51 protein-coding genes and 2 pseudogenes (2 of these 53 running past the window's edge) are annotated in these 55594 nt (G+C 62.3%); 27 read left to right on the plus strand and 26 right to left on the minus strand.

The features are described 5' to 3' along the window. Both ACI2JX_RS03775 and ACI2JX_RS03780 read left to right on the plus strand, forming a co-directional pair. Nucleotides 1-125 carry the end of a hypothetical protein gene (locus tag ACI2JX_RS03775; RefSeq protein ID WP_404689407.1) on the plus strand. Its footprint begins 226 nt before the window's first position, so only the last 125 of its 351 coding nucleotides appear in the window; the start codon falls outside the window, past its left edge; the stop codon is at nt 123-125. A gap of 164 nt (nt 126-289) precedes the next feature. Next, a pseudogene (locus ACI2JX_RS03780) lies at nt 290-452 on the plus strand (SAM-dependent methyltransferase); the annotation flags it as partial. Here ACI2JX_RS03780 and ACI2JX_RS03785 read toward each other — a convergent pair. The 4 genes from ACI2JX_RS03785 to ACI2JX_RS03800 all read right to left on the minus strand — a co-directional run bounded on the left by ACI2JX_RS03785 (nt 453) and on the right by ACI2JX_RS03800 (nt 3696). Further along, nucleotides 453-1220 (minus strand): SDR family oxidoreductase, encoded by a 768-nt coding sequence (locus tag ACI2JX_RS03785; RefSeq protein ID WP_404689408.1) that lies wholly within the window; start codon nt 1218-1220, stop codon nt 453-455. It abuts the pseudogene before it with no gap. 23 nt (nt 1221-1243) lie between these two features. Beyond that, entirely contained in the window at nt 1244-2311 is a 1068-nt protein-coding gene (locus tag ACI2JX_RS03790; protein WP_404689409.1) for a phosphotransferase family protein, read from the minus strand. A gap of 302 nt (nt 2312-2613) precedes the next feature. Next, entirely contained in the window at nt 2614-2931 is a 318-nt protein-coding gene (locus tag ACI2JX_RS03795; RefSeq protein WP_186555108.1) for an SCP2 sterol-binding domain-containing protein, read from the minus strand. 54 nt (nt 2932-2985) lie between these two features. Then, the gene (locus tag ACI2JX_RS03800; RefSeq protein WP_404689410.1) at nt 2986-3696 is read right to left on the minus strand and encodes a histidine phosphatase family protein; all 711 of its coding nucleotides are present in this window, start codon (nt 3694-3696) and stop codon (nt 2986-2988) included. A gap of 250 nt (nt 3697-3946) precedes the next feature. Here ACI2JX_RS03800 and ACI2JX_RS03805 point away from each other — a divergent pair. The 3 genes and pseudogenes from ACI2JX_RS03805 to ACI2JX_RS03815 form a co-directional block, all read left to right on the plus strand. Then, nucleotides 3947-4264: pseudogene (locus tag ACI2JX_RS03805) on the plus strand (hypothetical protein); the annotation flags it as partial. Between the two features lie 138 nt (nt 4265-4402). After that, nucleotides 4403-5248 carry a DUF692 domain-containing protein gene (locus ACI2JX_RS03810; protein WP_368973298.1) on the plus strand — a complete coding sequence of 282 codons (846 nt, stop codon included), beginning with the start codon at nt 4403-4405 and terminating at the stop codon, nt 5246-5248. Further along, nucleotides 5229-5933, plus strand: a complete 705-nt coding sequence (locus ACI2JX_RS03815; protein WP_404689524.1) for a DUF2063 domain-containing protein — start codon at nt 5229-5231, stop codon at nt 5931-5933. The genes ACI2JX_RS03810 and ACI2JX_RS03815 overlap by 20 nt, the downstream gene beginning before the upstream one ends. Nucleotides 5934-5947: 14 nt before the next feature. Here ACI2JX_RS03815 and ACI2JX_RS03820 read toward each other — a convergent pair whose 3' ends face one another. Then, nucleotides 5948-6904 (minus strand): DMT family transporter, encoded by a 957-nt coding sequence (locus tag ACI2JX_RS03820; RefSeq protein ID WP_404689411.1) that lies wholly within the window; start codon nt 6902-6904, stop codon nt 5948-5950. Nucleotides 6905-7006: 102 nt separating this feature from the next. Between ACI2JX_RS03820 and ACI2JX_RS03825 the strand changes: the two genes are divergently transcribed. Both ACI2JX_RS03825 and ACI2JX_RS03830 read left to right on the plus strand, forming a co-directional pair. Then, nucleotides 7007-7891, plus strand: coding sequence for a LysR substrate-binding domain-containing protein (locus ACI2JX_RS03825; protein ID WP_264233385.1), 885 nt, complete (start codon nt 7007-7009; stop codon nt 7889-7891). Between the two features lie 172 nt (nt 7892-8063). Beyond that, nucleotides 8064-9239, plus strand: a complete 1176-nt coding sequence (locus tag ACI2JX_RS03830; RefSeq protein WP_404689412.1) for a GGDEF domain-containing protein — start codon at nt 8064-8066, stop codon at nt 9237-9239. Nucleotides 9240-9295: 56 nt separating this feature from the next. Here the strand turns inward: ACI2JX_RS03830 and ACI2JX_RS03835 are convergent, their stop codons facing one another. Further along, nucleotides 9296-10072: an IclR family transcriptional regulator gene (locus tag ACI2JX_RS03835; protein WP_264233389.1), complete on the minus strand. Its 777-nt coding sequence runs from the start codon at nt 10070-10072 to the stop codon at nt 9296-9298. A gap of 167 nt (nt 10073-10239) precedes the next feature. On the opposite strand from ACI2JX_RS03835, the gene ACI2JX_RS03840 reads away from it, so the two are divergent. From ACI2JX_RS03840 to ACI2JX_RS03860, 5 genes are all read left to right on the plus strand, one after another. Further along, the gene (locus ACI2JX_RS03840) at nt 10240-10998 is read left to right on the plus strand and encodes an ABC transporter substrate-binding protein (protein WP_186555115.1); all 759 of its coding nucleotides are present in this window, start codon (nt 10240-10242) and stop codon (nt 10996-10998) included. A 63-nt stretch (nt 10999-11061) separates the two neighbouring features. After that, the gene (locus ACI2JX_RS03845; protein ID WP_186555116.1) at nt 11062-11718 is read left to right on the plus strand and encodes an amino acid ABC transporter permease; all 657 of its coding nucleotides are present in this window, start codon (nt 11062-11064) and stop codon (nt 11716-11718) included. After that, on the plus strand, nt 11715-12458 hold the full coding sequence (locus ACI2JX_RS03850; RefSeq protein WP_186555117.1) for an amino acid ABC transporter ATP-binding protein: 744 nt from the start codon (nt 11715-11717) through the stop codon (nt 12456-12458). The genes ACI2JX_RS03845 and ACI2JX_RS03850 overlap by 4 nt, the downstream gene beginning before the upstream one ends. Further along, nucleotides 12455-13741, plus strand: coding sequence for an NAD(P)/FAD-dependent oxidoreductase (locus ACI2JX_RS03855; protein ID WP_404689413.1), 1287 nt, complete (start codon nt 12455-12457; stop codon nt 13739-13741). Before ACI2JX_RS03850 ends, ACI2JX_RS03855 begins: the two co-directional genes overlap by 4 nt. 18 nt (nt 13742-13759) lie before the next feature. Next, nucleotides 13760-14107 (plus strand): cupin domain-containing protein, encoded by a 348-nt coding sequence (locus tag ACI2JX_RS03860; RefSeq protein ID WP_404689414.1) that lies wholly within the window; start codon nt 13760-13762, stop codon nt 14105-14107. 121 nt (nt 14108-14228) lie between these two features. On the opposite strand, the gene ACI2JX_RS03865 is transcribed toward ACI2JX_RS03860, so the two are convergent. Together ACI2JX_RS03865 and ACI2JX_RS03870 are read right to left on the minus strand one after the other, a co-directional pair. Further along, entirely contained in the window at nt 14229-14684 is a 456-nt protein-coding gene (locus tag ACI2JX_RS03865; protein WP_368973231.1) for an REP-associated tyrosine transposase, read from the minus strand. A 125-nt stretch (nt 14685-14809) separates the two neighbouring features. Next, entirely contained in the window at nt 14810-15625 is an 816-nt protein-coding gene (locus ACI2JX_RS03870) for a protein phosphatase 2C domain-containing protein (protein ID WP_404689415.1), read from the minus strand. Between the two features lie 184 nt (nt 15626-15809). Between ACI2JX_RS03870 and ACI2JX_RS03875 the strand changes: the two genes are divergently transcribed. Further along, nucleotides 15810-16307, plus strand: a complete 498-nt coding sequence (locus tag ACI2JX_RS03875; RefSeq protein ID WP_368973233.1) for a VOC family protein — start codon at nt 15810-15812, stop codon at nt 16305-16307. Here the strand turns inward: ACI2JX_RS03875 and ACI2JX_RS03880 are convergent. After that, complete coding sequence (locus tag ACI2JX_RS03880) at nt 16285-16758, minus strand: sn-glycerol-3-phosphate transporter (RefSeq protein ID WP_404689416.1); 474 nt, start codon at nt 16756-16758, stop codon at nt 16285-16287. The genes ACI2JX_RS03875 and ACI2JX_RS03880 overlap by 23 nt on opposite strands. A 224-nt stretch (nt 16759-16982) precedes the next feature. Continuing rightward, nucleotides 16983-21188: an autotransporter outer membrane beta-barrel domain-containing protein gene (locus tag ACI2JX_RS03885; protein ID WP_404689417.1), complete on the minus strand. Its 4206-nt coding sequence runs from the start codon at nt 21186-21188 to the stop codon at nt 16983-16985. 156 nt (nt 21189-21344) lie between these two features. Here ACI2JX_RS03885 and ACI2JX_RS03890 point away from each other — a divergent pair, with 156 nt between their 5' ends. Further along, entirely contained in the window at nt 21345-23075 is a 1731-nt protein-coding gene (locus ACI2JX_RS03890; protein WP_404689418.1) for a response regulator, read from the plus strand. Nucleotides 23076-23193: 118 nt separating this feature from the next. Beyond that, nucleotides 23194-25128: an ATP-binding protein gene (locus ACI2JX_RS03895; RefSeq protein ID WP_404689419.1), complete on the plus strand. Its 1935-nt coding sequence runs from the start codon at nt 23194-23196 to the stop codon at nt 25126-25128. On the opposite strand, the gene ACI2JX_RS03900 is transcribed toward ACI2JX_RS03895, so the two are convergent. Both ACI2JX_RS03900 and ACI2JX_RS03905 read right to left on the minus strand, forming a co-directional pair. Further along, on the minus strand, nt 25098-25259 hold the full coding sequence (locus tag ACI2JX_RS03900; protein ID WP_404689420.1) for a DUF2986 domain-containing protein: 162 nt from the start codon (nt 25257-25259) through the stop codon (nt 25098-25100). The genes ACI2JX_RS03895 and ACI2JX_RS03900 overlap by 31 nt on opposite strands. Nucleotides 25260-25442: 183 nt before the next feature. Beyond that, nucleotides 25443-26360, minus strand: a complete 918-nt coding sequence (locus tag ACI2JX_RS03905) for a LysR family transcriptional regulator (RefSeq protein ID WP_186555125.1) — start codon at nt 26358-26360, stop codon at nt 25443-25445. 129 nt (nt 26361-26489) lie between these two features. On the opposite strand from ACI2JX_RS03905, the gene ACI2JX_RS03910 reads away from it, so the two are divergent. From ACI2JX_RS03910 to ACI2JX_RS03925, 4 genes are all read left to right on the plus strand, one after another. Further along, nucleotides 26490-27248: a 5-oxoprolinase subunit PxpA gene (locus ACI2JX_RS03910; RefSeq protein WP_404689421.1), complete on the plus strand. Its 759-nt coding sequence runs from the start codon at nt 26490-26492 to the stop codon at nt 27246-27248. Nucleotides 27249-27384: 136 nt separating this feature from the next. Next, complete coding sequence (locus ACI2JX_RS03915; protein ID WP_264233414.1) at nt 27385-28257, plus strand: allophanate hydrolase subunit 1; 873 nt, start codon at nt 27385-27387, stop codon at nt 28255-28257. After that, the gene (locus ACI2JX_RS03920) at nt 28254-29225 is read left to right on the plus strand and encodes a biotin-dependent carboxyltransferase family protein (protein WP_404689422.1); all 972 of its coding nucleotides are present in this window, start codon (nt 28254-28256) and stop codon (nt 29223-29225) included. Before ACI2JX_RS03915 ends, ACI2JX_RS03920 begins: the two co-directional genes overlap by 4 nt. 269 nt (nt 29226-29494) lie before the next feature. Continuing rightward, nucleotides 29495-29698, plus strand: a complete 204-nt coding sequence (locus tag ACI2JX_RS03925) for a helix-turn-helix domain-containing protein (RefSeq protein ID WP_404689423.1) — start codon at nt 29495-29497, stop codon at nt 29696-29698. A 227-nt stretch (nt 29699-29925) separates the two neighbouring features. Here ACI2JX_RS03925 and ACI2JX_RS03930 read toward each other — a convergent pair whose 3' ends face one another. From ACI2JX_RS03930 to ACI2JX_RS03940, 3 genes are all read right to left on the minus strand, one after another. Then, the gene (locus ACI2JX_RS03930; RefSeq protein ID WP_404689424.1) at nt 29926-32109 is read right to left on the minus strand and encodes a TonB-dependent siderophore receptor; all 2184 of its coding nucleotides are present in this window, start codon (nt 32107-32109) and stop codon (nt 29926-29928) included. Between the two features lie 175 nt (nt 32110-32284). Beyond that, on the minus strand, nt 32285-33127 hold the full coding sequence (locus tag ACI2JX_RS03935; protein WP_404689425.1) for a TIGR03915 family putative DNA repair protein: 843 nt from the start codon (nt 33125-33127) through the stop codon (nt 32285-32287). Next, nucleotides 33118-34338, minus strand: a complete 1221-nt coding sequence (locus tag ACI2JX_RS03940; RefSeq protein WP_404689426.1) for a putative DNA modification/repair radical SAM protein — start codon at nt 34336-34338, stop codon at nt 33118-33120. The genes ACI2JX_RS03935 and ACI2JX_RS03940 overlap by 10 nt, the downstream gene beginning before the upstream one ends. Before the next feature lie 286 nt (nt 34339-34624). Here ACI2JX_RS03940 and mqo point away from each other — a divergent pair, with 286 nt between their 5' ends. Next, nucleotides 34625-36214: a malate dehydrogenase (quinone) gene (gene mqo, locus ACI2JX_RS03945; protein WP_404689427.1), complete on the plus strand. Its 1590-nt coding sequence runs from the start codon at nt 34625-34627 to the stop codon at nt 36212-36214. Nucleotides 36215-36267: 53 nt separating this feature from the next. Here mqo and ACI2JX_RS03950 read toward each other — a convergent pair whose 3' ends face one another. Beyond that, the gene (locus tag ACI2JX_RS03950; protein ID WP_404689428.1) at nt 36268-37179 is read right to left on the minus strand and encodes a LysR family transcriptional regulator; all 912 of its coding nucleotides are present in this window, start codon (nt 37177-37179) and stop codon (nt 36268-36270) included. Nucleotides 37180-37275: 96 nt separating this feature from the next. Here ACI2JX_RS03950 and ACI2JX_RS03955 point away from each other — a divergent pair, with 96 nt between their 5' ends. Then, nucleotides 37276-37581 (plus strand): putative quinol monooxygenase, encoded by a 306-nt coding sequence (locus ACI2JX_RS03955; RefSeq protein WP_312151688.1) that lies wholly within the window; start codon nt 37276-37278, stop codon nt 37579-37581. 14 nt (nt 37582-37595) lie between these two features. Next, on the plus strand, nt 37596-38447 hold the full coding sequence (locus ACI2JX_RS03960; protein WP_404689429.1) for a type 1 glutamine amidotransferase domain-containing protein: 852 nt from the start codon (nt 37596-37598) through the stop codon (nt 38445-38447). A gap of 233 nt (nt 38448-38680) precedes the next feature. On the opposite strand, the gene ACI2JX_RS03965 is transcribed toward ACI2JX_RS03960, so the two are convergent. Further along, complete coding sequence (locus tag ACI2JX_RS03965; RefSeq protein WP_264233432.1) at nt 38681-39184, minus strand: signal peptidase II; 504 nt, start codon at nt 39182-39184, stop codon at nt 38681-38683. A 255-nt stretch (nt 39185-39439) separates the two neighbouring features. Between ACI2JX_RS03965 and ACI2JX_RS03970 the strand changes: the two genes are divergently transcribed. Further along, nucleotides 39440-40486, plus strand: coding sequence for a class I SAM-dependent methyltransferase (locus ACI2JX_RS03970; protein WP_404689430.1), 1047 nt, complete (start codon nt 39440-39442; stop codon nt 40484-40486). 53 nt (nt 40487-40539) lie between these two features. Here ACI2JX_RS03970 and ACI2JX_RS03975 read toward each other — a convergent pair whose 3' ends face one another. Continuing rightward, nucleotides 40540-41784: a saccharopine dehydrogenase family protein gene (locus ACI2JX_RS03975; RefSeq protein WP_186555139.1), complete on the minus strand. Its 1245-nt coding sequence runs from the start codon at nt 41782-41784 to the stop codon at nt 40540-40542. Between the two features lie 32 nt (nt 41785-41816). Next, complete coding sequence (locus tag ACI2JX_RS03980) at nt 41817-42914, minus strand: carboxynorspermidine decarboxylase (protein ID WP_186555140.1); 1098 nt, start codon at nt 42912-42914, stop codon at nt 41817-41819. A gap of 260 nt (nt 42915-43174) precedes the next feature. On the opposite strand from ACI2JX_RS03980, the gene ACI2JX_RS03985 reads away from it, so the two are divergent. Next, nucleotides 43175-43447, plus strand: coding sequence for a PepSY domain-containing protein (locus tag ACI2JX_RS03985; RefSeq protein WP_404689431.1), 273 nt, complete (start codon nt 43175-43177; stop codon nt 43445-43447). 204 nt (nt 43448-43651) lie between these two features. Here the strand turns inward: ACI2JX_RS03985 and ACI2JX_RS03990 are convergent, their stop codons facing one another. From ACI2JX_RS03990 to ACI2JX_RS04000, 3 genes are all read right to left on the minus strand, one after another. Next, on the minus strand, nt 43652-44572 hold the full coding sequence (locus ACI2JX_RS03990; protein WP_404689432.1) for a pyridoxal-phosphate dependent enzyme: 921 nt from the start codon (nt 44570-44572) through the stop codon (nt 43652-43654). Nucleotides 44573-44588: 16 nt separating this feature from the next. Next, nucleotides 44589-45299, minus strand: coding sequence for a transcriptional regulator (locus ACI2JX_RS03995; RefSeq protein WP_404689433.1), 711 nt, complete (start codon nt 45297-45299; stop codon nt 44589-44591). A gap of 178 nt (nt 45300-45477) precedes the next feature. Continuing rightward, a complete protein-coding gene (locus ACI2JX_RS04000; protein ID WP_404689434.1) occupies nt 45478-47181 on the minus strand; it encodes an amidase in 1704 nt (567 codons plus the stop codon). Between the two features lie 263 nt (nt 47182-47444). On the opposite strand from ACI2JX_RS04000, the gene ACI2JX_RS04005 reads away from it, so the two are divergent. Next, nucleotides 47445-49415, plus strand: coding sequence for a BCCT family transporter (locus tag ACI2JX_RS04005; RefSeq protein WP_404689435.1), 1971 nt, complete (start codon nt 47445-47447; stop codon nt 49413-49415). Between the two features lie 39 nt (nt 49416-49454). On the opposite strand, the gene yghU is transcribed toward ACI2JX_RS04005, so the two are convergent. Together yghU and ACI2JX_RS04015 are read right to left on the minus strand one after the other, a co-directional pair. Then, entirely contained in the window at nt 49455-50294 is an 840-nt protein-coding gene (gene yghU, locus ACI2JX_RS04010) for a glutathione-dependent disulfide-bond oxidoreductase (RefSeq protein WP_404689436.1), read from the minus strand. Between the two features lie 259 nt (nt 50295-50553). Further along, nucleotides 50554-51459 carry an AraC family transcriptional regulator gene (locus ACI2JX_RS04015; RefSeq protein WP_264233685.1) on the minus strand — a complete coding sequence of 302 codons (906 nt, stop codon included), beginning with the start codon at nt 51457-51459 and terminating at the stop codon, nt 50554-50556. Nucleotides 51460-51638: 179 nt separating this feature from the next. Here ACI2JX_RS04015 and ACI2JX_RS04020 point away from each other — a divergent pair, with 179 nt between their 5' ends. Further along, nucleotides 51639-52691 (plus strand): NAD(P)-dependent alcohol dehydrogenase, encoded by a 1053-nt coding sequence (locus ACI2JX_RS04020; protein WP_404689437.1) that lies wholly within the window; start codon nt 51639-51641, stop codon nt 52689-52691. A gap of 89 nt (nt 52692-52780) precedes the next feature. On the opposite strand, the gene ACI2JX_RS04025 is transcribed toward ACI2JX_RS04020, so the two are convergent. Beyond that, on the minus strand, nt 52781-54097 hold the full coding sequence (locus ACI2JX_RS04025) for a hypothetical protein (protein WP_368973178.1): 1317 nt from the start codon (nt 54095-54097) through the stop codon (nt 52781-52783). Nucleotides 54098-54297: 200 nt separating this feature from the next. Between ACI2JX_RS04025 and ACI2JX_RS04030 the strand changes: the two genes are divergently transcribed. Next, on the plus strand, nt 54298-55503 hold the full coding sequence (locus tag ACI2JX_RS04030) for a sugar transporter (RefSeq protein ID WP_368973177.1): 1206 nt from the start codon (nt 54298-54300) through the stop codon (nt 55501-55503). A gap of 18 nt (nt 55504-55521) precedes the next feature. Here ACI2JX_RS04030 and ACI2JX_RS04035 read toward each other — a convergent pair whose 3' ends face one another. Beyond that, a protein-coding gene (locus tag ACI2JX_RS04035; protein ID WP_404689438.1) for a LysE family translocator crosses the window boundary here: on the minus strand, nt 55522-55594 show its end. 512 nt of this gene lie beyond the right edge of the window; only the last 73 of its 585 coding nucleotides appear in the window; its start codon lies beyond the right edge, outside the window; it ends in the stop codon at nt 55522-55524.

Raw genomic sequence — 55594 nt, forward strand, 5'->3', positions numbered from 1 at the left:
CCCGAGAGGCGCAGGCGTTCGTCGACGTTTACCCCGATGCCAACGGCACCCGGGTCGATTATTACGCGCAAAGCAATGACAGCACGGCCCTGCGCCGTCGGGCCGCAGCCGCTACTTGTCTGTAAGGGGTAGAGGGCGATTCCACACTGGGTTGGCGGCGGGGGCATCGGCGGTAAAGCCGATGGCCCCGCACAGGCAGCCGCCCTCGTATAGAGTTGGCATGAAATCCCTTCGTGCGCAGGTGAAATGTCTGCAGCTTATAGTCCAGTTGTAAGGAGATGTTGCGCCGGTTAGCGAGGTCATCACCGCGTTGCTGCAAAACGGCCTGCGTTTGAGCGCTTTGCACGAGCATCAGTATTCCCTGGGAGGCGCTGCCAGGGCAGATGGTCAAGGGCGCCGACGGCGAATGGCGCCTGCCGCTGAGCTACACGCTGCAGGCGCTCAAGGACTGATCAGGAGAGAAAGCCGCCGTCGACATTCAGTGCTGTGCCGGTGGTGTAGCTGGAGGCATCGCTGGCCAGGTACAGCACTGCACCGGCCATCTCGCTGGGATCGGCCACGCGCTTGAGGGGGATCTGTTGCAGGGCGGCGTTGAGGATGGCGTCGTTTTTCACCAGGGCGGAGGCGAACTTGGTGTCGGTCAGCCCCGGCAGCAAGGCGTTGCAGCGGATACCGAACTGGGCGCACTCCTTGGCGAACACCTTGGTCATGTTGATCACTGCGGCCTTGGTCACCGAGTAGATGCCCTGGAACAGCCCAGGCGATACGCCATTGATCGAGGCGACGTTGATGATGCTGCCGCCACCGTGATCGCGCATCAGCTTGCCGGCTTCGACCGACATGAAGAAGTAGCCACGGATGTTCACGTCCACGGTTTTCTGAAAGGCGCTCACGTCGGTATCGAGCACGTTGCAGAACTGCGGGTTGGTGGCGGCGTTGTTGACCAGGATGTCGAGGCGGCCGAACTGTTCACGAATACCGGCAAACACCTGCTGGATCTGCTCCAGCTCGCCAATATGGCAGGCCACCGCAGTGGCCTTGCCGCCCGCTGCGATGATGGCGTCGGCCACTTGCTGGCAGCCCTCGAGCTTGCGGCTGGAGACGATCACATGGGCGCCCTGTTGGGCCAGCAAGTGGGCGATGGCCTCGCCGATGCCACGGCTGGCGCCTGAGACGAAGGCGATCTTGCCATCGAGGTCGAACAGTTGGGTCTTGGACATGCTGTTTTCCTTGTTGTCTGTCGTCAGAGTGCGGACTTGCCGATCACTTGCAGGGTCATCTGCTCCAGCAGCTTGTTCATGTGAATGAACTGGGCAAAGCGCTTGTCCTGGGTCTGGCCATGGTAGAACCGGTAGTAGATCTGCTGCACGATCCCGGCCAGGCGGAACAGGCCATAGCAGTAGTAGAAGTCGAAGTTGTCGATAGCGATGCCCGCGCGTTCGGCGTAGTAGTCGACGAACTGGCGACGGGTGAGCATGCCCAGTGCGTTGCTTGGCTGGCGTCGCATCAGCTGCACCGGCGCTGGGTCATCGGCTTCGATCCAATAGGCCAGGCTGTTGCCCAGGTCCATCAGCGGGTCGCCGATCGTGGTCATTTCCCAGTCCAGTACGCCAATGATGCGCATCGGGTTTGCAGCGTCGAGGATGACGTTGTCGAAGCGGTAGTCGTTATGCACGATGGCGGGGCGTGGATGGTCGGCGGGCATTTTTTCGCGCAGCCAGGCGATGACGTTCTCCCAGCGCGGTGCGTCCGGGGTCATGGCTTTTTCGTAGCGGCTGCTCCAGCCTTCGATCTGCCGTTGTACGTAACCTTCAGGCTTGCCCAGGTCGGCCAGGCCGCAGGCGTTGTAGTCGACCTGGTGCAACTCGACCAAGCGCTCGATGAAGCTCTTGCACAGGGCCTCGGTGCGGGGGGCATCCAGATCGAGTTCGGCGGGGATGTCCGAGCGCAGGATGATGCCTTTGACCCGATCCATCACGTAGAACTCGCCGCCAATCAGTGACTCGTCGGTACAGTGCACATAGGCCTTGGGGCAGTAGGGAAAGCCGCTATTGAGCTGGTTGAGGATCCGAAACTCGCGGCCCATGTCGTGGGCGGACTTGGCCTTGTGGCCAAATGGCGGGCGGCGCAGGACGAACTCGCGGTTCGGGTAGCTGACCAGGTAGGTGAGATTGGATGCACCGCCGGGGAACTGGCTGATGGCCGGGCTTCCCTGCAAGCCCGGGATGTGGGCTTTGAGGTAAGGATCGATGACAGTCGCATCGAGTTCTTCGCCGGGGCGTACCTGGGTGGACTGGTCAGTGAGCGTCATGCGTTATCCTTATTCTCGTTCACGAGGATTATTGGCTAATCTAATGGGCCTTCCGTGCTGGTACAAGCGTGCCAATGGCATATAGCTGTGGGTGTTGCTGGTCGATCAACGCGCCTGATATTGAAGCCATAGAGGCAGTCTTGCTTTCTTCGCCAACCACCCAGGCACCCCGCTAACCGTAGGTTCAGCACCATCCCTGTGGGAGCGGGCTTGCCCGCGAAAAGCGCGCCGCCATGCCCCGGCCAGGCAAAAAAAAACCGAAGCCCGCGCAGGCTTCGGTTTTCATCGATCATCCCGGACGCTTAGCCTGGGAACAGCTCGCTGAGCTTCATCGACAGCATCATGTCGCCTTCTACGCGCAGCTTGCCGCCCATGAACGCTTGCATGCCGTCGGTCTCGCCGCTGACGATGCCCTTGAGGGTCTCGCTGTCGAGCACCAGGGTGCAGTTGGCGTCTGGGTTTTCGCCTTCCTGGATGTCGCAGGTGCCGTCTTTGACGATCAGCGCATATTGCTTGTCTTCGTCAGTGATGTTGAAGCCGAACACCAGGTCCAGGCCGGCGGCGGCGGCGGGGTTGAACTTTGCTTTCATCGCTTCGACGGCTTTAGCTACATCGCTCATGGCGTATTCCTTGTTAAGTAATATTCGCGTCCGCAGGGACACAACAGGCCGGGCTCATCGATAGGTGATGAGCTCCGGCGCCCGCAACAGCTGCACATGTGCTTGGCTGTTGAAGGAAGCCAGGGTCACGTCGCTGCCACGAAACTTCAGTTGGCTGAGCGAGGTGTTGATGATCTGCCAGTTCAGCGCAAAGGCCTGACTGGGGGTAATTCGAGTCACCAGGTGAAGCAGGGCGGCGATGGTGCCTCCGGAGGTGAAGATGGCGATATTCTCACCGCTGCCGGCGCGCTGCAGGACCCGTTGCAGACCGCCTTGAACCCTTGCGGTGAAGGCAGCCCAGCTTTCCAGGCCATCGTCAGGGTGCTGGCCATCGTGCCAGCGTTGCACCATCAGGGCGAACAGGCGCTGGAACTCACTGCGATTGGTAGTGCCGTTACGCAGGATGTGCAGCGCTTCAGGCTCATCTGGCAGCAAGCCGGGAAGCAGGGTGCGGATCACACCGTCAGCATCGAATTCGTTGAATGCAGGGTCGGTTTCGACCGCCGGCACTGGGCAAGCGTGGCCGCTCATCGCGTGCAGGGCAAGACGCGCGGTGTCTTGCTGACGGCGCAGGCTGCCGGCGACGCAGCGGTCAAGGCGCAAACCGAGCTGTGCCAGGTGCTCGCCCAATGCTTGGCTTTGGCGCTCGCCTACCGCTGAGAGGACGTCATAGTCATCAGCGCCGAAGGAGGCTTGGCCATGTCGGATCAGATAGAGGTTGCCCACAAAAGTGTCCGGCCCGGTGGAAGTTGCTGGGAGGTTAGGATGCGGCTGACGGGCTGTCAACGAAAAAACATACAAGCGTTTGAAAAGGTTGTTTGAACGGCAGCCAGGCCTGGGCCGATGCCTTTGTATCCCACTGTATCTTCTGTGGAGCGAGACCGACTTTCATACAAAACCGCGCCACTGGCGATACACCTGCGACACACCATTGCGGCGAAATGGCTCCATCTCACAACCGAAGTGGAGCACCACCATGAAACAATCGAAAAATACCCTTGGTCTGCTGGGCGCTGCTCTGATCGGCGGCATGGTAATGGGCGGTAGTGCATTCGCCGTCGAGCCTCTGTCCCAGGGCTACCAACTGGCTGCGGCCAAGACGGATGGCGAGGGCAAGTGCGGCGAAGGTAAATGCGGCGCTGATAAAGCCGGCAAGCACGCCGAGGGCAAAAACGCCGAAGGCAAGTGTGGTGAAGGCAAGTGTGGCGGCGATAAAAAAGCCGCCGACAAGAAAGCTGCTGAAGGCAAGTGCGGCGAAGGCAAATGTGGTGGTGAGAAGGCCGCTGAAGCCGACAAGGCCTGAGCCAATGCGCTGATGTTGGCGCAAGGTTAAGGGGCTGCCGGAGCAGAGGATCGATCTGTCCGGCAGCGCTTGTTTGTCCTCTGCCGACGTTCTGCCCAGAGCGTCCCGTGCTCCTGGAGAGCGCTTACTATGAACCCTGCATCTTTACGTACCGGACTTGGCTTGCGTCGTGGTTTACTGCCGCAATTGCTGGCAATGGAGGTGGGCGCTGTCGATTTTCTCGAGTGCGCGCCGGAAAACTGGATCGGCGTTGGTGGGGCCCACGGCAAAGCGCTGGCGCAACTGGCCGAGCGTTTCCCCATTACCTGCCATGGCTTGTCGTTGTCGCTGGGCGCCAGCGCGCCGCTGGATCAGGCATTCCTTGGGCAAACCCGACAGTTCATCGAGCGTTTCGATGTACCGCTGTACAGCGAACACCTGAGTTATTGCAGCGACGACGGGCATCTGTATGACCTGATGCCAATCCCTTTTACCGAAGAAGCGGTCCGCCATGTCGCCACCCGTATTCGCCAGGCCCAGGATCTGTTGGGCAGACGTATCGCCGTGGAAAACATCAGCTACTACGCAGCGCCTTACCAGGCCATGAGCGAGCTGGCGTTCATCCAGGCTGTGCTGGAGGAGGCTGACTGTGACCTGCTGCTGGACGTCAATAACGTCTTCGTCAACGCCTGCAACCACCGCTATGACGCGGTGACGTTCCTTAACGGGCTGCCTCGGCAGCGAGTTACGTGCATGCACGTGGCCGGCCACTATGACGAAGCGCCAGACCTCAAGGTGGACACCCATGGTGCTGCGGTAAAAGAAGATGTCTGGGCACTGTTCGCTTTGGCGTGTCAGCGTTTTGGAGTCCAGCCGACGGTGCTTGAGCGTGACTTCAACTACCCACCGCTTGCCGAACTGCTTGAGGAGACCGCACGTATTGGTAGCGTGCAGCACACGCACGGAGGTCTACATGATGGGCGAGCCGTTGCGTGACCAGCAATTCACCCTGTCCCGATACCTGCGTGACCCCGAGCACAACCCACCGCCACCGGGTATCGAAGCACGGCGCCTGAAGGTCTACCGGGAGCTGTTCTACAACAGCCTCGAAGGCCTGCTGGCAGGAAGTTTCCCGGTCATGCGCCAGACCCTCGGTGACGTCCTTTGGCACGCCAGGGTGCGCGACTTCTATGCCAGTTACCGAAGCCAGACGCCATTGTTCACGGAAATCTCCGAGGCGTTCATCGATTACCTGCAGGGCATCGAAGCAGACGCGCCGTGGCAACTTGAGCTCGCCCACTACGAGTGGATCGAGGCGCAGTTGTACCTGAGTGATGCCGAGGATCCGCCCCATCTGTCTGGTGGCGATCTACTTGAAGGCGAGCCATTGCTGTCATGCGTGGCGCGCGTGCTTGCCTATCGCTGGCCGGTCGAGCTGATCGGCCCCGATTACCAGCCCCAGAGCGCCCCCCAAGCGCCAACCTTGCTGCTGGTGTACCGCGATGCCGATCTCCAGGTGCATTTCGCCCGTCTGGCGCCGATGGCCTATCAGTTGCTCGCAGGCCTTAGCGGAACGGGCCGCCAGCGCTTGCAGGCGCTGGGCGATGAAAACGTTCAACGCCAAGGCCTGGCGATGCTGGAAGGCTTGCGCGAGCAGGGGATCATCGTCGGGACGCGCTGAACGCCCAAGCCTGCTCAGGCTGCCGCCTCCTTGGCAGCGGGCAGGTCGGTTTTCTTCGCCGTGGGTTTCAAGCGCGTCACCCCGAACAACACCAACGCCAGCCCTAGCACCTGATACGTCGAGATTTCTTCGCTGAGAATCGCCCACGACGCCAGCACCGTCAGCACTGGCCCCAGGTTGCCCACCGCCGCCGTTTGCGTGGGCCCCATGCGCTGAATCGCCAGGGCCACCCAATAGATCGGCAGCACCGTGGAAAAGATCGCCATCAATCCCGCGTTGAGCCACACCGCCGCAGGCAGCTGCCACAGTTGGCTGATGTCCGCCACCCACAGGTAGTGAGCCAACACCATCAGCGACGACGCCGTACCGCACAAGCCCGCCATGCGCATCGAACCCATGCGTTTGAGCACAATGCCGGTGCCGGAGTAGTACAGGGCGTAGGTAACTGCACTGGCAAACACCCACAGCGAGCCGAGAATCACTTGCTGGCCAACGCCAGAGATGCTCACGTCATGCACGAAGGCGATGCCCAGGCCCAGATAGCACAGGCCCATTGCCGCCAGGGTGCGGGTGGTGGGTCGTTCGCGCAGGGCGATGGCCTGGAAGATCAGCACAAGGGTTGGGTAGGTGAACAAGATCAGGCGCTCCAACCCTGCGCTGATGTATTGCAGCCCGTAGAAGTCGAACAGGCTGGACAGGTAGTAACCCAACAGCCCCAGCAGGGTAACGCGCAGGGCGTCGGCGGGTGTCAGCCGAGAGGGGGATTGCCGGCCGCTGAACCACACCAGCCAGACGAACAACGGCAACGCCATGGCCATGCGCATGGCCAGCAGGCTGATCGCATCGACCGGCCCGGCCGCATAGGCGAGTTTGACGAAGATGGCTTTGAAGCTGAAACCCAAGGCCGCCAGTACGGCAAACAAACTGCCGCTGTGGATCTGGCGCGTGAGCAGGGTGCGCAAAGAGGTCATGGTAAATCCAGGCAGTTATCAATGGGCTTATTCTGTGCAGAACGCAATCCCCGTTAGAATCGCTTTTAATCGAACATAGCGTTCGCATTTAGAGAAAGCCCAATGCATTTTGATCTTGCGGATCTGCGTTTGCTTGCCGCGATTGCCGCTACCGGTAGCTTGAGCAAGGCCGCAGCGACGTTTCCGGTGGCCGTTTCTGCCGCCAGCAATCGCCTGCGCTTGTTCGAGCAACGCTGCGGCTTGAGCCTGTTCACCCGGCGCGCCGACGGTATGCAACTCACCCCAGCCGGCCGGCTGGTATTGGAAGCGGCGCGAGGAGTGCTGGGCGAAGCGCGCAAATTGCAGGACACCCTGCACGAGCTGGCCGGGCAACGGCGCATCACCTTGCACCTGGCCGCTTCCACAGTCACCAACAGCACCTTGTTGCCCGCCGTGCTCGGGCCGTTTCTAGCCGACTATCCAGAAGTCGACCTGCAGTTGGTCGAGCACAAAAGTGTCGATGTGTTGCGTGTGGTTTTGGCTGACGAGTGCGAGATCGGCGTTTATGATGGCAATTTGATAAGCGACGGTTTAGTGTCGCTGCCTTTTCGCACCGAGCGCTTGGTCTTGCTGGTGCCCGCTGACCACCCCCTGGCCGGGCGGGAGCTGCTGCGGCTGATTGACGCGTTGGGCTTTGCATTTGTGTGTTTGCCGGGCGAGCGGGCGATGCAGCGTTTCGTCGAAGAGCTGGCGATGAACCTGGCGATGCCGCTCAAAGTCCGCGTTCGCGCGCCCAGCTTTGAAGCCATCGCCCAATTGGTCGCCCAGCACGCAGGCATCGCCATTGTCCCGGAAACTGCGGCGCTGCGCGCCGAGCAAGAGCTGGCGGTACGCTGGGTCGCGCTTGAGGAACGCTGGGCGACCCTGGAACTGCGCGTGTGCTTTCGTGGCTGGGAGCGGCTCAGTTCACATGGTCGACAACTGGTGAGTTTTCTCGCTGAGCAGTAATGCGCCAGGCGCTATTTTTCGCTTAACAGCGACAGGGTATTAGCCGCTGGTGCGGATGATGCATGGGCAGTAAGCCACGACGGAAATCGTGCGCGTGCAGTACAGGCGCAGGGCCGCGCAAACTGGTTTTGAACATCTCTCCACTTTAAATTTCAGGCAGGCCCGTCATTCCATGGCGCTCGATCCACCTACCATGCTCACTATCACGATCGCCCTGGCTGCCGCTGCGGCGCTGTACCTGGCGGTCGAGTGGCGCACCGTGCGCGAATCATCATTGCTTTACTGGGCAACCGGTTTCGCCATCATCAGCGTGGGCAGCACCCTCGCTTTACTGCGCAGCAACGGCTTTTTGCTGATTGGCATCTGGTTTGCCAATGGCCTGTTGATCACTGCGCATTTCTGCTTTTTGCTGGGCGTTGCCCGCTTTACTGAAACCCGTCTGTCGCGGGCTTGGTACCTGGTGTTCATCACGTGGCTGGTGATGCTGCTGCTGCCGGAAGGGCCGCTGTGGTCAAAAGTGATGCTGCTGGTGCAATCGCTGCTGGTTGCGCTGCCGACACTCAGGGCTAGTTTTCTCCTACGCCCACATGGCATGTCATTGAGCGTAGGTGCGGTGCAACTGCGTTTTGTGTTGCTCGGCCACGGCCTGTTTTATCTGGCCAAGATGATCCCGCCGCTGGTGCCCGGGACGTTGATCGACCTGGCCGCTTTCCGAGGCGAAATCATTCAGGTCTCGCTGGTCGAAGGGGCCATGGCGATCATGCTGATCGCGCTGTCGATGACCGGCACCGAGCGCTACCGGCGTGAGCAGCAGATCGCCCGGCTGGCCGCGCGTGACCCGCTGACTGCCCTGTATAATCGGCGCGCCTTGGAAGTGCGGGCGCCGCGCCTGATCAATGAGGTGAGCGCGGCCCGGCCGGGCGCATTGCTGCTGATCGATATCGACAACTTCAAACTGGTCAACGACCTGTATGGCCACACTGCCGGTGACAGGCTGTTGGTCGGGTTGAGCGAAATGATCCGCGCCCTGTTGCCGGCCAGTGCGCTGGCCGCGCGCTTGGGCGGCGATGAGTTCGTGATCCTGCTGGGCAATGCCTCGCCTGCGCGGGTTCATGAGTTGGGCAGCAGTCTACGAGAGCAGTTCTTGCTGCTCACTTCGCAATCGTTTGCCACGCCAGCAGCTGTCACCTTGAGCATCGGTGCCAACCTTTTCGACCGCCCCCCCGCGAGCCTGGCGGCATTGATCGAGCAGGGTGACATTGCCCTGTACGAGTCCAAGCGCGGCGGCCGCAACCGCATTCAATTGGATGACCAAACCTTGGCCGCACCTTCTGCCCAGCAAGGCTAATCGGCCCGGCAACGGCCTGTTTCACAGCAAACCACTGGATACAGGCCAGCGCTCACTCACAGCGTCCTGATCGATGTACTGATCGCACGAGCACACTCGATTGCCGCAGGTGCCAACCGCCGCTCAGCCTCTTCCAGCGACCAGCGACTGGTCGGTGCGACCACATGCACCGATGCCACTGGCCGGCCCTGACTGTTGCGCACCGGGGCGGCAACTGCCATGTCGCCCAAGAACAACTCTTCACTGTTGATGGCAAAGCCCTTGCGGCGGATCTCGGCAATTTCGCCGAGGATCTCTTCCAGCGATGTGCGGGTGTACTGGGTGTGCCGAGACAGATCGCTGGCGCGCAGCACGGCCATCGCCTCATCCTCGTCTAGAGCGCTCAAGTACGCGCGCCCCGAGGCGGTGCAATACATCGGGATACGACTGCCAATCGGCAAATGGATAGGGATGAACTTAGGCCCGACGAAACGCGCTACGTAGAGCATATCGTTACGCACGGGCTCGGTCAGGTTGGTGGTTTCCCCGGTAGTCTGCGCCAGCTCGGCGAGGAACGGGTTGGCGACGTCCACCAGGGTGTCGGCAGCCAGGTAGTTGTAGCCGATCTCCATCACATCAGGGGTGAGCTGGAAGCGCTTGGTCTGCGGGTGCTTGCTCACATAACCCAAGGCTTCCAGGGTATGGATCATGCGCTGCGCCGAGCTTTTGTTGATGCCAGCGGCTTCGGCCACCTCGGCCAGGTTCATGGTGCGCCGGCGGGCGTTGAAGGCGCGCAGCACCGCCAGGCCCTTTTCCAGTGACTGGTTGAACAGGCTGTTGTCGTTATCGTTCATGGATCATCCCTTGGACAGGACCACTGGTTAATATCTATATGCGATATTTATAAATCTCTTTACGATTTTTGTAAATCAATTATATTGGGTCGCAAGGCCTCCTGCCGATACCCGAGGCATCCATAACGCATAACGACAACAAACCGCGTCAAATGGGAGTGTTCACCATGTATCCACGCCTTCGTGTGTTCACCTGCGCCCTGGCCCTGGCCGCCAGTTGCGTCACCTCCTTGGTCGCCCAGGCCGAGACGTACAAAGTTGGCGCCACCGCTACCGGTGTGCCGTTCACGTTTCTCGATGTGAAGAGCAACAGTATCCAGGGCATGATGGTCGACTCCGCCCAAGCGGTGGCCAAGGCCTCCGGGTTTGAGGTGGATATCGCCCAGACCACCTTCGCCGCACTGATCCCTTCGCTGACCGCGAAAAAGATCGACCTGATCTCCGCCGCCATGCTGCGTACCCCCGAGCGAGAAAAGGTCGTGCAGTACTCCGACCCGGTGTTCGAATACGGCGAAGGCCTGATCGTGCGCGCCGACGACGCCAAGGCCTACAGCCACATGGATGATTTCAAAGGCGAAGTGGTAGGCGCCCAGGTCGGCACCATCTTCCTCGACGAGCTCAACAAACGCGGCATTTTCAAGGAAGTGCGCGGCTACGATTCGCTGGCGGACCTGACCCGCGACCTGGCCCTGGGCCGGATCAAGGCCGGCTTTGGCGACCATCCGATCCTCGCCTACCAGATGGCCCAGGGCACCTTGAAAAAAGTCCGTCTGGTCGACAGCTATCAGCCGCAGATCAAGGGTGAAGTGTGCCTGATCATGCGCCAGGGCGATCCGCAGATGCTTGCCCGGGTCAATCAGGGCATCGCCAGCATCAAGGCCGACGGCACCCTGGCCGGCATCATCGACAAGTGGCACCTGGACTGATCGTCGCCTCACGGCGCCCGCAGCGGGCGCCTCTTCCCTGATTGCTCTCTCGCGGACTCGCTTATGTTCTTCCAGAATGCTCTGGACTTCCTGCCCATTCTCTTGAGTGGCGCGGTGGTCACCGTGCAGGTCACGATTGCCTCGTTCCTGCTCAGCTCCCTGATTGGCCTGGCCTTCGCCCTGATGATGGTGTCCAAGGTTCGCTCGGTCGCCCTGTTTGCCGTGTCGGTGGTGAACATCATCCGTGGCCTGCCGATCATCGTGCAGCTGTTCTATATCTACTTCGTCCTGCCGGAATTCGGTATCCAGCTCACTGCCCTGCAGGCCGGCATCATCGGTTTGGGCATCGCCTACTCGGCGTATCAGGCAGAGAACTTCCGCGCAGGTATCCAGGCTATTCAGCAGGGTCAGATCGAAGCGGCAGAATCACTGGGCATGCGCGGGCCGATGATCATGCGCCGGGTGGTGCTGCCACAGGCCTTCCGGATTGCCTTGCCGCCGTATGGCAACACCCTGGTGATGATGCTCAAGGACTCATCATTGGTCTCGACCATCACCGTCGCCGAGATGACCCGGGCCGGCCAGCTGATTGCCTCATCGACCTTTGAAAACATGACTGTCTATACCCTGGTGGCGCTGCTCTACCTGGCTTTGAGCCTGCCGCTGTCGTATGCCTTGCGCCGTCTCGAGGCGCGGATCGCCACGAGGAAGCACGCATGATCAGCATTCAGTCGCTGCACAAAAGCTATGGCAGTACCCGCGTTCTCGAAGGCATCGACCTTGAGGTCCAGAGCGGCCAGGTGGTGTGCTTGATCGGCCCATCGGGCTCGGGCAAGTCGACCCTGCTGCGCTGCATCAATGGCCTGGAAACCTATGAAGGGGGCGACATCCTGGTCAGTGACGAGCGGGTCGATCGCAATGCCAAGACCATCCATGAGATTCGCACCCAGGTGGCGATGGTGTTTCAGCGCTTCAACCTCTTTCCCCATCGCACCGCGCTGCAGAACGTCATGGAAGGGCCGATCTATGTAAAGAAGGAAAGCCCCGAGGCGGCCCGCGAACATGCCAAGGCCCTGCTGGAAAAGGTCGGCCTGGCCCATCGCATGGAGGCCTACCCGGATGAGCTGTCGGGCGGCCAGCAGCAGCGTGTGGCCATTGCCCGGGCCTTGGCCATGCGGCCCAAGGCCATTCTGTTCGACGAGCCGACCTCAGCGCTGGACCCGGAGTTGGTCGGCGAAGTGCTGGCGGTGATGCGCAAGCTGGCCGAGGAGGGCATGACCATGGTCGTGGTCACCCATGAAATGGGCTTTGCCCGCGAGGTCGCCGACAAGGTGTGCTTCCTGTATGGCGGGCGAATCGTCGAGGAAGGCCCGGCGCGCGAGGTGCTTGGCGCGCCGCAGCAGCCACGTACCCAGGAATTCTTGCGACGCCTGCTGACCACTGATGGAGGCGTGGCATGAGTGCACGACCTTTGGCGCTACCGCCTTCCTTGTGGGCGAGTACTGCCGCACCGGGCGTCCACACCCCGCCGTTGGCCGAAGACAAGCAAGTCGATGTGGCCGTGGTCGGCGCCGGCTACACCGGCCTGGTTACCGCCCTGCACTTGGCGCGCGAGGGGGCGCGGGTCTGTGTGCTGGATGCCGGCGAGCCCGGCTGGGGCGCTTCCGGGCGTAACGGCGGGCAAGTGATCCCGGGGCTCAAGCACGACCCCGACGAGTTGCTGCGCATGTACGGTGGCGAGCAAGCCGAGCGCTTGATCGAAGTGGCCGGGACTGCCGCCGATGAGGTGTTCGAGCTGATCCGCCACTACGACATTGCCTGCGACGCCACCCGCAAGGGTTGGATCCAGCCCGCGGCAACCCCGGCCGCCATGCGCGCGGTCGAGCGCCGTGCGCAGCAATGGCGCAGCCGCGGGGTGCCGGTGGAGATGCTCGACAAGGGCAGCGTGGCCCAGCGCATCGGCAGCTATGACTATTTGGGCGCCTGGGTCGACCCGCGTGCCGGTAGCGTGCAGCCGCTGAGCTACGCACGCGGCTTGGCCAGGGCGGCCATCGCCGAAGGCGCGCAGATCCATGGCCACAACCGCGTCACCGGCCTGCAGCGTGACAGCCGTGGCTGGACCCTCACCACCGATACCCGGCGCACGGTCAGCGCCGAGCGCGTGGTGCTGGCCACCAATGGCTATACCGACGACTTGTGGCCAAAGCTGCGTCAGACGGTGCTGGCGGCCAACAGTTTCATCGTTGCCACCCGGCCGCTGCCGGACGCACTGCGGCGCACGGTGCTGCCTGGCGGTGAGGTGTGTTCCGATGCGCGCCGGCTGCTGCTGTATTTCAAGCAGGATGCCCAAGGCCGACTGCTGCTCGGTGGGCGTGGGCCGTTTGCCGAGCCCAAGGCTGCCAGCGACTGGAACCACCTGCGTCGCTCGGTGCTGGGCTTGTTCCCGCACCTGGCCGGGGTCGAGTTCGAATACCAGTGGAGCGGGCGCGTTGCCCTGACCCAGGATTTCATGCCGCACCTGCACGAACCGGCGCCGGGTCTGAGCATCCTGCTCGGTTACAACGGTCGCGGTATTGCCATGTCGTCCGCACTTGGCCGGCACCTGGCACAGCGACTGCTGGGCAAGGCGCAGCAGTTCCCGTTTCCGCTGTCACCGATCCGACCGATTCCGTTCCATGGCCTGCAGCGTTTGTACCTGGGCGTGGGCATTGCCTGGTATCGCTTGCTCGATGCCGTTCTCTGACTTATTAAGAGGTAGTTGATGCAACCGGTATTGATCAAGGCGGTAACCGAGGCGCAGTTTTCGCAACCTGCGCCGGTGGCCCAACCCGTGGGCGAAACCATTGCCCAGGCGAGCACAGCAGGTGAGCACAGCCTGATTGGCGCTGCGGCTGAAACCGGTATTTGGCAGTGCACGCCGGGCAGTTTTCGGCGCGGGGTCAAGCAAGCTGAGTACAGCTACATCATCAGCGGGGAGGGGAGCTTTACCCCCGATGGCGGGGCGCCGTTGGCGTTTTGTGCGGGCGATACCCTGTGCTTCCCGCCAGATAGCCAAGGAACATGGGAGATTCGTCAAACTGTGCGCAAGAGTTATGTGGTTTTTGGCTGAGGTCCGAGATTTTGGGGCCGCTCTGCGGCCCATCGCAGGCAAGCCAGCTCCTACAAAGATTGGCGTTGGACCTGTAGGAGCTGGCTTGCCTGCGATGGGCTGCAACGCAGCCCCAAAATGCTCAAACCCACACCGCATCCCAATGCGAATACTCTTTAACCGTACGGGCTAACCCCGCCCGAACAGGATTCATCACGATATAGCGGGCAATACCTTGCAACTCCTCCTCTCTACGCACAGCCCGGTCGTAATACCCGCGCTGCCAAAGCGCTCCATCCCTACCTAATGCGCTATTGATCGCACGCGTACTGCGTGACTTCATTCTGCCCATCAGTGTGCTGAGCGTCGCATCCTGTAACTGCACCAGCCAATGCACGTGATCAGGCATCACCACCCAGGCAAGCGATTGCGCGAGATGCTCGGCCTGCGCCAGGCGCAACTGGGCGATGACCAACCTTGCCAGTTGCAGATCAACAAAGAGTGGCAGCCGATTCTTGACGACTGTAGTCAATGCATAAATACGCCCGGCTTCAGAAAACCGGCCCAGGCGAAGATGTACGGCGTGGGGACTGTCCATGTCCATGACCTCAGATATGAGTTCTCAAAGGTAGCCAATAGCATCTCGTCGTACCCATGCCGATGTATGAGCAAGCTTTTCAGCGGATCTCTCGCGAACAGTGCTGGCCGCCCATCGATCGGCTATCAGGCGACCCGCAACCAGATCGCCGAGGCATCGTCACTGGCCTTGAAGCGCGGATAGCGCAGGCAAGCGGCGTCCTCCTGTTCTATGGCGCGCAGCGTCTGAGCCAGAGCGGCCAAGCCATGCGCCTCAAGCTGCGCGATAAAACTTGCCGGGTCGTAGACGTCATAGGTATCGAACAGCGCGGCGAAACCGTCGCTCATCAAAATCACCTCATCGCCCACGGACACCGCGCTGCGCACATAGCGTGTGCCGTCTCGGGCTTGCTGCGCATCGATGCTCAAGACGGCCTTGGGTCGCTCACGGGCAGCCCGGCGGTCGGCCACCACCGCTGGCGTGCGCACCCCGAATGCTCCGGTGCCCGGGCCCAGGGCTGCGGCTTCAGCACGTTCAGCCTCACGGTCAGGCTCGGGGGTGAGAAACCCAATGCCCTGGGCACTGCGGTGCAGCACGACACAATCGCCCATGTAGGCACAGCTCAGTTCGGCACCCTCCAGGGCGACGGCGGCGAATGCAGCGCGCGGCAGCTCCCAGGCCGCGACCGGTTCGCGTCGCTGGGCCTGGGCATAGTCGGTTGCGACGGCGACAAACACCGATTCACACACCTGCTGCAAAGCGCCAGATGCCCCGTGAAAAGCCCGCTGCGCCGCTGCCGCCAGCCAGGCCGCACCACCGCGCTCACCGAGCAGACCCGGTGGGCCCAGGTCTGTCGCGCCGTCGATGACCCAGGCATGCTGCTCGGCGCAGCCGATCCGGTCATCGTTGGGTACCTCTGGCTTACCGGCCAGGCTCAAGCTTTGGATCAGGTCGAAATGCATGGTCGATGGGTCTTCTCGTCGCACATGGGAGCAGGTTGGACAGGCCTGTCGGCGCGGGGTTCGCTCAGCGCTCGGCCACCTCGATGATAGCGTTGAAACCGGCCCATGCGCGCGGCCTTAGCGCCTGGCTGCCGGACATCGAGCGACTAGACTAATGCCTCTGTCCCGATCAAGGAGTACCGCCATGACCAGCAAGAACACTATTTGCCTGTGGTATGAGGGGGCGGCGCAGGAGGCGGCCGAGTTCTACGCCAAGACCTTCCCGGACAGCAAGGTACTGGCCGTGCATAAGGCCCCAGCCGACTACCCCTCGGGGAAGGCGGGCGATGTGATTACGGTCGAGTTCAGTGTGATGGGCATTCCCTGCATCGGCCTTAATGGCGGGCCGGTGTTCAAGCACAACGAGGCGTTCTCGTTCCAGGTTGCGACCGACGATCAGGCCGAAACCGATCGTTTGTGGAATGCCATCGTCGGCAATGGCGGCGAGGAAAGTGTCTGTGGTTGGTGCAAGGACAAATGGGGTATTTCCTGGCAAATCACCCCAAGGATTCTCATCCAGGCTATTGCCCATCCTGACCAAGCCGCCGCCAAGCGGGCGTTCGAGGCGATGATGCAGATGGGCAAGATCGACGTCGCCAAGATTGAGGCGGCGTTGAACCCTAGAACCGAAGCCCCACGTTGACCATTCCCGCTGCCGCGCCGAGCACCACAAACTCTGCGGCCACCGGCCCCCAATGCGCACCGATGCCCGGAATGATTACCGGCGCAACGCCCAAATGGTTGAGCGGGATCTTGTCTTTGTATTCGCCTTTGTAGCCCTGGATCAGGCCTGCACTGAGCTTGGCATGGAGCGGAAACCGCTCATGCTCCCAGACTTTGCCGACGTAGCCATAGTAGGAGCGCTGGTTGAACGAGTTCTTGAATGTCGCCCCGCCCCAGAGCAGCCCATCGCTGTACACCCGTTCGATACCGATCAGCCGTTGCTGATTGTTGTGCTCTGGGTCGGGGCTCCAGTGGCGGGTATAGGCGCTGGTCTGGATGTACCAGTAATCACCCTGTGGCTCGCTTTGCCCAGCGCTGGCTGCGGTGCTCCAGAGGAGGAGGGCAATAGCTAGCAAAAATTGTCTGCTCATGTTCAACACCTGGCGCAACGCGCGTTATGGACACTCGCCACGCCTGCATTGGAAACTTGTCTCTGTCGGCTTGGCTGATTGTGGGAAAGGGCGCGTATGGTAGGTAGCTGACTCGCTATCGAGTATCGGATTTGTCTGATAATGGCGGGTTGCAGAGGGGTATAGAGGCGCCTGGGCGATGAGGCCCTCGATAAAAAACGCCCGGCTGAGCCGGGCGTCGTCGATCAGAATTTGACCTTGATACCAATCATCCCTTCATAGCTTCCGCTGTCCTTGCCAAACGCCTTCTGATAACCCAACGAGCCAGTCACTGTGGTGCGTTCATCGACCTGGTAGTCGACACCCAGGTTCAGCTCACCCCAGGTCCCGCTCATGTCGGTGCCAAAGGGAATGTAGCCATTGGCCGAAGAAAACTCGGTTTTGCTCTTGCCCTTGAACTCGTGCCAGACGCTGGGCCGCACCCAGACGTTGGTGCGGTGCAGCTTGCCCTGGTCGTCTGCACGCAGGCTGTCCTTGTCAATGCGCACCCCCAGGCGGGCAGTCAGCGAGTCGACGTCTTCGAAGCGCACATCAGAGGCGTCGTCGTGGCTGTCATCGACCTTGATCTTGCTGACGATCACCTGGGCCTGCGGCTCGATGTGCAGGTTCTTGTCCTCATTGAGATTGAACGGATAGCCCCCTTCGAGCGAGGCGGTCACGCCGCGACCGCGGGTTTTCATGGTGTCCATGTCGCTAGGGTTGGCTTGCACGTCGAAGCGGTTGAACTGCAGCACACCGTCGAGGTACCAGCCTTCCGGCCCAAAGTGGGTCCAGTAGCCGCCGACCCCATAGGCGCGGATCATGTCGTCGCCAGCGCTGTTGCCATTGGTGTGCTCGACGTCACCTGCGATACGCCCAACGTTGAGCGACAGACCGGCCTGATCGGTACTGCCATCGACGTCTTCGTGGCGATACAGGTCAGTGCCGACCTGGAAGGCCTGGATCCGGTAGTCGTAGCTGGCACCTTGGCCCAGCTCTTCCTCACCCTTGCGGTAGATCAGCCGGCCCCAGCCCAGTGACGGGCCGTATTGCTCGGCGGCCTGTGCGGGCAGTGGCTCGGTGCTGAGCCTGCGCTCTTCACCGACTCGCTCATGCAGGGTATCGACCATGGCGTGGCTGTAGTGCAGCAACATCGAAGGCAAGGCGCGGTATAGCGTCGTTTCCGGGCGATAGTTGGGCACTTGTGGCCGAACCGGAACGATGGGGGGCTCGGGCTCAGTCGGATCGACGGGGTCCACTGGGTCGACGGGTAGCACCGGATCTACAGGCTTCACCGGATCTACCGGCTTCACTGGGTCGACAGGTTTCACTGGCTCGACTGGATCAACAGGGTCAACCGGACCCACATCAGCAGTAGAGCGCAGGTACCAGGCCTGGCGATTGCTGCCATCCAGGCTGGCCCGGTGCAGGGTGTATTCATAAGGGCCGGCCTTGACCCGGCTGAGCAAGCGGAAGGCTTGAGCCTCGGTGGTCGCGCCATTGATGGCATCGACTACAAGAATCCCATTGCCTTGGGTCAGCGCGCCGGGGCCACCTGCGTTCTTGATCAACAGGTTGCTGCTGCCGTCGGCCTTACCGCCATCCACCACCAGCTTGTCCGAGGGCGAACCGTCGCTGTACAGGTACGTGTTCAGGGCAAAGGTGCCATTGGCGCCGTGGTAGTTGTTGACGGTCAGGTGCTTGTAGCTGCCGCCGACTGGCGCGCTGAAGTCGATCAGGCTGGCCTCGTTGCGCAGGGTGCTGAGGTTCGAGTCGCCGGTCAGGTTCCACAGGCTGCTGTCGCGCAGATTGACTTGGGCACTGCTGCCCGCAGCGGTACGCGCAGCGCCGTTGAGCACCGAGCCTGCGACATCGATGTTGGCGTTGCCGGCACTGGCCAGCGAGCTGCCGACACCTTGCCACTGGCCGGTGCCCATGTCTGGGATGCTGCTGCCATCGCTGGCCACGGCGCTGTCGACGTTCAACCATTGGCCGCTGCCACCGACGATACTGTTAGTCAGGCTGATGTCGGCGACGCCTGCGACAGCCACCGTGGCCCCGTCGCGGTTGTGCAGCACGCTGCTGTCGAGATTGGCCTGACCCTTGAGCAGTTCAGTGCCTTGCGCATAAAGCGCTGCGGCCTGGTCACCGCTGGCGTTGATCACACTGCGTTGGGCGTCGAGGCGCGCACCGTTCTTGGCCACGGCGGCGTGGGCCAGGTTGCCGCTGGTGTTGATCCCGACCTGATCGAGCTGAACATTGGCCTGGTTGTTTGCCAGCGCTCCCAGGGCACGCTCGCCGTAGGTAGTGACGGCGGTGTTGCTGGCACTTAGTAGCGCGGTGGATTCGGCCTGCAAACCATGGGACAACACCCCACTGGTTGTGATACTCGAGTCGCTCAATTGCAGGCTGGCCGTATCGCTCTGATACTGCCGGCTGACCATGGCGCCGGTGGCTTGATCGCCCAGGGTCTCGACGCTGACATTGCGCGCTACCAGGCTGACCTGGCCTGGCTTGAGGGTGCCGATGCCGGCATACAGGCCCATGGAATACTGCCCCTCGGTCTTCACGCTCAACCCTTCCAAATACAGGCTGCCGCCATCGTCTACCGCAGCGCCGTAGGCCTGCGTGCCGGTGGTATGCACGGCGGTGCCGTAGACGTTGAGCACAGCCCCTGGATTGCGCGAGGCCAGGGCGTGCGGGAAGGTCAGGTTGGAACGTACCGGTGAGCCATTACCTGTGGTGGTTACCGAGCCGCCATACAGGGTGATGTTCGCACCGCCATCGGCGACCACGCCCATGGCGTTGTCGTCGCCCGAGGTGGTCACCGTAAGATTACGCGCCACCACCGTCGAGCTACCTGCACTCAGGCCTGCTGAGTAATTGCCCTGGGTATCGATCAGGCCATTGTTGATTAGCAGCTCGGCGCCGCCCAGGGCCCGTACCCCGTAGCTGGTTTTCTGCGTGGTGTGCACTTGGCTGTCGTTGAGCAGCAGGCGTGAGCCACTACCTTCGACCAAGGCGCCGAGGCCCCAAGGGCCTGCTGCACTGCCTGCCGGGGCGAGGCGGATGGCACTGTCGCTGATCTCGGCAGTGGCGCCTGCATTGACATAGAGACCGTGTGCGCGGTTACCGCCGACCTCGACCCGGCTGGCGCTGACATTGGCATGTGAGCCGCTGCCTTCGACTGACACGCCGTGACTATAGGTGCCTTCGGCGCTCAGGGTGCTGTTGTCGATCAGCACGGCGCCGCCGCTCATGGCCCGCGCGGCTGAGGCGAAGTCATTGACGCTGCCCGAGCCTTTGACTGACACGCTGCTGTTGCGCAACGAAACCTGGCTGGCGCTGCCTTCGGCGCGGGCGCCGCCGATGTAGTTGCCGCTGGAACTGACCGTTACCGCATCGGCGTTGATGCTGGCGCCGCCGAGCGCATGCAACACGGCAGTACTGCTGGTACTGGTGGCGGCGGAAGTATGGCTGAGGCTGGTGCGCTGCAGTTGAATCTGCGCGCCGTCATCTGCCCGGGCGCCGCTGGCGGCGACCGCGCCAGTGCGTATCTCGCTGTCGCTGACAGCGATCAGGCTGGCGTTGCCGGTGGCTTTCAGGCCATGGCTGGCGCTAGTAGGGCTGCTGGCGCCAGTGGTACTGATCACGCTGGCACCGCTGATGCTGATACTGCCGCCGCCTTGGGCCAGCACGCCAACCGAACCTTTGGACAGGGTGCTGACCTCGCTTGCCACCAGGTCGATCTGGCTGCCAGCGCCAGTGGCGACCAGGCCCTGGTTGTTTATCCCGTTAGCGCCGCCACCGACGCTGATGGTGCTGTTGTTCAGCCTCACTTGGCCGGCATTCTTGGCGCTGACGCCGGTCAGGTTGCTGGCGGTGATCAGCGCACTGTTGGCCGCTTTGGGTATCAGCGTGACCCTCACTCCGGAGCCATTCAACTGGCCGCCATCGCTGGCCAGCCCAGTTTGGCCGTTGGCGTTGGCGGCCGTCAGGGCGCTGCTGTTGACGCTACCGCGCTCGAAGCCGACGCTGCTGCCCAACTGCGCAAGCACCCCGGTGGTGCGGGCCGCGCCCAGGTTGACCGTGGCCTCGTCATGCGCACCTGCGCTGGAAACACCAATGCCATCGGCGCTGTTGACGTTGATTGGCGCGGGCACCCCCAGCAGCCGGTTGGCAAATAAATGTGGGGCCTGCTGGCTGGCTTGCAGGGCGATCTGCAGGTAGTCAGGGGAGGGCATGGCACCCGCTGCCGAGGGCGGGTCGATAGCCATCAGTGGTGGGTCGAGGGCGCTGTCCTCGGCTTCGGCCTCGATCAGGCTGACGCTGAACAGGCCCGCCAGAATCAGGCCAATGGCCCGGCCCAGACGAGTACGTTGGAAGTGTGCAGGACGCTTGATGGTGTTCATGGCAGCCTCTTGGGCATCTGAAGTGGGATGCCTGAAGTCTGCGCGGGACGCCTGCTGGCGAATGTCGGAGGCGTTGCAACCTACTTGTAGGAGTGACTCTCGTCCACGGCTCTGGTCTATGCTTGGCATCGGCCATTGCCGCAGAGGGAAGGCGCCATGAGCACGCTACTGTTGGTCGATCACCTGCCGATCGTGCGTGACGGCTTGCGGGCTGTGCTTGAGCGTGCTGGCCACCAGGTGCTGGGCGAAGTCGACAACGGCCTGGATGCGCTGGAGCAGTGCCGGCTGCTGCACCCGCAGGTGGTCATTATTGAGTTATTGGTGCCGCAGCTGGGTGGGCTGGATTTGCTGCGCCGGCTGCGCGCCAGTCATCAGGGCATCAAACTGCTGGTGTACAGCGTGCAGGAGGCCAGCCTGTATGCCGCCCGTTCCTTGCAGGCTGGCGCCGATGCCTATGTGTGCAAGAGCGAAGCGCTTGGCCAATTGCACAGCGCCCTGCAGGCGCTCAGCCATGGACGCAGCTACTTCCCCCGCGAAGTCGCCCGCCAGGACCTCGACGGTGCAGGCGAAGATGACTTGACCCAGCTCTCCGGGCGCGAACTCACCGTGTTGCAGATGCTCAGCCAAGGGTTGAGTAACAAGGACATCGCCGAGCAGCTCAGCCTCAGTTACAAGACCATCAGCACCTATAAGGCGCGTCTGCATCAAAAGCTCCATGTCGGCAACGATTTCCAATTGCTCGAAGTCGCCCGCAGCCATGGCTTGGTTGCCGGCGACGAGGCGAGCAGGGCGCAGGCGTCTTCCAGCGACCCGCAGCTGCTACGCGAGCACGGCTTGTTACGGGCGCTGCTCGACGCTGCCCCCTACCCGATGTTCGTGCGCGACCTCGCAGGCCGCCTGCTGATGTGTAACCGCCGCTACCTGGCCTACGCCGGAGAAAGTTTCGAAGCGATCCACGGCTCTACCATCGACCAGGCGCTGTGGTTGCCAGCGCCATTGCGCGAGCGTTCACAGCAGCGCTTCGCCGAGGCGGTTGCGCGGCAAGAGCCGTTTCTGGCCGAAGCGGTAATCGAGCATCTGGGTGAAGTGGTTGCCATGCACATCTGGTGCACACCGTTTCGCGACCAGAGCGGTCAATTGGTGGCCATGCTGGGCGGCATGCGTGACCTCACCGAGCGCGATCGGCTGCTCTCGACATTGCGTCACGAGGGCGCCGAGGCGCGCTATGAAAGCCACCTGAAGAGCTCCACCCTGGCCGCTGTCAGCCAGGAACTTGGGCAAATGCTGGCGGTGTTTCGAACCACTGTGCAACGCTTGCTTGCGCCAGGCGATGAGCCCTTGCGCCCAGCTTTGCAAACCCTGGCAGAGCACGTTGAAGGCATGTACCAGTGCCTGGCCAAGGTCGATGCCCTGATGGATCAGGATGACCACCCAGGCCAGCCACAACGCGCAGCGCATGACCTGGGCAACCTGACCGAAGCGATCCTGGCACCGTTGCGCCTGCAACTGCAAGCGCGGGGCTGTGAGCTGGACCTGGGGCCAGGGCTGCGTGCACTACAAAGCGCGTGGATCGACCCCCGCCACTACCGGCACTTGCTCGAGGGCCTGTGTACCTACCTGCAACTGCGGCCACTGCCGGCGTACCTGAGCTTGCGTCTGGCTACCCGGATTCAACCGCGAGGCTTGTTGCGTTTGAGCCTGGAGCTGGCGCCCTGGTCTCCACCGGCAGAACAAGCGCCGTCTGAAGTGTCGGCGTATGCCACTATCCAGCGCCTGCTTTTGCGCTTGCAGGGGCGCGCCCAGACCATCGCCGCTGATGGCGGTGACACGCTGGTGCTGCGAGTAGAAATGGACCTGCCACAGGTGCTCGCCGACAGCGCGCAATGAAACCAGGCGCTGGGCAAGCCATCAAAGCCTCGAACGTCGTCGAAACGCCGGCTGTGTCGCACTACGGAGCCTATACTGATAGGCTTAATCCGTTAACCACTGCTCCCCAGGAGCCGTTATGACTGGCCACAACGCCTCCTTTCCAGTGGACTTTCCACTGCATGCCGGCGCATCGGATAACGATCTTTGCGACATAGAGCTATTGCACAGCATCAGCGTCGCGCTGATCGGTGAGCAGGACCTCGAAGCGTTGTACGGCAAGATCGTCGATGCGGCGGTGTTCATTACCGGCTCGCAGTTCGGCACCATGCAGTTGCTGTGCCCTCAGGCGCATAGTTCTGGTCACGGCGGTGAACTGCAGCTGCTGTGCTCACGCGGTCTGCCCGCCGAAGCGGTCGGTTTCTGGCAGTGGGTACCGCCAACGGCCCACAGCAGCTGTACGCAAGCGCTCAAGCTCGGCAAGCGGGCGATCATCGCCGACTTCGAACAGTGGGCTGAGATCGCCGGTACTGAAGACCTGAACGCCTTCCGCCGCACCGGTATCCGGTCTGCCCAGTCGACGCCGCTACTGTCGCGCGATGGCAGGCTGCTGGGGATGATCTCGACCCATTGGAGTGCGCCCCATCAGCCCTCCCAGCGAGACTTGCGCTTGCTCGACATCCTCGCCCGCACCGCTGCGGACCTACTCGAGCGGACCATGGCCGAAGAAGCCCTGCGCGCCCGCGAGCAAGAGCTTGAACGTACCTGCGCGCACTTGCGGGCAAGCGAAGAGCAGCAGCGCAAGGCCAAAGCTCAGCTGCGTGAGTTGAATGAAACCCTTGAGCACCGGGTCGCCGCGCGTACCGCCGAGCTGATGCAGGCCGAAGAGAAACTGCGCCAGTCGCAGAAGATGGAAGCGGTCGGCCAGCTAACGGGAGGGTTGGCCCACGACTTCAATAACCTGCTCGCCGGCATCTCCGGCTCGCTTGAGCTGATCAGCATGCGCATCGCCCGTGGCCGCCTGGGCGATATCGACAAGTACTTGGTCGCCGCGCAAGGCGCTACCAAGCGTGCGGCCGCCCTTACCCATCGATTGCTGGCTTTCTCGCGGCGGCAGACCCTCGAGCCGCGACCGCTCAACGTCAATACCTTGATGTTCGGCATGAGCGAGCTGATCCAACGCACCGCCGGCCCCGGCATACAAGTCCAGACCCTCGGCGATGCGGACCTGTGGCCAGCGTTCGTCGACGCCAGTCAGCTGGAAAATGCGCTGCTCAATTTGTGCATCAACGCCCGTGATGCCATGCCTGACGGGGGGCGCATTACCTTGCACGCCAGCAATCAATGGCTGGACCCAGTGGCTGCCCTGGCACACGATGTCCCCGAGGGCGCTTATCTGTGCCTGAGCGTGACCGACACCGGCAGTGGCATGCCCGCGGACGTGATGGCGCACGTGTTCGAGCCATTCTTTACCACCAAGCCGCTCGGCCAGGGTACTGGCCTGGGCTTGTCGATGATCTACGGCTTTGCCCAGCAGTCTGGCGGCCAGGTGCGCATCTGCTCGACAGTCGGTGAAGGCACCACGGTGTTCATCTACCTGCCGCGCCACCACGGCGACGCCCCCGCCGAGGAGCCAGCACCCGGCACAGAGGCGGTGTCGATTGCCCAGCCTGGCGAGACCGTACTGTTGGTGGACGATGAACCGACCATGCGTATGCTGCTGACCGATGTGCTCAGCGAGCTCGGCTATACCGTGATCGAGGCCGCCGACAGTGCCACCGGGCTGCAGCTGTTGCGCTCAGACGTGCATATCGACTTGCTGATCACCGATGTCGGCCTGCCCGGTGGCATGAACGGTCGGCAAATGGCCGATGCCGGGTTGCAACTTCGGCCAACCCTCAAGACCTTGTTCATCACCGGTTACGCCGAGCACGCGGTGATCGGCGAGGGTCAGCTGCAACCTGGTATGCAGGTGCTGACCAAGCCATTTGCGGTCGACAGCCTGGGCGGGCGTGTGCGTGAGCTGCTGGCGTTGCAGCCGAATCAGCTCTCTGGGAGCGAGCCTGAGTCTTGATCGCCCTGGGCAGCCAACTTCGCCCGGTCTGCTTTGCAGATGTATTTGGGTTTGTTTTTTGGAGCCAGTTTGGCGCTGGCTTTTTTCGCGTGAGCCTTTAACAGCTGCTTGATTTTTTTCTGCCGATTCATGGTTTCAACTCGATTCGTGACTGCGTGGGATATCAACCCGATCCCAGGGGCTCGGTCTAACGGCTGGCTAGCCGGTGTCCGCGATGGCGAAATTTTACTCCATTGCTGCGGGATCGGTATCGATCTGCGTGGCGCGGACAAGCACCGCCGCTGACTGCGCGGCCTTAGAGCACCTCGACCCGCTTAGCGTCGAGCCAAATGCTGCTGCGGCGCCATGAACGCTGCATGGAAGTAGCTGCGCAGCGCTTGCATCGCCGGGCTTAATTCGCGCTCGCGATGCCAGGCCAGGCCAACGCTCATGGGCGTGACCTGATCGCTGATCGTCACCGTTTCGATCCGCTTGCCTTCCAACGACCACGGACGGTGCACCAGATCCGACAGAATCGCCACGCCGCTGCCGTTGGCTACCATGCTGCGCACCGCCTCGACGGAGCTTGTGCGCACGCGCACGTCTGGTTGCTGCCCGGCTTGTTGCCAGTAACGCATCGCGCTTTGTTCGGCTTCATCGACTGTAAGCAGGATGTAAGGTTGCTGGGCGACATCGGCCAGGCTCACCGCCGAGCGTTCGCACAGTGGGTGATGGCTGGGCAGCCACAGTCGACGTTCGGAGTTGAACAGCGTCTCGGACACGATATCCGGGTGGGTAAGGTTGGCGGTCAATACCACCGCCATGTCGAAGCGACCTTCGAGTAACCCCTGCTCGATGGCGCTGCGTTCCTGTTCATGAACCTCGATCAGCACATCGGGGTGCCAGTGCTCCAGGCGTTGCAAGTGATGCGGCAGAAAGTAACCAATGACCGTGTAGCTCGCCGCCAGGCGCAGCAGGCCGCTGGCGCGTACATCCGGCAGCGGGCTGTTCAGCGCATCGTCGACGCTGCGCAGGATCACGTAGGCGCGGTTGAGAAAATGCCGGCCAGCGTCGGTCAGGCTCATGCCTTGGGCCGATCGCTGGAACAGCAGCGCGCCGAGCATGGCCTCCAGCTCCTTGATCGCGGTGGTCACCGCCGACTGGGAAATGTTCAGGTGCAGCGCCGCCTGGGAGATCTGACCGATCTCGGCGGTGGCAACGAAATAGCGCACCTGGCGTAGGGTCAGCGACATTTAGGCTCCGGTGAGGGGTATCTGTTTTTCAGAAGACAGCCCATCTGTTTATAGATCTTCCCAAGGGGTGCTGGGGAATTTAACGTGGGCTGCAGCAACCCACAAGCAGGCACCGTAGGAGAGCGCACAATGCAGGTCGTGGATTTCAACTCGGACATGGGCGAGGGCTTTGGCCCCTGGACCATCGGCGATGGCGTCGACCATGAGCTGATGGCCTTCATCAGTTCGGCCAACATCGCCACGGGTTTTCATGCCGGCGACCCCGGCACCATGCGCCGTACGGTGGAGCGGGCCAAGGCGGTGGGCGTGGCTATCGGTGCTCACCCAGGCTTTCGCGACCTGGTCGGCTTTGGCCGTCGGCACATCAATGCCCCGGCCCAGGAGCTGGTCGATGACATGCTCTACCAGCTTGGCGCCCTGCGTGAGATCGCCCGCGCTCAAGGCGTGGCCCTGCAGCACATCAAGCCCCATGGCGCGCTGTACATGCACTTGGCGCGCGATGAAGAGGCTGCACGCTTACTGGTAGAAAACCTGCAGCGACTGGAGCCTGAACTGCTGCTGTACTGCATGCCCGGCTCGGCGATCTGCCGCATTGCCCAAACGCTTGGCCAGCCAGTGATTCGCGAGTTCTATGCCGACCGTGAATATGACCTGAGCGGCTCGATCGTGTTCACCCGTAACGTTCGCGGCTATGAGCCAAGCCATGTCGCCGAGCGGGTCTTGCGGGCCTGCCAAGAGGGGGTAGTGCGCACGGTCGAAGGCCAGGACCTGCCGATCAGCTTCGATTCCATTTGCCTGCATAGCGATACCCCAGGCGCCCTGCAACTGGTCGAGGCCACACGCAAGGCCCTGGATGCTGCCGGAATCAGCGTGCGCGCGCCGCGCTGACGTCAACGGGCACCTGGCGCATACAGACCAGGGTCCGCAGCGTTGTTTTTGCCTGCCTTTCTACAAGTATTCCAAGAGGAACAGTCATGGCCGAGCATGCTTTCATCATTCCACTGCCTCGCCCCGGAGGCGCGAAATGAACGCGCCGATCCGCTACAGCTTTGGCGCCGACGAACACCTGTTTGCCGAGGTCAGCGACAGCATGTCGCTGGAAGCCTTCTTCAAAGGCATGGCCGTGACCCGCGCGGTCGAGCGCCTGCAACTGGATGGGGTGCTCGATGTGTGCCTGGCCAACGCCTCGTTCCAGATCCGCTTCGATCCTGATCGCATCGCCCCGCAGGCGCTGCTCGAAGCGGTGCAGGGCGCGGAGGCCGAGGCCGTCGCCGAGCGCTCGTTGCACACGCGGATCATCGAGATCCCGGTGCTGTACAACGATCCCTGGACCCATGAAACGCTAATGCGTTTTCGCGACCGGCATCAGGACCCAGACGCCACCGACCTTGAGTACGCGGCGCGGATCAATGGCCTGGCCGATGTCGAGGCGTTCATTGCCGCCCACAGCGGTGCGCCGTGGTTCGTGTCGATGGTCGGCTTCGTTGCCGGCTTGCCGTTCATGTTCCAGATGGTCGAGCGTGAACGTCAGCTGCAAGTGCCCAAGTATTTGCGTCCACGAACCGACACGCCGAAGCTGACCCTGGGCCATGGCGGGTGCTTTGGCTGCATCTACTCAGTGCGCGGGGCGGGTGGCTATCAGATGTTCGGCGTAACCCCCGCGCCGATCTACGATCCGCAGCAGCAGTTGGATTACCTCAAGGAACACATGGTGTTCTTCCGGCCGGGCGATATCGTCCAGTTCAAACCGATTGACCGCGATGCCTACGACCAGGCCGTGGATGAGGTTGAAAGCGGCCGGTTCACTCTGCGCATCCGTTCGGTGGAATTCTCCCTGGATGCTTTTTTAGCCGACCCGGTTGGCTATCCCCAGTCGCTGCAGGAGGCATTGGCATGATCAAGGTACTCAAGCCTGGCCTGGCCACCTCGGTGCAGGACCTGGGCCGTGAAGGCTACTACCACCTGGGTATCCCGCCATCGGGTGCGCTCGACCAATATGCGCTGCGTGCGGCTAACCAACTGGTCGGCAACCCGGCCGGCGCAGCCGGGCTGGAATGCACCCTGGTGGGGCCGGAGCTGGAGTTCCAGGCCGATGCCCTGGTGGCGGTGTGCGGCGCGCAGATGCCAGTGCGCCTGGACGGGGTGGAGCAGTATCCGGACACGGCGTTCAAGGTCCGCGCCGGGCAGGTGTTGCGCTTTGACTTCCCCCGCGCCGGCGCGCGCGCCTATCTGGCGGTGGCCGGTGGCATCGATGTCCCGCAGGTGCTGGGCAGTCGCTCCACCTACGGGCTGGGCGCGCTGGGGGGGTGGCAGGGGCGCAAGCTGGTGGCGGGCGATCTGTTGCCGGTGGGTGTGGCCAGCGGTAAAAGCCGCGCAGGCGCCAGCCTGCCGATGGCCTTGCGGCAGAGTCTGGGCGGGGAGGTGCTGCTGCGGGTGGTGCCCGGTCTGTACTACGACCGCTTGACGGCGACGGCCGCGCGCGACTTCTTCAGCGATGCGTGGACGGTGGGGTCCGAGGCGGACCGAATCGGCTATCGCTTCAAGGGCGGTAGCGCGTTGAGTTTCCAGCCGCGCGAGCAACCTTTTGGTGCGGGCTCCGATCCTTCGAATATCGTCGACAGTTGCTACCCGATTGGTTCGATCCAGGTACCGGCAGGCTTGGAGCCGATCATCCTGCACCGGGATGCGGTATCCGGTGGCGGTTACGCGATGATTGGCACGGTGATCAGTGCTGACCTGGATTTGATCGGGCAGATGCAGCCCAACCAGCAGGCGCGGTTCGTTGAGGTGACGCTTGAGCAGGCGTTGGAGGCGCGGCGCTCATACAAGAAGCGCCTGGCGTTTGTGGAGCGGCTGGTTACCTGAAAGCCAGCGCTTGTTGGTCAGTTGTGACGCTAACGCGGGGCAAGCCCGCTTCTACACGATCTGCGCAGCACGCATCGATCGTGTAGGCGCGTCGCGTGCTGCGCCCTACAGAGTCGGCAGGTCGTCAAACGCGCAAGAACGATCAAATCCCCACCCCAGACATTTGCTACTGTCGGCGCTGCTTTGGAGGAGCATCGTCACGCGCAGTATCGAAAATATCCTGTGGTTCATCGAGTCAGAGTTGCAGTCGGAGCTCGACCTGAGCCGCGTTGCCCAGCGCTTCGACCTGTCGCCGTTCGCCCTGTCGCCGTTATTTCTCGCTGACCACCGGTTGGCCGGTGATGCGCTACATCCGTGCCCGTCGGCTTAGCGACGCCGCCCTGGCGTTGCGCAACGGCCAGCCAGATATCCTGCAGGTGGCGTTGACGGCAGGCTATGGCTCCCACGAAGCCTTCACCCGTGCGTCGCTTTGATGATGCGCCTGAGTTGGCCTACAGCCCAGACTTTGATCCGGGGCGTGAGACCGGTTACGTCGACGTGTGGATTCCGATAGCCCGCCGTTGAGGCGTGCGCCAATCGAGGCTCAGACGTACAACAGCTGATCAAGGCGGGCGCGTGGCCTGACAAAGGCCAGCGATTGCAGGGCTAAGCGAGGAGGGTGAGGTGCGCGTCCCTGCGCAGAGTGGGTAGGGGCGATGACTTAGAAGCTGTATTTGGCCGTCAGCATCATGTTGCGTGGGGCGCCATACGTGTCGCCGCCGTACTGCCAGGAAGAGGAGATCGACGAGTAGTATTTGCGATCGAAGATATTGTTGGCATTGAGTTGCAGGTCCAGGTGCTGGTTGACCTGGTAGCCGGCCATCACGTCAGTGACGGCATAGGCGCCCTGGATCAAGCGGTAGTTGCTGCCGTCGCTAAGTGCGATGTCGTTGTACATGCGGCTCTGCCAGTAGACGTTGCCGCCGACGCGCAGTTTTTCCAGCGGGCCCTGGAAGCGGTAGACAGTCGAGAGCTTGAACATGCGCTCGGGCAAGTCGGTGGTGAGCTGCTTGTTGACCTTCTCCGGGCTTTTTTCATCCTTGGTGGTGTGCGCGCGGGCATAGGTGTAACCGGCGCCGACCTGCCAGTTGTCGGTCAGTGCGCCCTGCAGTTCCAACTCGATACCCTGGCTGCGAACCTCACCGGAGGCCTCGTAGCAAGCCAGTTGTGGGCACGGTACGTCGACTTGTACGGCTCGGTTTTCCTGGTCGATGCGGAACACCGCCAAGCTTGCGTTCAGGGCGCCGTCGAAGTACTCACCCTTGATGCCGACCTCGTAGTTCTTGCCCACGATCGGCTTGACCGGCGTGCCGGAGACGTCCTTGGAGCTCTGCGGGTTGAAGATGTCGCTGTAGCTGACATACACCGAGTGATGCTCGTCCAGATCGTAGATCAGGCCGGCATAGCGGGTGACGTTGCGGGTCACCTTGTAGCTGGCGTCGGAGTCGTCACGGTTGTCGTAGTCGTACCAGTCCAGGCGCCCACCGAGGATCAGTTTCAGCGGGTCGGCCAGGCTCAGGCGGGTGCTCATGTAGACCGCATCCTGGGTGGTGACTTCACGGGTGTTGTCGGTGTGGACGAAGTTCGGCTTCGGCCCATTGAGCGGCCAGAACATGTTGTAGGGGCTGTAGTTGTTGGTGGTCATGTCATAAATGCGTTTGCTCGCACCCACCACCAGTTCGTGGCTGCGACCAAAGGCTTGGAATGGGCCGCTGGCAAACGCGTCCAGGCCGGCCTGGTTTTCTTCCTGGCCAGACTGGTAGACGGTTCTTTGCAACGACTGGTCGGCGGCCCAGCGCGACTGATAGGAACCTGAGAACAGCGCATCCTGCTCGCTATAGGTGGCATTGACTTGCAATTTCCAGTCGTTGGCCAGGCGCTGGCGCACCTCGGCGAACACTGTGTTGATTTCCTGGTCTTTGTTTTCCCAGTCAGTGCCTGGGTTGTACGAGCGCGGCAAATCCAGGTGGTGGCCGTCCAGGCCCACCATCGACGCGCCCCAGAAGTAATTGGTCTTGTCTTTCTGGTTGGAGAAGCCCAGCGTCAGGGTGGTGTCGTCGCTCAGGTCCGCTTCAGTGATCGCATAGAACAGGCCATGGCTTTCCTCCATGCTGTCGACGAAGCCGTTGGCATCACGATAGGAGGCGACCACTCGTCCGCGCAGGGTGCCGCTGTCGTTGAGCGGACTGGAGGCGTCGATCTCGCCGCGGTAGTTGTCCCAAGTGCCGGCAGCCCCGGTCAGGGTGACTTTCTGTTCGGCCAGCGGACGCTTGCGGACCAGGTTGATCGCTGCCGAGGGGTTGCCGCTGCCGGTGACCAGGCCAGTTGCGCCACGCACCACTTCCACCCGGTCGAACATTGCCAGGTTCGGCTGGGCGCCGACCGTCCAGCCCTGATAGTTGCTGGGGATGCCGTCGTACATCAGGTTATCGATATCAAAGCCACGCGCCGAATACGTCTGGCGCCCTGGGCCGCTGGATTGGCTGAGGAACAGGCCTGGGCTGTACTTGACCACATCGTTGATGCTGGTCATGGCCTGATCGTCCATGCGCTGACGGGTGATCACGGTCACCGCTTGTGGGGTCTCGCGCAGGCTCAAGGGCAATTTGGTTGCAGTCGCCATGGCGCCGGTGGTGTAGGAGGTCGTTCCTTCTGTCGTGCTGCCCAGACCGGTAGAGCTGACCTCGGTAGCGCCGAGCTCCATTACCGCACCATTGGATTGCGCCTGATCCTTGGGCGTGTCGGCTTCCTCGGCCAGCGCCGGGGCGACGGTCGCCATACAGATGGCCATGGCCAGTAGATTGCGTGAGGGGCTGAAGCGGCGTTGCGAAGAAGGGCGCGACATGAGCAGCGGTTCCTGACGGGTTAAAAGAGCAAATAATTCTGCGTCTGAGAATGATTAGCAATCAGTGTGTCAGGATTTGTCGCAGGAAAAAAGACGGGTCCCCTACAATTTTTTAGGAAATTTTCACATTTGCAGGCGAAGGCTGGGAAAGCGCAGGAGAAGGTTGGCCGCAGGCCTAATCGCGAGCCTTGGCAATCCGCTTGCCAGCTTGCTGCGCCACTTCCAGCGCCTGGCCATCGCGCTGCTTGCCTTGGCGAGCCTGGCCCATCAGTTGCGGGATCAGCATGCCCTCGGGCAAGTGCCGCCAGAACCTGCCCGGCATGTGCAGGCGCAGGGCATCGGGATTGAGCCGGGCCGGGTTGAAGGTGTGTCGGTAGTAGGTGCGCCACAGCTCTGCGCCGGGATCTTCGGCGTGCCGCGCCCATTGGCGCCACTGCTCTGGACAGTGACGACGGTAATCCAGGGTTTGCCCATCGAAGCGCATAGCGTCGCGATCGGTTGCAATCAACCAGCGCTGGCGGCCGAGGCGATCGGCGAAGTGGCTGCTGGCACTTTCGAGGATGTCGTGCGCCGGTTCATGGTAGGCGACCAGGTCAAGCTGCAGCTGCTCGGCGAGCAGCGCTGGAAGCGGTACGAAACGCACGAAGGCGTGCAGGTGGTGGGCTTCGCGGCTGACCTGCTTGATCCGCCGGTGCAGTTCGCTCCCTAGGCGATCACCTGCGAGCATGGCAGTGCGGTCGCCGTGGGCAACCCGCCAGAGCACCTCATACAACAGGTTCCAGCGCTGCTCGCCGTGGTAGCGGGCCGCCTGCTCCAGCTGGCTCAACAGGGCCGCCGGTACTTTCGCTTGGAATGGCCCACGGCCTTCTGGCAATGGCGTTGGCACGGCGAGCAAATCGTCGATCGGACCTTGTGCCCAGCTGACCTGGGCGGGGTCGATGCCGTGGCTGAGCAGCGTGCGCGCCTGTTCGCGCCACAGGGCAAAATGGTTGTCGCAATCGAGCGCGATCATCCCCACAGCCCCATCTGCACCGGGGCCTGCGGGTCGCGCAGGCGTGCGCGCAACAGGCCGCTGCGCAGCTCGGCTTGAGCCGGGCGGTAGTCACTGGTGACGATGAATGGGCGAGCCTTGTCCAGCACACACCGCAGCTGGATCAGGTCGTCATAGCGGATGCGCCGTTCCCGGCGCAGCGCGACCAGCCGCTGCACGCTGCGCAGACCGATGCCGGGGATGCGCGCCAACAGCGCAGGTTCGGCGCGGTTCACATCGAGCGGGAATACCTCACGGTTGGCCAAGGCCCAGGCGAGCTTTGGGTCTATGTCCAGATCCAGGTTGCCTGCCTGGCTCAGTAGCTCACCGGCCTTGTAGCCATAGCCGCGCATCAGGAAGTCGGCCTGGTACAAGCGGTGCTCGCGCAGCAGCGGCGGGGCTGCCAACGGCACGCTGTCAGGGCTGTCGGGTATCGGGCTGAAGGCCGAGTAATAAACGCGCTTGAGGCCATAGCCTTGGTACAGCGATTCGGCATTGCCCAGCAGGGTGCGGTCATCGGTGTCGTCGGCGCCGACGATCACTTGGGTGCTTTGCCCCGCCGGGGTGAAGCGCGGCGCGCGAGGTTCGCCCGCTACTGCCAGCTGGCCTTGCTGGATGGTGCCCATGGCCAGGCGGATGGTATGTGCGTGCTTTTCCGGAGCCAGGCGTTTGAGGCTGGCGTCGGTAGGCAGTTCGACATTGACGCTGAGCCGATCGGCCAGGCGGCCGGCTTGTTCGATCAGTAGGGGGTCGGCATCGGGAATGGTCTTGAGGTGGATGTAGCCTCGGAATTCGTGCTCCTCACGTAGCAGGCGCGCCACCTCGATCAATTGCTCCATGGTGTAGTCGGCCGAGCGGATGATGCCGGAGCTGAGAAACAGGCCGCTGATGCAGTTGCGCCGGTAGAAATCCAGGGTAAGGCGCACCACCTCCTCTGGGCTGAAGCGCGCTCGCGGGACGTTGCTGGAGCGGCGGTTGACGCAGTATTGGCAGTCGTAGAGACAGAAATTGGTCAGCAGTACCTTGAGCAACGAGACGCAGCGGCCATCAGGGGTGTAGCTGTGGCAGATGCCCATGCCATCGGTGGCGCCAAGCCCCTCGCGGCCACGCGAGCTGCGCTTGGGTGCGCCGCTACTGGCGCACGAGGCGTCGTATTTGGCAGCGTCGGCAAGAATGCCGAGTTTGGCGATGAGTTGCATGCGGTCTACTCAAAATACTGAATATTCATACAGTATTTGCAGAAGGAGTTGGATGCAAGTGCCTGTTGTCGTCTGTGTTCGCCGGATTCCGAAAACCGCAGGTGCCGCGATAGCGTCTACAGGGTACGCAATCGCGGGGCAAGCCCGCTCCGGGTTCTTGGGTGCTGGCAAATGATGCCCGAGTGAATTGCTCAGCTAAGCTTGATTCCAGGCTGAATGTGACGGAGCAGGGCATGGAGAAGCACGCAGAACAGATCGAGGCCCGCTGCGCCTCGTGGGAGAGGACATGAACATCACGATCAAGTCGAAATGGGCGTTGGCCAGCCTGGTCATGGCCTGCGGCCTATTCAATGCCCAGGCAGCAGAGTCCAAGCGGGTCGATGTGTTGCTGGTGGGTGGCGGCATCATGAGCTCGACCTTGGCCATTTGGCTCAATGAACTGGAGCCGGGGTGGTCGATGCAGATGGTCGAGCGCCTGGACAAAGTCGCCGAGGAAAGCTCCAACGGCTGGAACAACGCCGGCACCGGCCACTCGGCGTTGGCCGAGCTTAACTACACGCCGGAGAAGAACGGCAAGATCGACATCTCCAAGGCCATCGAGATCAATGAGTCGTTCCAGATCACCCGGCAGTTTCTGGCCTGGCAGGTCAAGAGCGGGGTGCTGAAGAACCCGCGCTCGTTCATCAATTCCACGCCGCACATGAGCTTCGTCTGGGGCGATGACAACATCCGCTTCTTGAAACGGCGTTACGAGGCGCTGCAGGCCAGCCCGCTGTTCCGCCCCATGCAGTACTCCGAGGACCCGGAGCAGATCAAGAAGTGGGTGCCTCTGATGATGGAAGGACGTGATCCGAATCAGAAATTGGCGGTGACCTGGACGCCGATCGGCACTGATGTGAATTTCGGCGAGATCACCCGCCAGTACGTCGGCTACCTGCAAAGTCGACCGAATTTCGACTTGAAATTGTCGACCGAAGTGGAAGACATCACCCGTAACGACGATGGCTCTTGGCACGTCGAGTACAAGAACCTCAAGGACGGCAGCAAATCAGCCACTGATACCAAGTTCTTGTTCATCGGGGCAGGTGGTGCGGCGCTGCCGCTGCTGCAAAAAGCCGGCATCGATGAGGCCAAGGATTACGCGGGCTTTCCGGTCGGCGGCTCGTTCCTGGTGACCGACAACCCGGCCATCGCCAAGCGGCACATGGCCAAGGCCTACGGTATCGCCTCGACCGGTGCGCCGCCGATGTCGGTGCCGCACCTGGACACCCGCGTGCTCGATGGCAAGCAGGTGATTCTGTTCGGGCCGTTCGCCACCTTCTCCACCAAGTTTCTCAAGGAAGGGTCGCTCCTGGACCTGTTTGCCAGCATGTCTACCCACAACGTCTGGCCGATGGTTCGGGTAGGGGTGCGTGAGTTCGATCTGGTGCAGTACCTGATCGGCCAAGTGCTGCAATCGGATGCTGATCGGTTTGACGCGCTCAAGACCTATTTCCCCAACGCCAAGCAGGAAGACTGGCGCCTGTGGCAGGCTGGCCAGCGTGTGCAGATCATCAAGAAAGACAAGGATCAGGGCGGTGTCCTGAAGCTGGGTACCGAAGTGGTCGCCGCCAAGGATGGCAGCATCGCCGGCTTGCTCGGTGCCTCGCCGGGCGCCTCGACTGCACCGCCGATCATGCTCGATCTGATGCAGCGGGTGTTCAAGGACAAAATGGCCTCGCCGGCCTGGCAGACCAAACTGCGTGAGATCATCCCATCCTATGGCACGCGGTTGAACGACCACCCAGACATGGTCGAGAAAGAGTGGGCCTATACCAACGAGGTACTGCAACTGGCAGTGCCGAGTAGTGCGCCAACGCCTGTGGCCACGCCCTAATCGTTAGCTTATTGCGGGCACGTCGGCCCCCGGCTGTGCCCGCAATCGAGTCTTCAGGCCTTAGCGGCCACCTCCCACACTTGCTGACGGAACCATTTGCGTAATGGGTCGGTGTGGGTGCGTTCGTGCCAGATCTGCATGAGCTCGATTGTTGGTAGCGCCAAGGGCATGGGGTAAATGCACAGCTGCGGATCACGCTCGACGGCTTCGACCGCCACTGCCCGCAGGCAGGTAAGGAGTAGATCGGTGCCGCGGATCAAGCGGGCCGGCGCCAGGAAGCTGGACAGTCCGGCCACCACCCGCCGGCTGCGCCCCTCAGCGCGCAGCGCGCGGTCGACCAGGCCGTCGAGATCACCGGTCAGGGTGGTCAGCAGATGCTCGCAAGCAAGAAACGCCTCCAGGCTCATCCCTGCGCCAAGGCGCGGGTTGCTGCGTGCGGCCAGCACCACGAAGTCTTCGCTGAGCAGGCGCTGCTGGTGGAAGGTGTCCGGCAAATCGGTGTAGAAGCCGGCGATGGCCAGGTCGCAGGTGCCTTTTTCCAGGGCTTCGCGTGGCAGTTGGCCACGGGTGTTGTGGGTGATCAACACCAGGTTGGGCGCCTGGCTGCGGATGATCGGCAGCAACCGAGGTAGTAGCGTCTGCTCCATGTAGTCGGTGCTGTACAGATGCAGGCGGGCAGGGCGGGTGAGGAAGTCCAGGCCATCGCAGCGTTCATAGAAACCCTGTAGATCTTCAACCAGACGCTGCACTTGCGGCGCCATCTCGTGAGCCCGGGGTGTCGGCGTCAGGCCGCGTGGCGCGCGCACGAACAAGGGGTCGCCGAACTGATGCCGCAGTTTGTTGAGCTTATGGCTTAGCGCCGGTTGGCTGAGGGCCATGCGCTCGGCGGCCAGGGTGGCATTGCGCTCTTGATAGAGCACGTGGAATACCAGCAATAGATTGAGATCTTTGTGAGTGATATTCATTTTTTGGATCGCAGGCATAAGCGCTTTCGAATTATCGAATCATAGCGCGCTGGTTAGCATAGGCCCACTGATCGTTACCACTCACTGGGAGGCCCCATGCCTATCAGCATTTTTGCCACCATCTGCCCAAAACCCGAGCATCGCGACGCGCTAGAGCAAGCCCTGCGTTCATTGGTTGCCGATTCGCGCGCCGAGCCCGGCAATCTGCGCTACGACCTGTTCGTTCGAGAGGGCGATGAAGTGGCGTTCGAGCTGTTCGAGCTGTACACCGACCACGCTGCCATCGAGGCGCACCGGCAGAGCGCTCACTATCAGGCTTATCGCGCCACTGTCGCCGACTGGCTGGTTAGCGCCCCGCAAGTCCATCTGGCTCGTCCACTGGACACCGCTCCTTTCGCCTGAATCTGGGAAGACTGATGAACAAGACCTCTACTCTGGCGCTGGCTATTGCCGGTGCGCTGTTTGCCGGTGGCGCCGCCGCCGCGCCCAAGGGCGAAGTGCTGGTGCTGCTGTCCAGCGAAAATCAACTGCCGTTGCAAGACGGCAAGCAGTACTCCACCGGTTATTACCTCAACGAATTCGGCGTACCAGCCGACCAGTTGTTAAAGGCCGGTTACACGCTGGTGTTGGTCACGCCCAAGGGTAATGCGCCCAGTGTCGATATACGCTCGGTCGACCCGCAGTACTTTGGCGGTGACGCCGCAGAAATGCAGCGTATCGGCAAGCTGGTGGACAGCCTGCCTGGGATCAAAGACACCCTGTCAGTGAAAGAAGTGCTTGCTGGGGATTTGCATCGTTACGCGGGGCTGTTCATTCCAGGTGGCCATGCGCCGTTGATTGATCTGGCCAATAACCCCGATGTTGGCGCGCTGTTGCGTCATTTCCATCAAGCGGGCAAGCCAACCGCGGCCATCTGCCACGGACCGATTGCGCTGTTGTCTGCCCAGCAGGACCCTGCCAGCTACCAGGCAGCGTTGGCTCGCGGCGACAAACCAGCGGCCAGTAACTGGATCTACCAGGGCTATCGCATGACCATTTTCTCCGACCCCGAGGAACAGGTCTTCGAAGGCTCGCTGAAGGATCAACGGCTGTTGTTCTACCCGGCCAACGCCATGGCTGGCGCGGGAGGCCAGATGAACTACGCCAACGCCTGGACGCCCCACGTGGTGGTCGACCGCGAGCTGATCACTGGGCAGAACCCGTTCTCCGACAAGGCGCTGGCCAAAGCGTTGGTTGAGAGCCTGGAAAAGCGCGGGGGAACTAACTGATTGAGTCTGCTGAACCAGCAGCACGGCGGTGACCTGCTGTTGGTTCATGCGACGGCTTTATTGATTATCAAGCAGATGCCGATTTGCCACGTTTAACAGGGCGTCCTGCTTTGGGGCCGCTTTGCGCCCCCTTAATCTTGAGTGAACAGCATTAGGCTAGGGCCAGGTTTTTGTTGCTCATCTCCAGCACCACTTGATCCATAGCGCAACTCTCCAGCTTATATAGTCCTAGCCTAAACCTTAGCCTTGCTCGGTTTCGTCAGCCCATCCACTGCCAATACCACCGCGCCGGCCATGATGGCGATATCGGCGAGGTTGAATACGCCGGTGTGCAGCGACCCGAGATTGAGCACCAGGTAGTCGACCACGTGGCCGTCGCGGGCGACGCGGTCGATCAGGTTCGATACTCCACCCAGGGCGATGAAATACACCGACACCGCCTTGAGCGGTGCGCGTGTCCAGCGCGACAGGGCCCAGCCGATCGCCCAGCAGCACACCACGCCGACGGCAACAACGAAAATCAGTTGCTTCAAGCCTGGGGCAAGGTTGGCGCCCAGGCTCAGAAACGCACCCGGGTTGAGGCTCAGGCCCACGTCCATCCAGGCGACGCTGTTACCGAAGCTGTAGCTCTGCGCCTTGAGGGCGACCAGTGCGAGCAGTTTGATCCATTGATCGAAGATGACGAAGGCGACACCGATGAGCACGGCGACGAGGCGGCTTTGCGACAGCTGGGGCATTGAAGGCAGTCCTTTGCTGCGCCTGGTCGGTCGGAATTGGCAAGTGGGCGCGCAGCGGCGCGAAGATAGCGCAGGCCGCCCAGCGCGTCTATCCGGCAACCGCCCGGTCGCACAAGCCGAGGGCTAGACTTAAAGCCTTGGGCTGTTGCACAGCACCCGGCAACAGTCGCCACTATCGATCCGACCACCGCCCGTAGCCGCGCGCAGTGGGTGCTCCCTGGCTGACGGTGGCCTTCGCGTAGAGGAGGTCAGGTCATGGACGAGGCAAAGCTGCAAGACTTCATGGGCAAGCTGGTCGGCGACATGGGCGCGGCGGCAACGCTGGCCAATGTCATTCTTGGCGATGAGTTGGGGCTGTATCGGGCCATGGCCGACAGCCAGCCGGTCACGCCCCAGGCACTGGCGCAAAAGACCGGCTGCCACCCACGCCTGGTGCGCGAGTGGCTCAACGCCCAGGCTGCCTCCGGCTACATGCGCCACGACAACGGGACTTTCCTGCTGCCAGAGGAGCACGCCTTGGCCCTGGCCATCGAGGATTCGCCCGTGTACATGGCGGGCGGGGCAGCGGTGGTGGCGGCGCTGTTTCATGACAAGGACAAGCTGGTGAGCGCCATGCGTGGTGACGGTGGCCTGGCCTGGGGCGATCATCACCCGTGCATGTTCAGCGGCACCGAGCGTTTCTTCCGGCCGGGTTATCGCACGTTCCTGGTGGCTGAGTGGCTACCGGCACTCGAGGGGGTAGTCAGTAAGCTTGAGAAAGGCGCGAAGGTGGCCGATATCGGTTGTGGCCACGGCGCCTCGACCCTGGTCATGGCCCAGGCGTTTCCCGCCTCGCGCTTTGTCGGCTATGACTACCACGCGCCTTCGATCCTCACCGCCCGGGAGCGGGCCAAAGAGGCGGGGCTTGAACAGCGTGTCGCGTTCGAGCAGGCCACTGCCAAGGACTATCCAGGCCATGACCACGACCTGGTGTGCTTCTTTGACTGCCTGCATGACATGGGCGACCCTGTGGGGGCGGCGCGCCACGCCTATCACGCGCTCAAGGACGACGGCACGGTGATGTTGGTCGAACCCTACGCCGAAGATACCCTGGACGGCAATATCAACCCGGTCGGGCGCTTGTTCTATGCAGCCTCCACGTTCATCTGCACGCCGAATTCGCTATCCCAGGAAGTGGGCCTTGGATTGGGTGCGCAAGCGGGCCAGGCGCGGCTCAGGGCGGTGTTCGAGGAGGCAGGCTTCAAGCAGTTCCGGCGTGCGACGCAGACGCCGTTCAACTTGATCCTGGAGGCGCGCAAGTAAGCGCAAGGGACATGCAGAAGGGGCGCCATGATGGCGCCCCTTCAGTGTGCTGCTTAGGCTTGCGCGTCCCAAGGACGATCGCCTTTTTCATCTTTGACGCGGGTCGGCAGGCCCATCACGTCCAACGCCTTGAGGAACGGCTCAGCTGGCAGCTCCTCGACGTTGACCATGCGCTGCACGTCCCACTGACCGCGGGCGACCAGCAGCGCCGCCGCCACTGGCGGAACGCCGGCGGTGTAGGAGATACCTTGGCTGTCGGTCTCGGCGTAGGCTTCTTCGTGGTCAGCTACGTTGTAGATGAACACTTCGCGCGGCTGGCCATCCTTGGTGCCCTTGACCAGGTCACCGATGCAGGTCTTGCCGGTGTAGCCCGGGGCCAGCGAGGAGGGGTCAGGCAGCACGGCCTTGACCACTTTCAGGGGCACCACTTCCAGGCCTTCGGCGGTCTTGACCGGTTGCTCGGAGAGCAGGCCGAGGTTCTTCAGCACGGTGAACACATTGATGTAGTGCTCGCCGAAGCTCATCCAGAAACGCACGTTGGCAACGCCGAGGTTCTTCGACAGCGAGTGCACTTCGTCGTGACCGGTCAGGTACAGGTTCTGCGAACCTACTACCGGCAAGTCGTCAGTGCGCTTGACCTCGAACATGGTGTTGCTGGTCCATTGGCTGTTCTGCCAGCTCCAGACTTGACCGGTAAACTCGCGGAAGTTGATTTCCGGGTCGAAGTTGGTGGCGAAGTACTTGCCATGGGAACCGGCATTGACGTCGAGGATGTCGATCGAGTCGATCTGGTCGAAATACTGCTGCTGTGCCAATGCGGCATAGCTGTTCACCACACCCGGGTCGAAACCGACGCCGAGAATGGCGGTAATGTTCTTGTCTTGGCACTCTTCGAGGTGTTTCCACTCGTAGTTGCCGTACCAGGGCGGAGTCTCGCAGATCTTGCCCGGCTCTTCGTGAATGGCGGTGTCCAGGTAGGCGACACCGGTATCGATGCAGGCACGCAGCACCGACATGTTGAGGAAGGCGGAACCCACGTTGATCACGATCTGCGATTCGGTTTCGCGGATCAGCGCTTTGGTCGCCTCGACATCGAGTGCATTGAGCGAGAAGGCCTGGATGTCGGCGGGAACCTTGAGGCTACCCTTGGCCTTGACGCTGTCGATGATGGCCTGGCATTTGGAGATGTTCCGCGACGCAATGGCAATACGACCGAGTTCGTCGTTATGCTGCGCGCACTTGTGGGCCACCACCTTGGCGACACCTCCTGCACCAATGATAAGAACGTTCTTCTTCAATTTATCCCTTGCTCCTTACTAAATGGCCTGTCTTACGACAGGCTCGAAACGTAGTCTTCAAAACCGAACTCGCGCACCACTTCGACGCTGCCGTCGAGTTGCTTGACCACGATGGACGGCATCTTCAGACCGTTGAACCAGTTTTTCTTGACCATGGTGTAGCCGGCCGCGTCAACGAACGACAGGCGATCGCCGATGGCCAGCGGACGCTCGAACTGGTACTCGCCGAAGATGTCGCCGGCCAGGCACGATTTGCCGCAGACCATGTAGGTGTGCTCGCCATCATTGGGGGCCATCTTGGCGTCGAGGCGGTAGATCAGCAGGTCGAGCATGTGCGCTTCGATCGAGCTGTCGACCACGGCCAGGTTCTTGCCGTTGAACAGGGTGTCGAGCACGGTCACTTCGAGCGAGGCGCTCTGGGTGATGGCGGCTTCGCCCGGCTCCAGGTAGACCTGCACGCCGTATTTCTCGGAGAAGCCCTTCAGGCGCGCGCAGAACTCATCCAGCGCGTAGTCGGCGCCGGTGAAGTGGATGCCGCCGCCCAGGCTGACCCACTCGACCTTGTGCAGCAAATGGCCGAAGCGCTCTTCGATGTGCGCCAGCATCTTGTCGAACAGGCTGAAGTCGCCGTTCTCGCAGTTGTTGTGGAACATGAAGCCGGAGATCTGCCCGATGACCTTTTCGATCTTCTCCGGGTCCCACTCGCCGAGGCGGCTGAACGGCCGCGCGGGGTCGGCCAGCAGGTAGTCGGAGCTGCTCACCTGCGGGTTGACGCGCAAGCCGCGGACCTTGCCTTCGGACTGCTCGGCAAAGCGCTGCAGCTGGCCGATCGAGTTGAAGATGATCTTGTCGCAGTTGACCAGCATGTCTTCGATTTCATCGTCGGCCCAGGCCACGCTGTAGGCGTGGGTTTCGCCGGCGAACTTTTCGCGGCCGAGCTTGAGCTCGTAGAGCGAGGACGAAGTGGTGCCGTCCATGTACTGCTGCATCAGGTCGAACACCGACCAGGTGGCGAAGCACTTAAGTGCCAGCAAGGCCTTGGCCCCGGAGTTTTCGCGCACGTAGGCGATCTTCTCCAGGTTGCCCAGCAGCTTCTGTTTGTCGATGAGGTAATACGGCGTCTTGATCATTTAAAGGCCCCCGGCCAGGCCGGCCAAAAAAAGGACACGCATTGTGCCTTCCCGCGCCGCATATCGAAAGGGTCGAAGACGCATTTCGTCTGAGTTGCGTAACACATTGCTACTGCGGTGCCAGCATTGGAGCACAGCAATGTGACCATCCTAATCGTGGCACCTGTCTGAGCCGTGAGAATCCGACCGGTGCAAAGAATGAACCTTCGTCGAAAATCTCCAGTCGCACCTTGTACCTTCACGCAAAAAGGACGTTCACGATGAAAGCACTGACACGACTGTTCAAAGGCCTCGCATTGGTTGGCGCACTCGGCGCGAGTGCGGCTTGGGCTGACCAGCCTGGCGCTGACTGGAAGGTCACCAAGGATCAGGCCGAAGCCAGCCTCAAGGCTGCTGGCTATACCCAGATCACCAAGATCGAGGCCGACGACGGCCATTGGGAAGGTGAGGGCATGAAGGCCGATGGCATGAAGTATGAATTCCATGTCGACCCACACACCGGCAAGATCACCAAGGATGAGATGGATCACTAAACACCCGCTGGCGGCTAACCGATTGTGCGGTGGTGTTGTTTTGCCCGTGCCTGGCACGGGCTTTTTTTGCCTGGGCAAGCCCGCTCCCATAGGCTTAGCCATAGCGTTTATGGCCGGCGTTGAGTCAGAGCAATACAACCTTCAAGTCCACGCGGACCCTGTAGGAGCGGGCTTGCCCGCGAAGACGCCAGTGCAGCCATGACATCACTCAGGACACGCCGCCAACCACGCCTGGATCTGTTCCAAGGTAGCGGTAGCACCGCCACACACCACGACCATCACCTGCTTATAGTTGGCCAAAGCTTGAGCGTTATAGGCCAACGCCAGCGCCGCCCCACAGGCGGGCTCTACCAGCAGCCGGTGATCGAGCAAGAACCGCTCGCAGGCTTGCAGCGCTTCGCGGTCACTGACCAGATGACTCTCGACCGGGTGAGTGCGTAGGCACTCCATCGCCTGTTCCGCTACACGTTTGGCGCCAAGGGAGGTAGCCACCGACGCGATCCGCTGCAGCTCTACCGTGTGCCCAGCCTGCGCGGCAGCATGTAAAGAGCCAGCACCTTGAGTTTCCACCGCCAGCACCGGCACATCCTGCCAGCCATTGCGCTTGAGCCCCTCGACGACGCCGCTGAGCAACCCCCCGCCGCCGACCGACAACACCAGCGCATCGGGCTTGAAGCCCGCCTCGGCAACTTCGTCGATCATGCTTGCGTGGCCGGCCCACAACAGTGGATCGTCGAACGGATGGATGAAGGCGTCGTTCGGCCCGATCAAGGTTTGCGCCAGTTCGTTGGCTTCCTGCCAGGAGCCGCCATGTACCACCACTTTGGCATCCTCCAGGCGCAGCAGCTCCTTGGCGCGTTCGGTGGTGGTTTCCGGCACCACCACGGTCACCGGCACGCCCAGCAGACGCCCGGCATAGGCCACTGCCAGGCCAGCGTTGCCGCCTGAGGACGAGACAAAGTGGCGCGCGCCACGAGCGTGGTGGACTTCGCAGGCGTGGCCAACCCCGCGCAGCTTGAACGAGCCGCAAGGCTGCAAGGCATCGAGCTTGAGCCAGACAGAGCGGCCAGCAGCCAGCGACAGGGGGCGTGATTCGATCAGCGGGGTGTGGATGTGCAAGGGCATGGCGGTCTCCGTGAAGTCAGTCGTCACGAGCAGCGGACGAGGTTTCGCCACGCAATTGCTCAAGGTAGTTGTAAACGGTGTAGCGGGTCACACCGAGCGCTGCGGCGGCTTTTTCCACGCCGCCTTTGACGATGAACAGACCGCGCTCCTGCATCACCCGCACGGCCTCGACTTTGGCCTGTTTGTTCATCCGGCCGTGACCGCAAGACTGCAGCGCGTTGGCAATGATCTCGGCCATCAGCACGCTCATATCGGCTGGGTCGTCGACTGGCAGGGGCGTGCTCAAGACCTGATCTGCGCCCAATGGCTGCAGTTGCCGGAGGAACTCAAGGGCGGCATCCAGGCCACTGTGGTCGACATTGACGCACAGGCTGGCGAACGGATGCCCCTCGCTGTCGCGCAGGATAGCGGTGGCGCTGCGCAGGCTGCGGCCTTTGAGCGTGGTGGGATAATCAGGCAGGACCACCGGCTCGCAGCCTGGCGTGTGCGCGGCGCGCATCAGCGCCTGAAAGCCTTGATCCTGTTCGGGTGCGGCGAGAATCGGGCTGCCGACGACGCGTCCGGAAAGGTGGCCGTTGACGATTGCCACCACCGATTGCTCGGGTTGGTCGAGGTCGTGCAGGAGGATCTCCATGTTGCGCCCGGCAACGCTGCCGATCGCGGCGATAGCAGCCTTGAGGGTGGACAGGACCAGTTGGCGTTCGCGTTGGAGGTGAGTAACGGACATAATTTATTCAACAAAATGTTATTTTTATACAGTTTGTTGAATTTTGAGGAGTGAGTCAACGAGGCTAACAGTACCGGCCTTATCGCGGGCAAGCCCGCTCCTACAGGTACCCCACCAGCCTGAAGAGCGGTGGAGACCCTGTGGGAGCGGGCTTGCCCGCGAAAAGAGCGACGCGATATCAGCCCAGCGCAGGCGTGCGCGGCGGCACGATACGACGTGAGCCAGTCGACTCGAAGGCGGCGGCGAAGCTCAGCAGGGCCGAGTCATCATAAGCCCGGCCGGCAAAGGTCAGCCCCACGGGCATGCCGATATCAGCCATCACGCCCATCGGCACGGTGACCGTAGGCACGCCCAAGTGACGGATCGCCAGGTTGCCGTTGGCCACCCAGATGCCGTTGCTCCAGGCGATGTCCGCCGACGCAGGATTGACGTCGGCATCCGCAGGGCCCACGTCGGCCACGGTGGGGAACAGCACGGCGTGCAGGCCGAGGTTGTCCATCCAGTCTTCTAGGTCGAGCTTGCGGGTCTGCTCCAGGCCGCGCAGACCGTCCGGGACGGTCGCGATCTGATCCCAGCTTTTCAGGCCGCGCTTGGCCATGTTGACGTACTCGTCCATGCCGGCGGCCAAGTCATCTTCGCGGTTGGGCAGGGTGCCGGGGTCGTGGGGGAAGATCTTCGACCCATCGACATCAGCCAGGCGGTTGAGCTTGGGATCATCGTTTGCCCGCAGGAAATCGTCGAAGGCCCAACCGGACAGCTCCCACAGCTCGTCGTGGAGGAACGCCTTGGAAACGATGCCACGGTTGTACACGGTCGGTGCACCGGGGCGGTCGCCTTCGCAGTTGGAGACCAGCGGGAAGTCCACCTCGACCACTTCTGCGCCAGCGGCCTCAAGGGCCAGGCGCGCTTGCTGCCAGAGGTCGATGACGCTGGCGCGGGTGTTGATACGCTGGCCGGTCGGGCCGCCGATACCCGGTTTTTCCGAGGTCCCGGCCAGTTCATCGGCATTGATGTACATGCGCGGCACACCGAAACGCTTGCCCTTGAGCGAGCTGGCATCGACCGCCAGGTCAAGGTAGGAAGCCGGGCGAACCGAGGACGCCGCAGGGATTGGCACCCAAGGTTGCAGGCGCCACAGGTCGCCGCGTGGGTCGGCATCGTCGGCCACCACGACATCGAGGATCTCCAGCAGATCGCTCATGGTCCGCGCATACGGCACCACCACATCCATGGTCGGCGTCAGCGGCCAGTTGCCGCGCACCGAGATCACCCCGCGCGACGGGGTATAGGCGCACAGGCCGTTGTTCGAAGCAGGGCCACGACCGCTGGACCAGGTTTCTTCAGCCAGGCCGAAGGCCGAGAAACTGGCGGCGGTAGCGGTGCCGGCACCGTTGGACGAGCCGGAGGCGAACGGCGCGGTAAGATAGGCGGCGTTGTACGGGCTTTCGGCGCGGCCATAGACGCCACGCTGCATGCCGCCGTTGGCCATCGGCGGCATATTGGTCTTGCCCAGGCAGATGGCGCCGGCCGCGCGCAGGCGCTCGATGGTGAAGGCGTCGCGCTGGGCGACCAGCTCGGCGAATGCCGGGCTACCGGAGGCTGCGGTCAGGCCTTTGACCAGGTAGCTGTCCTTGGCCGTGTAGGGAATGCCATCGAGCGGGCCAAGGCTTTCACCCCGGGCGCGCCGGGCGTCGGAGGCCTCGGCCTCCTTGAGTGCTTCAGGGTTGCGTACCACCACCGCATTCAGCGCGGTGGCGGTGTCGGCGCCGTCGTAGGCGTCGATGCGGGCCAGGTAGGCCTTGACGAGTTCGACTGCCGTGGTACGGCCAGTCGTGAGCGCGTCGCGCAGCTCGGCAATGGAAACCTCGGTTACCTCGATCATGCTGTCACCAAAATGTACAGGTGGGGGCTAGTGAGGCGAGTGTACAAGAAGCCCACAGCCGACGCAGGCTTGCGCGGGGGAAAAGCATTTTTGCAGCGCGGCAGTCTTGCTTGCGAACCCTGTCAGGTAAACGCGTTCGGAGAGTAGGTAGAAAGCCTCACACCTGGCTTTTTTCCTACAGACTAAGTCGGTAATTCTCATCAGGATTTACCCTTGTTTGTGAATAAAGTGCGCATGAAGCGCCCCGTTGGAGCCTGCCATCGATGTCGATACCGCCAGACAAAATCCCCAAATCCACGATCAACCCTCCGGTTTTCTGGGTTTCCGCCGTCCTGTTGCTGCTGCTGGTGCTGTATGCCAGCGTGTTTCAATCCCATGCCCAGAACCTGTTCGCCCAGGTCCAAGGGTGGATCATCGGCAATGTCAGCTGGTTCTACATCCTGGCGGTGGCGGTGATTCTCGGCACGGTGGTGTTCCTCGGCATCAGCCGCTATGGCGATATCAAGCTTGGGCCCGACCACAGCACCCCCGATTACAGCAGCACCACCTGGTTCGCCATGCTGTTTTCTGCCGGCATGGGCATCGGCTTGATGTTCTTTGGCGTGGCCGAGCCGGTCATGCACTTTCTCAATCCGCCGATGGGCGAGGGCGGTACGGTGCAGGCCGCCGGCGAAGCCATGCGCATCACCTTCTTCCACTGGGGCCTGCATGCCTGGGCGATCTATGCCATCGTGGCGTTGATCCTGGCCTACTTCAGCTACCGCCAGGGTTTGCCGCTGACCTTGCGTTCGGCGCTGTACCCGCTGATTGGTGAACGCATCTACGGGCCGATCGGTCATGCCGTGGACATCTTCGCCATCATCGGCACGGTGTTTGGCGTGGCCACTTCGCTGGGCTTTGGCGTGGCGCAGATCAACACCGGGCTCAATGCGTTGTTCGGCGTGCCGGTGTCGACACCGATCCAGATCGGGCTGATCATCGGTACTACCTTACTCGCCACCTTGTCGGTGATGTCGGGGCTGGACAAGGGCATTCGCCGGCTTTCCGAGCTCAACCTGGGCCTGGCGGTGCTGCTGTTGCTGATGGTGATGCTGCTGGGGCCGACTGTGCTGATCTTGCAGACCTTCGTACAGAACACCGGCAGCTACCTGGGCGAGATCGTCACCCGCACGCTCAACCTGTATGCCTACCAGCCGACGGACTGGATCGGCGGCTGGACCCTGTTCTACTGGGGCTGGTGGCTGGCCTGGTCGCCCTTCGTCGGGCTGTTCATCGCGCGCATCTCCCGCGGCCGCACGATCCGCGAATTCGTCACCGGCGTGCTGCTGGTGCCGACCGCATTCACCCTGCTGTGGATGACGGTGTTCGGCAATACCGCGATCCATATGATCCTCAACGAGGGGCTGAACGACTTGGCCATGGCGGTGAACAAGGACACCTCGCTGGCGTTGTTCGCCTTCCTTGAGCACTTTCCGTTCGCCAGTGTGATCAGCACCCTGGCAGTGATCATGGTGGTGGTGTTCTTTGTCACCTCCGCCGACACCGGGGCGATGGTGGTCGACATGCTCGCCTCGGGCGGTCAGGAGAATACGCCGATTCGCCAGCGAATCTTCTGGGCGTCGAGCATGGGCCTGGTGGCGATCGCACTGCTGCTTGCCGATGGCCTGAAGGCGTTGCAGACAGCGACCATCGCCAGTGCCTTGCCGTTCACCATCGCCTTGCTGTGCAGCACCCGTGGCTTGCTCAAGGCGCTCAAGCTCGATGCGACCAAGCGCAACTTGCGCTATCAGGCACTGGCTATCTCGCCGACCGCTTCACGTGCTGCCGGTAACTGGCAGCGGCGCCTGCGCACGCTGGCGATGTTCCCGCGTCGTGCGCATGTCTCGCGCTTCATTACCGAAGTCGGATTGCCGGCCTGTGAAGCGGTGGCCGAAGAATGGCGGCGCCAGGGCTATGAGTGCAGCGTGGAGGAGGGTGAGGAGGGCAGTGTGACGCTCAAGGTCGGCCCGAGTGACGATACCTTCGTCTACCAGATTCGTCCGCAGGCCTATGCCATGCCCAGCTTCGTCAGCAGCGATGCGCCGGGCGATGAGCGCAAGTACTTCCGCGCCGAAGTCCACCTGCGCGAGGGCGGTCAGGATCATGATGTGATGGGCTGGTCGAAGGACGAAGTGATCGGGGACATTCTCGATCACTTCGAACGGCATATGCATTTCCTGCATCTGGTGGGCTAACGCGCTGGGTGGGGCCGCTGTCTGGCGGCCCCCCGTGGGTCAATCCAGATCCGCTGCCGAATGCCGCTCTGGCACCTGGCTCGCTTCATCACCCCAGGTGCGATTGACCCGGGTGCCACGCTGCACCGCGGGGCGTTGGGCGATTTCTTCGGCCCAGCGCTGCACATTAGGGTATTCCTGCACCGCGAGAAACTCGGCGGCGTCATACAAGTTGCCGCGTACCAGCTGGCCATACCACGGCCACACGGCGATGTCGGCGATGCTGTATTCATCGCCACCCAGGTAGCGGCTCTCGGCCAGGCGTCGGTCGAGCACGTCCAATTGCCGTTTGGCTTCCATGGTGAAGCGGTTGATGGCGTATTCGATCTTCTCCGGCGCATACACATAGAAGTGGCCGAAACCACCGCCCAGGTAGGGCGCGGCGCCCATCTGCCAGAACAGCCAGTTCAGCGTTTCGGTACGCGCGGCAGGCGCCTTGGGCAGAAACGCGCCGAACTTCTCGGCCAGGTAAACCAGGATCGAACCAGACTCGAACACGCGGATGGCAGGCTCGACACTGCGATCGAGCAGGGCAGGGATCTTGGAGTTGGGGTTGACCTCGACGAAGCCGCTGGAGAACTGCTCGCCGTCGCCGATGCGGATCAGCCAAGCATCGTATTCAGCCCCGCTGTGCCCCAGTGCCAGCAGCTCTTCGAGCAAGATGGTGGCTTTGACGCCATTGGGCGTTGCCAGCGAATACAGCTGCAAGGGCTGCTTACCTACCGGTAGCGCTTTGTCATGGGTGGCGCCGGCAACCGGGCGGTTGATGCTGGCGAACTGACCGCCGGAGGCTGCGTCGTTGCGCCAGACCTTGGGCGGGACGTAGGGGGATTTGCTCATGCACGAAACTCCTCGATGGCGCAAAGCGGACATGTAAAGGCAGACCCGCATCTATGCCACGGGTTCGCGGCAAAGGGCAAATGCATTGGTTGCATGGCTTGGTATGTCCACTAAAGGTCTTGCTATGGGGCCGCTTTGCGGCCCTTCGCGGGCAAGCCCGCTCCTACAGGTACTACGCAGAACATCAGGCTGGAGTGAACCCTGGGGGATTGGGGCCGCCTGCGCTGCGAAGGGCTACAACGCGACCCCCATTGGCTACTTAGACCGGAAGGCTCTGGTAAGGCTGCGCATCGCCCGGGCTGTGGGCAAACTGGCGCTTGTACTCGCGGCTGAACTGCGAGGTGCTCTGGTACCCCACCCGGTGCGCGGTCTGTGCCACGCCCAGGCCTTCGCCGATCAGCATTTGCTGGGCCTTGAGCAGGCGCAAGCGTTTGAGGTACTGCATCGGCGCCATGTCGGTGCAGCGCTTGAAGTGCTCATGGAAGGTCGACACGCTCATGTTGGCGCAACTGGCCAACGCCTCCACGCTCAACGGCTCGGCGTAGTGCTCGCGCAGGTAAGCCAGCGCAGCGCCAATCCGGGCGAAATGCCCCTGCTGTTCGACCAGCGCCCGCAACACCCCAGCCTGTGGGCCGCGCAAGGCGGTATAGAGCACCTCGCGCACCCGTGCCGGCCCCAGCACCTTGGCGTCCAGTGGATCCTGCAGGCACTGTAGCAAGCGCTCGACGCTCTCGCGCATCGGCGCGTCCAGTGCTGCCGAGGTCATCGACTGGGGCGTCTGCGCCTCGACCGCGGCATCGGCGGCAAGGCCCATGTTCTGCACCAACTCGCTGAGCATGCCACGATCGATATCGACGGCCACTCCTAGTAACGGCGCCTCAGCGGTAGCGAAGGTCTCGCACATGAACGGCACCGACAGCGCCTGCACCAAGTAATGTCCGGCGCCGTACTCCAGGGTGCGTGGCCCCAGGCGCGCCAGCTTGCTGCCCTGGGCCAGGATCATCAGGCTGGGCTCGTAGAGCTGCGGGCTGCTGGCCACGTAATGATCCCAACTCAATACCTGCACCTGGGGCAAGTGAGTCGGTACAAAGCCTGGGCGCGTGGCCAGGCTACGGATCAGGGCGCAAAGCGGGGCATTGGCGTCGACGTGGCGAGTGAGCTGCATGATGGACCAGGGCAGAGGATCAGACACTGGCATCTTCGCAGATTGCAGCGCCAGCGCCAGATGCTTACAGCCAGGTTCGGAGAATCAGGCATGCATGCCGGAGAATCTGCTGTGGGCGAAGCGGCTTTTGGCGAACAAAATGCGCCGCCTGAATCGTTTCACTTTTTGCGAGGTCCTGCATGTATACCGCCATCGGTTACGCCGCCCAAACCCCAACCAGCCCGCTGGCCCCCATGACCTTCGAGCGCCGCAGCCCGCGTGCCGATGACGTCGCCATCGAGATCCTCTACTGCGGTGTGTGCCACTCTGACATCCACCAGGCGCGCAACGAGTGGGGCATTGCCGTATACCCACTGATGCCAGGCCATGAGATCGTCGGTCGGGTCACTGCGGTCGGTGCCAAGGTCACTCAGCACAAGGTCGGCGACCTGGTGGGCGTAGGCTGCATGGTCGACTCCTGCCGGCATTGCGAGGCCTGCGCCAAGGACCTGGAGCAGTACTGCCTGGAAGGTCCGACCATGACCTATGCCACCCCTGATCGGGTCGACGGCAGCAACACCATGGGTGGCTATTCCAACAGCATCGTGGTCAGCGAGCACTTCGTGTTGCGCATTCCACAGGGCCTGGACCTGGCCAGCGCGGCGCCGATCCTGTGCGCCGGTATCACCACCTACTCGCCGCTCAAGCACCATGGCGTCGGCCCTGGGCAAAAGGTTGGCATTCTCGGGATGGGCGGCCTGGGCCACATGGGCATCAAGTTCGCCAAGGCGCTGGGCGCTGAAGTGACACTGTTCACCCGGTCGGCGGCAAAGGCCGAAGAAGCCCGTCGCCAGGGCGCCGATCACGTGATCGTGTCCACTGACCCGGAGCAGATGCGCGCTGCGGCGGGGCGTTTTGACTTCTTGCTCGACACCATTCCGGTACAACACGATCTCAACCCCTACCTGGAAACGCTGACCTTCGATGGCGTGCACATCCTGGTCGGCTTGATCGAGCCGGTCGAGCCACCGCTGCATGCGGCCAATCTGGTGATGAAGCGCCGGGTGCTGGCGGGTTCGCTGATTGGCGGTATCGCCGAGACTCAGGAAGTCCTGGATTTCTGCGCCGAGCATGGCATCAGCTGCGATATCGAGATGCTCGATATCCGCAACATCAACCAGGCCTATGAGCGGATGATCGTTGGCGATGTGAAGTATCGCTTCGTGATCGACATGGCCACGCTCAAGGCCTGATGGCGTCGGCCCCGGCCTCATCGCGGGACCGCTCCTACCCGATCGCTTTAGGAGCGGGCTTGCCCCGCGATGAGGCCGGGGCAAACTGGCTACCAGGCCAGCGGCTTGTCCAGCCCCTTCCAGAACAACCAGCGGCGCACCTCGGCATGCTCGCCGGTGCCGATCTGCCAGTCAGGCCGGCCACTGTCCAGGGCGATCAGCGAGATGAAGCCGGCGTAGCTGGCGGCCACCAGGGTGCGCCCATCGGCACTGATATCCATCGCGCAGAGGGTCGAGCCCAGGTGATGCTGCCAGTGCTCACGACCATCCTCGCCAAAGGCCCGCAGGTAACCATGCGCATCGCCGACGATGTATTCGTGCTCGCGTGCTACGCCGGCGTAGATCCGCGCGCCCTCGTGCAACAGTGGGGTACGCGGGTCGTCGCTGTAGTGCTCGGTGTCCAGCCCAGGCAGGTCGGCAGTGCGCACCCCGAGGGTGGCGCCGTTGTAGAAGTGGCAGGCGTTGAGCAGCACCTGATCGCCGCGCTGGTTGAACAGGGCGAAGTGCGGGTATTCGCTCACCGGGCCGATCTCGGCGAGCAGCCGCAGCTGTTGGTCCAGGATCCGGTGGCGGCCGCACTGTTCGCCGATGGCGATCAGGCTGCCGTCGGCGGACAGGGCGCCGTGCTCCATGCTCAGTCCCAGGTTGATGTCGTCAGGGTCGATGCCTTGAGCCAGGTCTTCCAGGATCGCTTGCTCATCGGGCAGTAGCCGGGTGGCGCCAGTGGCGGCCAGCACGAACACGCCTTCGCTGCTGACCAGCAGCAGCCGTTGGCCATCGGGGAATGGCGTGATCGCGGTCGGCGTTGGCGGCAGGTCGAACGGCTCGAACGGATAGCCGGCAGGCAACCCCTCCAGGCCATTAGGCCAGGCAAACCGGGCGACCTGTGGCCCGCCCCAGCCATCGGTGACGCGGATACCTTCAGCGTTGGCCAGGGCAAAGTAGCGGCGTTGTGGGCACCGGCCGAAATGCTCGACACCGATCACCGGGGTCACGCTGTAGCCATCGATGCGCACCACCTGGCCGCGCTCGAACGGCGTGCCAATGCGTGCCAGCAGGCTGCCGTCATCAAGCAGCAGCACATTGGCGATAGCCTGACCGTGTTGCTCGAGCAAGGGCAGCAGCGGCTGGTGCGCCGGCGGCCAGGCCTGGCGAAACGCCTGGCGCTGGGCGTCACTGACGCCGGGTTGGTTAATCGCTTGCAAGGCTGCCTGCCAGGCGGGGAGCAGATGTTCGGTGGGCGGCGCTTGCGGCTCTTGGAGATCGTCCCAGCCTTGCGCCTGCCCTTGGCTGACGAAGCGATTGATGGCCTGGGCATAGCTACTGACCGCCTGTTGCCATTGCTGCTGGGGGTGTTGCTTATCCATGGGCGGATCGGACTCCTTGTTCCGCGGTCTATCAGAAGCGCGCATGGTACTCCGGTTGCGCTGCGGTTGTGAGGCCCAGGCTTGACGCGTACCATGCCGGGCATCCTTCCAATAATTTTTGTCCACACCCGCCAGAGGGCCGACTCGCTGGCTGGCGGGGGTGTCGTCGTCTTTTTTCTTTGGAGCTACACGCCACTTCCATGAATGGTCCCATCCCTACATCCATGCCCGCACCGGTGGGCGGCGGCAGTTGGCTGAGCGTGATCGCGCTGGCCCTGGCGGCGTTCATCTTCAACACCACCGAGTTCGTCCCGGTGGCGCTGCTCAGTGACATCGGCCGCAGCTTCGACATGACCACCGCCCAGGTCGGCCTGATGCTGACCATCTATGCCTGGGTGGTCGCCCTGGCGTCGCTGCCGATGATGTTGCTGACGCGCAACGTCGAGCGGCGCCGGTTACTGTTGTTCGTGTTTTTGGTGTTCATCCTCAGCCACTTGTTGTCGTGGCTGTCGCAGAGCTTTGCCATGCTGCTGGTCAGCCGGATCGGCATCGCCTTGGCCCATGCGGTGTTCTGGGCGATCACCGCCTCTCTGGCGGTGCGCGTGGCACCTCCAGGGCAGCAGGCCAAGGCCCTGGGCTTGCTGGCCACCGGCACCACGCTGGCGATGGTGCTCGGTATCCCCTTGGGGCGCGTGGTAGGTGAGGCGCTGGGTTGGCGGGTGACCTTCCTGAGCATTGCTGGAGTGGCGCTGGCGACCATGCTTTGCCTGATGAAGTCGCTGCCGCTGCTGCCGAGCCAGAACTCTGGGTCGCTGCGCAGCTTGCCGATCCTGTTCAAGCGCCCGGCGCTGGTGATTACCTACCTGCTGGTCACCCTGGTGATCACTGCGCAGTTCACCGCCTACAGCTACATCGAGCCGTTCGCCCTGCATGTGGCGCAGATCGGCGGTGAGCGCACCACCTTGTTGCTGTTGTTGTTCGGCGGCGCCGGTGTATTGGGTTCGGTGCTGTTCAGCCGCTATAGCGATCGCTTCCCGCATGGCTTTCTGGTCGGCTCGATCGGCTGCCTGGCGGCATGCCTGCTGTTGCTGTTGCCGCTGTCGGGCACCTTCACAGCGTTCGCTGTGCTGAGCATGGTCTGGGGCGTGGCGATTCTGAGCTTCAGCCTGTCGCTGCAGTCAAAAACCTTGAAGCTCGCATCTGATGCCACCGATGTGGCCATGGCGCTGTTCTCCGGCATCTACAACATCGGCATCGGCGGCGGGGCATTGCTGGGCAGTATCGTCAGCAGCCAGATGGGTGTGGCCAATATCGGTCTGGTCGGCGGCAGTGTTGCCTTGGTTGGGCTGGTGCTGGCCGTGGCCAGCACCACGCTGTTTCGCCAGGCAGTGCCAGCGCCACACTGAGAGAGTCGGCTTTCTTGCTCAGGCCAACAGCGCCGACCACGCCGAGACGATCAGCAACCACGCCAGCAGCTGATTGAACCGCCGCAGCCGC

It is taken from the genome of Pseudomonas sp. NPDC088890, assembly GCF_044900155.1.
GTDB lineage: Bacteria > Pseudomonadota > Gammaproteobacteria > Pseudomonadales > Pseudomonadaceae > Aquipseudomonas > Aquipseudomonas urmiensis.

Excerpts from the sequence above, each read along its gene's own strand:
- ACI2JX_RS03920 (WP_404689422.1), top strand. The coding sequence starts at position 28,254 with ATGATCAAGGTACTCAAGCCTGGCCTGGCCACCTCGGTGCAGGACCTG.
- ACI2JX_RS03950 (WP_404689428.1), bottom strand. The coding sequence starts at position 37,179 with ATGAATATCACTCACAAAGATCTCAATCTATTGCTGGTATTCCACGTG.
- ACI2JX_RS03885 (WP_404689417.1), bottom strand. The coding sequence starts at position 21,188 with ATGAACACCATCAAGCGTCCTGCACACTTCCAACGTACTCGTCTGGGC.
- ACI2JX_RS03855 (WP_404689413.1), top strand. The coding sequence starts at position 12,455 with ATGAGTGCACGACCTTTGGCGCTACCGCCTTCCTTGTGGGCGAGTACT.
- ACI2JX_RS03845 (WP_186555116.1), top strand. The coding sequence starts at position 11,062 with ATGTTCTTCCAGAATGCTCTGGACTTCCTGCCCATTCTCTTGAGTGGC.
- ACI2JX_RS03895 (WP_404689419.1), top strand. The coding sequence starts at position 23,194 with ATGACTGGCCACAACGCCTCCTTTCCAGTGGACTTTCCACTGCATGCC.
- ACI2JX_RS03960 (WP_404689429.1), top strand. The coding sequence starts at position 37,596 with ATGAACAAGACCTCTACTCTGGCGCTGGCTATTGCCGGTGCGCTGTTT.
- yghU (WP_404689436.1), bottom strand. The coding sequence starts at position 50,294 with ATGAGCAAATCCCCCTACGTCCCGCCCAAGGTCTGGCGCAACGACGCA.
- ACI2JX_RS03990 (WP_404689432.1), bottom strand. The coding sequence starts at position 44,572 with ATGCCCTTGCACATCCACACCCCGCTGATCGAATCACGCCCCCTGTCG.
- ACI2JX_RS03865 (WP_368973231.1), bottom strand. The coding sequence starts at position 14,684 with ATGGACAGTCCCCACGCCGTACATCTTCGCCTGGGCCGGTTTTCTGAA.
- ACI2JX_RS04025 (WP_368973178.1), bottom strand. The coding sequence starts at position 54,097 with ATGGATAAGCAACACCCCCAGCAGCAATGGCAACAGGCGGTCAGTAGC.
- ACI2JX_RS03825 (WP_264233385.1), top strand. The coding sequence starts at position 7,007 with ATGCATTTTGATCTTGCGGATCTGCGTTTGCTTGCCGCGATTGCCGCT.
- ACI2JX_RS03985 (WP_404689431.1), top strand. The coding sequence starts at position 43,175 with ATGAAAGCACTGACACGACTGTTCAAAGGCCTCGCATTGGTTGGCGCA.
- ACI2JX_RS03930 (WP_404689424.1), bottom strand. The coding sequence starts at position 32,109 with ATGTCGCGCCCTTCTTCGCAACGCCGCTTCAGCCCCTCACGCAATCTA.
- ACI2JX_RS03910 (WP_404689421.1), top strand. The coding sequence starts at position 26,490 with ATGCAGGTCGTGGATTTCAACTCGGACATGGGCGAGGGCTTTGGCCCC.
- ACI2JX_RS03860 (WP_404689414.1), top strand. The coding sequence starts at position 13,760 with ATGCAACCGGTATTGATCAAGGCGGTAACCGAGGCGCAGTTTTCGCAA.
- ACI2JX_RS03915 (WP_264233414.1), top strand. The coding sequence starts at position 27,385 with ATGAACGCGCCGATCCGCTACAGCTTTGGCGCCGACGAACACCTGTTT.
- ACI2JX_RS03970 (WP_404689430.1), top strand. The coding sequence starts at position 39,440 with ATGGACGAGGCAAAGCTGCAAGACTTCATGGGCAAGCTGGTCGGCGAC.
- ACI2JX_RS03835 (WP_264233389.1), bottom strand. The coding sequence starts at position 10,072 with ATGAACGATAACGACAACAGCCTGTTCAACCAGTCACTGGAAAAGGGC.
- ACI2JX_RS03940 (WP_404689426.1), bottom strand. The coding sequence starts at position 34,338 with ATGCAACTCATCGCCAAACTCGGCATTCTTGCCGACGCTGCCAAATAC.
- ACI2JX_RS03890 (WP_404689418.1), top strand. The coding sequence starts at position 21,345 with ATGAGCACGCTACTGTTGGTCGATCACCTGCCGATCGTGCGTGACGGC.
- ACI2JX_RS03900 (WP_404689420.1), bottom strand. The coding sequence starts at position 25,259 with ATGAATCGGCAGAAAAAAATCAAGCAGCTGTTAAAGGCTCACGCGAAA.
- ACI2JX_RS03785 (WP_404689408.1), bottom strand. The coding sequence starts at position 1,220 with ATGTCCAAGACCCAACTGTTCGACCTCGATGGCAAGATCGCCTTCGTC.
- ACI2JX_RS03795 (WP_186555108.1), bottom strand. The coding sequence starts at position 2,931 with ATGAGCGATGTAGCTAAAGCCGTCGAAGCGATGAAAGCAAAGTTCAAC.
- ACI2JX_RS04015 (WP_264233685.1), bottom strand. The coding sequence starts at position 51,459 with ATGCAGCTCACTCGCCACGTCGACGCCAATGCCCCGCTTTGCGCCCTG.
- ACI2JX_RS03955 (WP_312151688.1), top strand. The coding sequence starts at position 37,276 with ATGCCTATCAGCATTTTTGCCACCATCTGCCCAAAACCCGAGCATCGC.
- ACI2JX_RS03905 (WP_186555125.1), bottom strand. The coding sequence starts at position 26,360 with ATGTCGCTGACCCTACGCCAGGTGCGCTATTTCGTTGCCACCGCCGAG.
- ACI2JX_RS03810 (WP_368973298.1), top strand. The coding sequence starts at position 4,403 with ATGAACCCTGCATCTTTACGTACCGGACTTGGCTTGCGTCGTGGTTTA.
- ACI2JX_RS03850 (WP_186555117.1), top strand. The coding sequence starts at position 11,715 with ATGATCAGCATTCAGTCGCTGCACAAAAGCTATGGCAGTACCCGCGTT.
- ACI2JX_RS03875 (WP_368973233.1), top strand. The coding sequence starts at position 15,810 with ATGACCAGCAAGAACACTATTTGCCTGTGGTATGAGGGGGCGGCGCAG.
- ACI2JX_RS04005 (WP_404689435.1), top strand. The coding sequence starts at position 47,445 with ATGTCGATACCGCCAGACAAAATCCCCAAATCCACGATCAACCCTCCG.
- ACI2JX_RS03820 (WP_404689411.1), bottom strand. The coding sequence starts at position 6,904 with ATGACCTCTTTGCGCACCCTGCTCACGCGCCAGATCCACAGCGGCAGT.
- ACI2JX_RS03965 (WP_264233432.1), bottom strand. The coding sequence starts at position 39,184 with ATGCCCCAGCTGTCGCAAAGCCGCCTCGTCGCCGTGCTCATCGGTGTC.
- ACI2JX_RS03980 (WP_186555140.1), bottom strand. The coding sequence starts at position 42,914 with ATGATCAAGACGCCGTATTACCTCATCGACAAACAGAAGCTGCTGGGC.
- ACI2JX_RS04020 (WP_404689437.1), top strand. The coding sequence starts at position 51,639 with ATGTATACCGCCATCGGTTACGCCGCCCAAACCCCAACCAGCCCGCTG.
- ACI2JX_RS03880 (WP_404689416.1), bottom strand. The coding sequence starts at position 16,758 with ATGAGCAGACAATTTTTGCTAGCTATTGCCCTCCTCCTCTGGAGCACC.
- mqo (WP_404689427.1), top strand. The coding sequence starts at position 34,625 with ATGAACATCACGATCAAGTCGAAATGGGCGTTGGCCAGCCTGGTCATG.
- ACI2JX_RS03870 (WP_404689415.1), bottom strand. The coding sequence starts at position 15,625 with ATGCATTTCGACCTGATCCAAAGCTTGAGCCTGGCCGGTAAGCCAGAG.
- ACI2JX_RS03790 (WP_404689409.1), bottom strand. The coding sequence starts at position 2,311 with ATGACGCTCACTGACCAGTCCACCCAGGTACGCCCCGGCGAAGAACTC.
- ACI2JX_RS03995 (WP_404689433.1), bottom strand. The coding sequence starts at position 45,299 with ATGTCCGTTACTCACCTCCAACGCGAACGCCAACTGGTCCTGTCCACC.
- ACI2JX_RS03815 (WP_404689524.1), top strand. The coding sequence starts at position 5,229 with ATGGGCGAGCCGTTGCGTGACCAGCAATTCACCCTGTCCCGATACCTG.
- ACI2JX_RS04000 (WP_404689434.1), bottom strand. The coding sequence starts at position 47,181 with ATGATCGAGGTAACCGAGGTTTCCATTGCCGAGCTGCGCGACGCGCTC.
- ACI2JX_RS04030 (WP_368973177.1), top strand. The coding sequence starts at position 54,298 with ATGAATGGTCCCATCCCTACATCCATGCCCGCACCGGTGGGCGGCGGC.
- ACI2JX_RS03840 (WP_186555115.1), top strand. The coding sequence starts at position 10,240 with ATGTATCCACGCCTTCGTGTGTTCACCTGCGCCCTGGCCCTGGCCGCC.
- ACI2JX_RS03830 (WP_404689412.1), top strand. The coding sequence starts at position 8,064 with ATGGCGCTCGATCCACCTACCATGCTCACTATCACGATCGCCCTGGCT.